General features: G+C 64.9%; 49 protein-coding genes and 2 tRNA genes (2 of these 51 running past the window's edge). 28 read left to right on the forward strand and 23 right to left on the reverse strand.

Features of this window, described 5'->3' with window-relative positions:
* On the reverse strand, positions 1 to 474 hold the 5' portion of the coding sequence (locus Q8Q53_RS09600; protein WP_305701549.1) for a M13 family metallopeptidase. It extends 1,554 nt beyond the left edge of the window; only the first 474 of its 2,028 coding nucleotides appear in the window; its start codon is at positions 472 to 474; the stop codon falls past the left edge of the window.
* 245 nt (positions 475 to 719) lie between these two features.
* Between Q8Q53_RS09600 and uvrA the strand changes: the two genes are divergently transcribed.
* The 3 genes from uvrA (at position 720) to Q8Q53_RS09615 (ending at position 5,545) form a co-directional block, all read left to right on the forward strand.
* A complete protein-coding gene (gene uvrA, locus Q8Q53_RS09605; protein WP_305701550.1) occupies positions 720 to 3,611 on the forward strand; it encodes an excinuclease ABC subunit UvrA in 2,892 nt (963 codons plus the stop codon).
* A 128-nt stretch (positions 3,612 to 3,739) separates the two neighbouring features.
* Positions 3,740 to 4,033 (forward strand): hypothetical protein, encoded by a 294-nt coding sequence (locus tag Q8Q53_RS09610; RefSeq protein ID WP_305701551.1) that lies wholly within the window; start codon positions 3,740 to 3,742, stop codon positions 4,031 to 4,033.
* 120 nt (positions 4,034 to 4,153) lie between these two features.
* The gene (locus Q8Q53_RS09615) at positions 4,154 to 5,545 is read left to right on the forward strand and encodes an aminomethyl transferase family protein (protein ID WP_305701552.1); all 1,392 of its coding nucleotides are present in this window, start codon (positions 4,154 to 4,156) and stop codon (positions 5,543 to 5,545) included.
* Position 5,546: 1 nt separating this feature from the next.
* Here Q8Q53_RS09615 and Q8Q53_RS09620 read toward each other — a convergent pair whose 3' ends face one another.
* The 9 genes from Q8Q53_RS09620 to infA all read right to left on the reverse strand — a co-directional run bounded on the left by Q8Q53_RS09620 (position 5,547) and on the right by infA (position 11,503).
* Positions 5,547 to 6,329 carry an IclR family transcriptional regulator gene (locus Q8Q53_RS09620; protein WP_305701553.1) on the reverse strand — a complete coding sequence of 261 codons (783 nt, stop codon included), beginning with the start codon at positions 6,327 to 6,329 and terminating at the stop codon, positions 5,547 to 5,549.
* Positions 6,329 to 6,718 (reverse strand): nuclear transport factor 2 family protein, encoded by a 390-nt coding sequence (locus Q8Q53_RS09625; protein ID WP_305701554.1) that lies wholly within the window; start codon positions 6,716 to 6,718, stop codon positions 6,329 to 6,331. Before Q8Q53_RS09625 ends, Q8Q53_RS09620 begins: the two co-directional genes overlap by 1 nt.
* Positions 6,715 to 7,848, reverse strand: coding sequence for a cobalamin-independent methionine synthase II family protein (locus Q8Q53_RS09630; RefSeq protein WP_305701555.1), 1,134 nt, complete (start codon positions 7,846 to 7,848; stop codon positions 6,715 to 6,717). Before Q8Q53_RS09630 ends, Q8Q53_RS09625 begins: the two co-directional genes overlap by 4 nt.
* Before the next feature lie 76 nt (positions 7,849 to 7,924).
* Entirely contained in the window at positions 7,925 to 8,998 is a 1,074-nt protein-coding gene (locus tag Q8Q53_RS09635; protein WP_305701556.1) for a YeiH family protein, read from the reverse strand.
* 393 nt (positions 8,999 to 9,391) lie between these two features.
* A tRNA-Phe gene (locus tag Q8Q53_RS09640) sits at positions 9,392 to 9,467 on the reverse strand.
* An 87-nt stretch (positions 9,468 to 9,554) separates the two neighbouring features.
* Complete coding sequence (yacG, locus tag Q8Q53_RS09645) at positions 9,555 to 9,719, reverse strand: DNA gyrase inhibitor YacG (RefSeq protein ID WP_305701557.1); 165 nt, start codon at positions 9,717 to 9,719, stop codon at positions 9,555 to 9,557.
* Complete coding sequence (locus Q8Q53_RS09650; protein ID WP_305701558.1) at positions 9,716 to 10,675, reverse strand: ribonuclease; 960 nt, start codon at positions 10,673 to 10,675, stop codon at positions 9,716 to 9,718. Before Q8Q53_RS09650 ends, yacG begins: the two co-directional genes overlap by 4 nt.
* Complete coding sequence (locus Q8Q53_RS09655) at positions 10,668 to 11,240, reverse strand: nucleoside triphosphate pyrophosphatase (RefSeq protein WP_305701559.1); 573 nt, start codon at positions 11,238 to 11,240, stop codon at positions 10,668 to 10,670. Before Q8Q53_RS09655 ends, Q8Q53_RS09650 begins: the two co-directional genes overlap by 8 nt.
* A 17-nt stretch (positions 11,241 to 11,257) precedes the next feature.
* The gene (gene infA / locus Q8Q53_RS09660; RefSeq protein WP_189540329.1) at positions 11,258 to 11,503 is read right to left on the reverse strand and encodes a translation initiation factor IF-1; all 246 of its coding nucleotides are present in this window, start codon (positions 11,501 to 11,503) and stop codon (positions 11,258 to 11,260) included.
* Between the two features lie 268 nt (positions 11,504 to 11,771).
* Between infA and Q8Q53_RS09665 the strand changes: the two genes are divergently transcribed.
* Positions 11,772 to 14,246, forward strand: coding sequence for a TonB-dependent receptor domain-containing protein (locus Q8Q53_RS09665; RefSeq protein ID WP_305701560.1), 2,475 nt, complete (start codon positions 11,772 to 11,774; stop codon positions 14,244 to 14,246).
* 55 nt (positions 14,247 to 14,301) lie between these two features.
* Here the strand turns inward: Q8Q53_RS09665 and Q8Q53_RS09670 are convergent, their stop codons facing one another.
* From Q8Q53_RS09670 to Q8Q53_RS09680, 3 genes are all read right to left on the reverse strand, one after another.
* Entirely contained in the window at positions 14,302 to 14,736 is a 435-nt protein-coding gene (locus Q8Q53_RS09670; RefSeq protein ID WP_305701561.1) for an MAPEG family protein, read from the reverse strand.
* A gap of 13 nt (positions 14,737 to 14,749) precedes the next feature.
* Complete coding sequence (locus tag Q8Q53_RS09675; RefSeq protein ID WP_305701562.1) at positions 14,750 to 15,181, reverse strand: MAPEG family protein; 432 nt, start codon at positions 15,179 to 15,181, stop codon at positions 14,750 to 14,752.
* A gap of 86 nt (positions 15,182 to 15,267) precedes the next feature.
* Entirely contained in the window at positions 15,268 to 16,245 is a 978-nt protein-coding gene (locus Q8Q53_RS09680) for a threonine/serine dehydratase (RefSeq protein WP_305701563.1), read from the reverse strand.
* Positions 16,246 to 16,307: 62 nt separating this feature from the next.
* Here Q8Q53_RS09680 and Q8Q53_RS09685 point away from each other — a divergent pair, with 62 nt between their 5' ends.
* From Q8Q53_RS09685 to Q8Q53_RS09710, 6 genes are all read left to right on the forward strand, one after another.
* Positions 16,308 to 17,519, forward strand: a complete 1,212-nt coding sequence (locus Q8Q53_RS09685) for a saccharopine dehydrogenase family protein (RefSeq protein ID WP_305701564.1) — start codon at positions 16,308 to 16,310, stop codon at positions 17,517 to 17,519.
* The gene (locus tag Q8Q53_RS09690) at positions 17,519 to 17,842 is read left to right on the forward strand and encodes a hypothetical protein (RefSeq protein ID WP_305701565.1); all 324 of its coding nucleotides are present in this window, start codon (positions 17,519 to 17,521) and stop codon (positions 17,840 to 17,842) included. Before Q8Q53_RS09685 ends, Q8Q53_RS09690 begins: the two co-directional genes overlap by 1 nt.
* 41 nt (positions 17,843 to 17,883) lie before the next feature.
* On the forward strand, positions 17,884 to 19,086 hold the full coding sequence (locus tag Q8Q53_RS09695) for a carboxynorspermidine decarboxylase (RefSeq protein ID WP_305701566.1): 1,203 nt from the start codon (positions 17,884 to 17,886) through the stop codon (positions 19,084 to 19,086).
* A 74-nt stretch (positions 19,087 to 19,160) separates the two neighbouring features.
* On the forward strand, positions 19,161 to 19,679 hold the full coding sequence (locus Q8Q53_RS09700) for a hypothetical protein (protein ID WP_305701567.1): 519 nt from the start codon (positions 19,161 to 19,163) through the stop codon (positions 19,677 to 19,679).
* Between the two features lie 99 nt (positions 19,680 to 19,778).
* Positions 19,779 to 21,029 (forward strand): serine hydrolase, encoded by a 1,251-nt coding sequence (locus tag Q8Q53_RS09705; RefSeq protein WP_305701568.1) that lies wholly within the window; start codon positions 19,779 to 19,781, stop codon positions 21,027 to 21,029.
* Between the two features lie 147 nt (positions 21,030 to 21,176).
* On the forward strand, positions 21,177 to 22,385 hold the full coding sequence (locus Q8Q53_RS09710) for a type III PLP-dependent enzyme (protein WP_305701569.1): 1,209 nt from the start codon (positions 21,177 to 21,179) through the stop codon (positions 22,383 to 22,385).
* A gap of 89 nt (positions 22,386 to 22,474) precedes the next feature.
* On the opposite strand, the gene hemA is transcribed toward Q8Q53_RS09710, so the two are convergent.
* The 3 genes from hemA to murI form a co-directional block, all read right to left on the reverse strand.
* Entirely contained in the window at positions 22,475 to 23,689 is a 1,215-nt protein-coding gene (gene hemA, locus Q8Q53_RS09715; RefSeq protein ID WP_305701570.1) for a 5-aminolevulinate synthase, read from the reverse strand.
* 91 nt (positions 23,690 to 23,780) lie between these two features.
* Positions 23,781 to 24,707: an MBL fold metallo-hydrolase gene (locus Q8Q53_RS09720; protein WP_305701571.1), complete on the reverse strand. Its 927-nt coding sequence runs from the start codon at positions 24,705 to 24,707 to the stop codon at positions 23,781 to 23,783.
* A 36-nt stretch (positions 24,708 to 24,743) separates the two neighbouring features.
* Positions 24,744 to 25,538 carry a glutamate racemase gene (gene murI, locus Q8Q53_RS09725; RefSeq protein WP_305701572.1) on the reverse strand — a complete coding sequence of 265 codons (795 nt, stop codon included), beginning with the start codon at positions 25,536 to 25,538 and terminating at the stop codon, positions 24,744 to 24,746.
* A gap of 82 nt (positions 25,539 to 25,620) precedes the next feature.
* Between murI and plsY the strand changes: the two genes are divergently transcribed.
* The 5 genes from plsY to Q8Q53_RS09750 all read left to right on the forward strand — a co-directional run bounded on the left by plsY (position 25,621) and on the right by Q8Q53_RS09750 (position 31,888).
* Positions 25,621 to 26,202 (forward strand): glycerol-3-phosphate 1-O-acyltransferase PlsY, encoded by a 582-nt coding sequence (plsY, locus tag Q8Q53_RS09730; RefSeq protein ID WP_305701573.1) that lies wholly within the window; start codon positions 25,621 to 25,623, stop codon positions 26,200 to 26,202.
* Positions 26,202 to 27,311 carry a DNA-processing protein DprA gene (gene dprA / locus Q8Q53_RS09735; protein WP_305701574.1) on the forward strand — a complete coding sequence of 370 codons (1,110 nt, stop codon included), beginning with the start codon at positions 26,202 to 26,204 and terminating at the stop codon, positions 27,309 to 27,311. The genes plsY and dprA overlap by 1 nt, the downstream gene beginning before the upstream one ends.
* A gap of 104 nt (positions 27,312 to 27,415) precedes the next feature.
* Positions 27,416 to 29,002: a VWA domain-containing protein gene (locus Q8Q53_RS09740; protein ID WP_305701575.1), complete on the forward strand. Its 1,587-nt coding sequence runs from the start codon at positions 27,416 to 27,418 to the stop codon at positions 29,000 to 29,002.
* A gap of 136 nt (positions 29,003 to 29,138) precedes the next feature.
* On the forward strand, positions 29,139 to 31,712 hold the full coding sequence (gene topA, locus Q8Q53_RS09745) for a type I DNA topoisomerase (protein ID WP_305701576.1): 2,574 nt from the start codon (positions 29,139 to 29,141) through the stop codon (positions 31,710 to 31,712).
* On the forward strand, positions 31,709 to 31,888 hold the full coding sequence (locus Q8Q53_RS09750) for a hypothetical protein (protein WP_305701577.1): 180 nt from the start codon (positions 31,709 to 31,711) through the stop codon (positions 31,886 to 31,888). The genes topA and Q8Q53_RS09750 overlap by 4 nt, the downstream gene beginning before the upstream one ends.
* 44 nt (positions 31,889 to 31,932) lie before the next feature.
* Here the strand turns inward: Q8Q53_RS09750 and era are convergent, their stop codons facing one another.
* The 3 genes from era to lepB form a co-directional block, all read right to left on the reverse strand.
* Positions 31,933 to 32,844, reverse strand: coding sequence for a GTPase Era (gene era / locus Q8Q53_RS09755; protein WP_305701578.1), 912 nt, complete (start codon positions 32,842 to 32,844; stop codon positions 31,933 to 31,935).
* Positions 32,845 to 32,949: 105 nt separating this feature from the next.
* Positions 32,950 to 33,618: a ribonuclease III gene (gene rnc / locus Q8Q53_RS09760; RefSeq protein ID WP_305701579.1), complete on the reverse strand. Its 669-nt coding sequence runs from the start codon at positions 33,616 to 33,618 to the stop codon at positions 32,950 to 32,952.
* Positions 33,619 to 33,625: 7 nt separating this feature from the next.
* The gene (lepB, locus tag Q8Q53_RS09765) at positions 33,626 to 34,459 is read right to left on the reverse strand and encodes a signal peptidase I (protein WP_305701580.1); all 834 of its coding nucleotides are present in this window, start codon (positions 34,457 to 34,459) and stop codon (positions 33,626 to 33,628) included.
* A 164-nt stretch (positions 34,460 to 34,623) separates the two neighbouring features.
* Here lepB and pgi point away from each other — a divergent pair, with 164 nt between their 5' ends.
* The 3 genes from pgi (at position 34,624) to Q8Q53_RS09780 (ending at position 38,594) form a co-directional block, all read left to right on the forward strand.
* The gene (pgi, locus tag Q8Q53_RS09770; RefSeq protein WP_305701581.1) at positions 34,624 to 36,138 is read left to right on the forward strand and encodes a glucose-6-phosphate isomerase; all 1,515 of its coding nucleotides are present in this window, start codon (positions 34,624 to 34,626) and stop codon (positions 36,136 to 36,138) included.
* Positions 36,139 to 36,459: 321 nt separating this feature from the next.
* Positions 36,460 to 37,806, forward strand: coding sequence for a glutathione-disulfide reductase (gene gorA / locus Q8Q53_RS09775; RefSeq protein WP_305701582.1), 1,347 nt, complete (start codon positions 36,460 to 36,462; stop codon positions 37,804 to 37,806).
* Positions 37,807 to 37,871: 65 nt separating this feature from the next.
* The gene (locus tag Q8Q53_RS09780; protein ID WP_305701583.1) at positions 37,872 to 38,594 is read left to right on the forward strand and encodes an SDR family oxidoreductase; all 723 of its coding nucleotides are present in this window, start codon (positions 37,872 to 37,874) and stop codon (positions 38,592 to 38,594) included.
* 46 nt (positions 38,595 to 38,640) lie between these two features.
* Here Q8Q53_RS09780 and Q8Q53_RS09785 read toward each other — a convergent pair whose 3' ends face one another.
* A complete protein-coding gene (locus Q8Q53_RS09785; RefSeq protein ID WP_305701584.1) occupies positions 38,641 to 40,044 on the reverse strand; it encodes a short-chain fatty acyl-CoA regulator family protein in 1,404 nt (467 codons plus the stop codon).
* Positions 40,045 to 40,161: 117 nt separating this feature from the next.
* On the opposite strand from Q8Q53_RS09785, the gene Q8Q53_RS09790 reads away from it, so the two are divergent.
* From Q8Q53_RS09790 to Q8Q53_RS09820, 7 genes are all read left to right on the forward strand, one after another.
* Complete coding sequence (locus tag Q8Q53_RS09790) at positions 40,162 to 41,694, forward strand: acyl-CoA carboxylase subunit beta (RefSeq protein WP_305701585.1); 1,533 nt, start codon at positions 40,162 to 40,164, stop codon at positions 41,692 to 41,694.
* Between the two features lie 205 nt (positions 41,695 to 41,899).
* Positions 41,900 to 42,340, forward strand: a complete 441-nt coding sequence (gene mce, locus Q8Q53_RS09795; protein ID WP_305701586.1) for a methylmalonyl-CoA epimerase — start codon at positions 41,900 to 41,902, stop codon at positions 42,338 to 42,340.
* Between the two features lie 124 nt (positions 42,341 to 42,464).
* On the forward strand, positions 42,465 to 43,247 hold the full coding sequence (locus Q8Q53_RS09800) for an enoyl-CoA hydratase-related protein (protein WP_305701587.1): 783 nt from the start codon (positions 42,465 to 42,467) through the stop codon (positions 43,245 to 43,247).
* A 144-nt stretch (positions 43,248 to 43,391) separates the two neighbouring features.
* Complete coding sequence (gene scpA / locus Q8Q53_RS09805; RefSeq protein ID WP_305701588.1) at positions 43,392 to 45,512, forward strand: methylmalonyl-CoA mutase; 2,121 nt, start codon at positions 43,392 to 43,394, stop codon at positions 45,510 to 45,512.
* Positions 45,513 to 45,782: 270 nt separating this feature from the next.
* Positions 45,783 to 45,995, forward strand: a complete 213-nt coding sequence (locus Q8Q53_RS09810) for a hypothetical protein (RefSeq protein ID WP_305701589.1) — start codon at positions 45,783 to 45,785, stop codon at positions 45,993 to 45,995.
* Positions 45,996 to 48,014 carry an acetyl/propionyl/methylcrotonyl-CoA carboxylase subunit alpha gene (locus Q8Q53_RS09815; RefSeq protein WP_305701590.1) on the forward strand — a complete coding sequence of 673 codons (2,019 nt, stop codon included), beginning with the start codon at positions 45,996 to 45,998 and terminating at the stop codon, positions 48,012 to 48,014.
* A 219-nt stretch (positions 48,015 to 48,233) separates the two neighbouring features.
* Positions 48,234 to 48,902: a hypothetical protein gene (locus Q8Q53_RS09820; RefSeq protein ID WP_305701591.1), complete on the forward strand. Its 669-nt coding sequence runs from the start codon at positions 48,234 to 48,236 to the stop codon at positions 48,900 to 48,902.
* A gap of 120 nt (positions 48,903 to 49,022) precedes the next feature.
* On the opposite strand, the gene Q8Q53_RS09825 is transcribed toward Q8Q53_RS09820, so the two are convergent.
* Positions 49,023 to 49,099, reverse strand: a tRNA-Pro gene (locus Q8Q53_RS09825).
* Between the two features lie 383 nt (positions 49,100 to 49,482).
* On the opposite strand from Q8Q53_RS09825, the gene yajC reads away from it, so the two are divergent.
* The 3 genes from yajC to secF all read left to right on the forward strand — a co-directional run bounded on the left by yajC (position 49,483) and on the right by secF (position 52,485).
* Positions 49,483 to 49,815: a preprotein translocase subunit YajC gene (yajC, locus tag Q8Q53_RS09830; RefSeq protein WP_305701592.1), complete on the forward strand. Its 333-nt coding sequence runs from the start codon at positions 49,483 to 49,485 to the stop codon at positions 49,813 to 49,815.
* 72 nt (positions 49,816 to 49,887) lie between these two features.
* Positions 49,888 to 51,495, forward strand: a complete 1,608-nt coding sequence (gene secD / locus Q8Q53_RS09835) for a protein translocase subunit SecD (RefSeq protein ID WP_305701593.1) — start codon at positions 49,888 to 49,890, stop codon at positions 51,493 to 51,495.
* 12 nt (positions 51,496 to 51,507) lie between these two features.
* Positions 51,508 to 52,485 (forward strand): protein translocase subunit SecF, encoded by a 978-nt coding sequence (gene secF / locus Q8Q53_RS09840; RefSeq protein WP_305701594.1) that lies wholly within the window; start codon positions 51,508 to 51,510, stop codon positions 52,483 to 52,485.
* Positions 52,486 to 52,496: 11 nt separating this feature from the next.
* On the opposite strand, the gene Q8Q53_RS09845 is transcribed toward secF, so the two are convergent.
* Positions 52,497 to 55,721 carry an error-prone DNA polymerase gene (locus Q8Q53_RS09845; RefSeq protein WP_305701595.1) on the reverse strand — a complete coding sequence of 1,075 codons (3,225 nt, stop codon included), beginning with the start codon at positions 55,719 to 55,721 and terminating at the stop codon, positions 52,497 to 52,499.
* Positions 55,721 to 57,105, reverse strand: the 3' portion of a protein-coding gene (locus Q8Q53_RS09850) for a DNA polymerase Y family protein (RefSeq protein WP_305701596.1). 199 nt of this gene lie beyond the right edge of the window; the window shows 1,385 of its 1,584 coding nt (coding positions 200-1,584); its start codon lies beyond the right edge, outside the window; it ends in the stop codon at positions 55,721 to 55,723. Before Q8Q53_RS09850 ends, Q8Q53_RS09845 begins: the two co-directional genes overlap by 1 nt.

Genomic DNA, 57,105 nt, shown 5'->3' on the forward strand with positions numbered 1-57,105 from the left:
GACCAGCGAGATGCCGAACTGGCCCGCCGTGCCGCCCATGAACCGCGCGAAATCACGTTTCGTTGCAATCGCATCCAGCACCGCCAGATCGGCCTTCAGCGGGGCCAGCCCCAGCTTCTCGGCGCGCGCTTCGTCCATGTAGCTGTCATAAAAGGCGCGGTATTTTGCCTCTGCCGGGCCTTCGGTGATCAGCTTTTGCAGCTGTTCCTGCGTGGTTTCACGCAGATCGTTGAACGCGCCCACGCTGGGCCGGTCGGCCGGAATCTCGGTCGCGTCGAGCCACTTGCCGCTGGTATAGCGCTGGAAATCGTCGCCCGGCTTGGCGGCGGTATCCATGGCGGACAGATCGACGCCCCAGGTGCCGAAGTGCGGCTTGGCAGCGGTGCTGGTAGCCGGAGCAGGGGCGGTCTGGGCCAGGGCGGGAGCAGCACCAAGCGTCAGCAAGGCAGCGGTCAGAAACAGGTGCGACTTCATGGTTTTGGTTCCCCTCAGAACGGCTGCACGCGGGCCGGATCAGCAGTCCGCAAGAATGCAGCATGCGTCGCGCGCCGGGTATAAAGTGTCAAGGTTGTCTGCCGAACTGGGTGCGGCGTTGGTCGGCGGGCGCGGGCGGTTCCGAAATACGGCATTGCGATTCCCCACGATCACTGCGTAATGCCCACAAGGCGCTGGCCAGCGCCTCTTGCCTCCTGTGAACAGATGTGGAACAAATGCGGCCTATGTCGCTGAACAAGATTGTCGTGCGCGGCGCGCGCGAGCACAACCTCAAAGGCTTTGATGTCGAGCTTCCGCGCGACAGCCTGATCGTGATTACCGGCCTGTCAGGCTCCGGCAAGTCGAGCCTGGCGTTCGACACGATCTATGCCGAAGGACAGCGCCGCTATGTCGAGAGCTTGAGCGCCTATGCGCGCCAGTTCCTCGAAATGATGCAGAAGCCCGATGTCGAGCATATCGACGGGCTCAGCCCCGCGATCTCGATCGAGCAGAAGACCACCAGCCGCAACCCGCGCTCCACCGTCGCCACGGTGACGGAGATCTACGATTACATGCGCCTGCTCTGGGCGCGGGTCGGCGTGCCCTATTCCCCCGCCACCGGCCTGCCGATCGCGGCGCAGACTGTCAGCCAGATGGTCGACCGGGTGATGACCCTGCCAGAAGGCACGCGCGCCTATCTGCTGGCCCCCGTGGTGCGCGCCCGCAAGGGTGAATACCGCAAGGAACTGGCCGAATGGCAGCGCGCCGGCTACACCCGCGTCCGCATCGACGGCGAATTCCACGCCATTGAGGAAGCCCCCGCGCTCGACAAGAAGTACAAGCATGACATCGAAGTCGTGGTGGACCGCATCGCCGTGCGCGAAGGCATCGAAACACGGCTGGCCGACAGTTTTGAACAGGCGCTGAAACTGGCCGAGGGGCTAGTCTTTCTCGACCTGGCCGATGGCGTGGTGCCCGGACGCGAGGAAGAGAAAGGCGGCGCGATGAAAGGCGCCGGCCTCCCGCCCAACCGGATCGTGTTCAGCGAAAAGTTCGCCTGCCCGGTCTCCGGCTTCACAATTGAATCGATCGAGCCGCGGCTGTTTTCGTTCAACGCCCCGCAAGGCGCCTGTCCGGCCTGCGACGGGCTGGGTGAAAAGCTGTTGTTCGATCCGCAACTGGTCGTCCCCAACGAAACGCTCAGCCTGAAGCAGGGGGCCGTGGTGCCGTGGGCGAAATCGAACCCGCCGTCGCCCTATTACATGCAGGTGCTGGCCAGTCTGGCGGCCGAATACGGATTCAGCCTGGAAACGCCGTGGCAGGAACTGCCGGGCGAGGTGCAGCTGGTGATCCTTTATGGCACCGGGGGCAAGCCAGTGGCGCTGACGTTCATGGACGGCAAGAAAAGCTACACCGTCAAGAAGGCGTTCGAAGGGGTGATCGGCAACCTCAACCGCCGGATGCTGCAAACCGAAAGCGCCTGGATGCGCGAGGAACTGGGCAAGTTCCAGACCGCGCAGCCGTGCGAAACCTGCGACGGCGCGCGGCTCAAGCCGGAAGCGCTGTCGGTCAAGATCGCGGGCCAGCATATCTCGTCGCGCACCCGGCTGTCGGTGTCGGACGCGCTTGAATGGTTCTCCACCCTCAATGACCAGCTGACCGGCCAGCAGCAGCAGATTGCCAAGGCGATCCTGAAGGAAATCAACGAGCGGCTGGGCTTCCTCAACAACGTTGGCCTCGATTACCTCAATCTCGACCGGACCAGCGGCACGCTGTCGGGCGGGGAAAGCCAGCGCATCCGGCTCGCCAGCCAGATCGGCAGCGGGCTTTCGGGCGTGCTTTACGTGCTGGATGAACCCAGCATCGGCCTGCACCAGCGTGACAACGACCGGCTGCTCGAAACGCTGCGCCGCCTGCGCGATCTGGGCAATACCGTGATCGTGGTGGAGCATGACGAAGACGCGATCCGCACTGCCGATCATATCGTCGACCTTGGCCCCGGCGCGGGCGTCCACGGGGGCGAGATCGTGGCGCAGGGCACCCTGGAGGACATCCTCAAATCCAAGACCAGCCTGACCGGGCAGTACCTGTCCGGCGCGCGGAAGATCGCGGTGCCGAAGCAGCGCCGCAAGGGCAACGGCCACCACATTACCGTTCACAACGCGCGGGCCAACAACCTGACCGGGGTAACCGCCAGCTTCCCGCTCGGCACATTTTGCTGCGTGACGGGCGTGTCGGGCAGCGGCAAGTCCAGCCTGACGCTCGATACGCTTTATGCCGGGGCGGCGCGCACTCTCAACGGCGCGCGGGTGATCGCGGGGGCGCATGACAAGATTACCGGGCTGGAACTGTGCGACAAGGTGATCGAGATCGACCAGTCGCCGATCGGCCGCACCCCGCGCTCCAACCCGGCGACCTATACCGGCGCGTTCACCCAGATCCGCGACTGGTTTGCGGGCCTCCCCGAAAGCGCCGCTCGGGGCTACAAGGCCGGGCGGTTCAGCTTCAACGTCAAGGGCGGGCGCTGCGAAAAGTGCCAGGGCGACGGGCTGATCAAGATCGAGATGCACTTCCTCCCCGACGTCTACGTCACGTGTGAGGAATGCCACGGCAAACGCTACAACCGCGAAACGCTGGAAGTGAAGTTCAAGGGCCACTCGATCGCCGACGTGCTCGACATGACGATCGAGGACGCGGAGGAGTTCTTCAAGGCGGTGCCCCCGATCCGCGACAAGATGCACATGCTGAACGAGGTGGGCCTCGGCTACGTCAAGGTTGGCCAGCAGGCCACCACGCTGTCCGGGGGGGAGGCGCAGCGGGTGAAACTGGCCAAGGAACTCAGCCGCCGCTCGACCGGACAAACGCTCTATATCCTCGATGAACCCACCACCGGGCTGCACTTCGAAGATGTCCGCAAGCTGCTGGAAGTGCTGCACCGGCTGGTCGATCAGGGCAACAGCGTGGTGGTGATCGAGCACAACCTCGATGTGATCAAGACCGCCGACTGGGTGCTGGACCTCGGCCCGGAAGGCGGCGTGCGCGGCGGCGAGATCGTAGCCGAAGGCACCCCCGAACAAGTCGCCGCCAACCCCGGCAGCTTCACCGGCGGCTACCTGAAAGCGCTGTTGGAGCGCTGACGCGTCTTGTTTCGGAAGGGGGTAGGGCGGCCTGGCAGTGCGCGCTGGTTGTGCCCTGCGCCGCCAATTCATTTGACGGTTCGCGTCCATCCAGCATGATCGGCAAAACAGGAGAGGGACCACCGCTTATGCTCGACACACTTGCCCCGTTCATCGGGCTGATCGGCCTGATTGGCTTTGCCGGTCTCGCCGGAATCAAGCACCCTGCCTACAAGTCGCGCCCCGGTGGCGGTATCCGCATGCTGGGCCTGCTGGGCCTCGTCGGCCTGATCGGGTTCTGGGTTCCCGGCGCGGGTGCGATCGGTGCCAGCGGGGCGCTGGGGCTGTGGAACCACCAGAACCCCCGACTAGCCTTCTGGGGCAAGCTCGGCTGGGCGTCATTGGCGGGCCTGCCGTATCTGGTGCGGTGGGCAATGGGGTGATCGCGCAGTCACTATCGTAATTTCATAAACACGAACTTTTCATGCACGCGAAAATGTGCCACAGGGATTCGGGAGCGGAGCGCGGATGGCGTCCGCACGGGATCATGAGAAGGATGCACCATGGCTGATACGCTTGAAACCATGCTCGGCGGGACGGGCGATATCGTGGAACTGCTGCGCAACCAGCAGGTCGGCCCAAATGTCTATCCCGGCGTTCCGGCGGAATATTCCAACTGGCGCGCCGAACAGTGGGCGTGGCAGCACACCGCGGTGCTCTATAACCAGAGCTACCACATGGTCGATCTGGAAGTGCGCGGGCCGGATGCGTTCGCGATGCTGGAGTATCTGGCGATCAATTCGTTCAAGGGCTTTGTCCCCGACAAGGCCAAGCAGTTTGTGCCGGTGACCCCCTATGGTCACGTGATCGGCGACGTGATCCTGTTCTATCTGGAAGAACAGCGGTTCAACCTGGTCGGCCGCGCGCCCTCGATCGAGTGGGTGGAATTCCACGCCGCGTCGGGCAAGTGGAACGTGGAAGTCGAGCGCGATGAGCGCTGGGCGATGCGCACCGATGGCAAGCGCAAGAACTATCGCTTCCAGGTGCAAGGCCCCAACGCGATGAAGATCATCGAACGGGCCACCGGGATCGTGCCGCCCGACCTCAAGTTCTTCAACATCACCCACCTGACTATCGCGGGCAAGACCGTCCACGCGCTGCGCCACGGGATGGCCGGGCAGCCGGGCTGGGAACTGTATGGTCCGTGGGAAGACTACGGCGCGGTCCATGCCGCATTGGTCGAAGCGGGCAAGGAATATGGCATGGCACTGGTCGGCGGCCGGGCCTATTCATCCAACACGCTGGAATCGGGCTGGATTCCGTCGCCGCTGCCCGCGATCTATACCGGGGATGAACTGAAGCCGTTCCGCGAATGGCTCTCGGCCAATTCCTATGCCGGCAAGTGCTCGATCGGCGGTTCCTATGTGCCGGACAGCATCGAGGGCTATTACCTGACCCCGTGGGATCTGGGTTACGGTCCGTTCGTGAAGTTCGATCACGATTTCATCGGCCGCGCGGCGCTGGAAAAGATCGCTGCCGGACCGCACCGCAAGAAGGTGACGCTGGCGCTCGACAACGAAGACGTGATCCGCGTCCAATCCTCGGCACTGTCGAAGGGCGACCGGGCGAAGTTCATGGAATATCCCAGCGCCGTCTATGCGATGCACCCGTTTGACGAAGTGCGCGCCGAAGACGGCAGCCTGGCGGGCCTGTCGACCTGGATCGGTTACACCGCGAACGAGGGCAAGTTCCTGACGCTGGCGATGCTCGATGCGAAGTATGCCGAACCCGGCACCAGGGTCTCGCTGATCTGGGGTGAGCCGAACGGCGGCACCAGCAAGCCCACTGTCGAACCCCACGTGCAGACCGCGATCAAGGCGATTGTGGCGGCAACGCCCTATGTCGAGGCGGCGCGCGACAACTATGCCGATGGGTGGCGGACGAAGGGGGCCTGAGCTAGATCCCGGCCAGGCTCGCGGCCGCGCGGGCCAGCGCGGCGCGGGCCTTGGCCGCGACGTGCGGGTTGAACCGCACAGCGGGGATAGCGACGGCAAACGCGCCGACGGCCTCCCCGTTCAGCCATGCCGCCGCGCCAAGCCCGCAGATGCCGGGGGTGTTTTCCTCATGCGCTTCGGCCACCCCGTCACGCCGGATCTGTTCCAGCGCGGCGCTCAGCGCGGTTTCATCGACCAGCGTGTGCGGGGTAAAGCGCGGGCGTGGGCATTCGGCGAAATAGCGCGCCAGTTCGGCTTCGGGCAGGGTGGCGAGGATCGCCTTGCCCGCGGCGAGGGCGTGGAGCGGCTTGCGGTGGCCGGGTTCGATTGCATAGCGCAGCGCCTGCCCGCTCGCCTCGGTCACCAGCGCTTCGACTTCCCAGCCGGTGCGAACCATGAAGCTGGCGGTTTCATCGAGTTCGCGGCGCAAGATATTGACCAGCGGCTCCACCCGGTCAGCCAGGGTCAGGTCGGCCGGCGGCGCGGTCAGCCGGCGCAGGCCCGGTCCGGCCCGGTAACGGCGACCATCGCGGATCAGGTATTCGCGCTCGGCCAGCGTGCCCAGCAGGTAGAACAGGCTGGACACCGGAATGTCGAGCGCGGCGGCGATGTCCTGCGCGATCGGGCCTTGCGGATGGGCGACCACGAATTCAATGATATCGAGCGTGCGCAGCGCCGATTTGACCGTATTGGACGGGTTTGGGTTGGCCGTGTTTGGGTTGGCCGATTTGGCTGTCTGGGGCATTACCAGGCCAGCGATCCGCGCCGCTCGGCAAAGCGCCAGCCCTCGGCAGTCAAAACGAACCGGTCGTGGAACGATCCGGCCAGCGGCGCGGCGCCCTCGCTGAACAGCACCATTGCGCTGGTGCCGCGCGCGGCGGCGGGGCCTTCCACATCGATCACGACGTTGGAGCAGACGTGCCGGGTCTTGCGCGGCGGGCGGCTCTGGAACGCGGCCAGGATCGCCGCGCGGCCGCTGATCGGCGCATCCGGCGCGGTCGGACGGGTCATCAGCCCGTCCTCGGCATAGAGCGCGGCAAGCTCGGCCCAGCGGGCCTCGTCATTGAGGTTGGCGTAAAGCGCGATCAGCCGCGCGCAGTCAGCCTCAATCGCGCGGCGTTCGTCACCCGTCACAGGCGGCTCGCGGCGATATCCGCGCCTTCGCGCAAGTTGCGCAGCTTGCGCCAGGTGACGATGGGGTCGATCTTGCCATAGCCCGCGAACGTGCCGAAGCCGCAATCGGTGCTGGCGACCACGCGGTCGGCTCCGACGATGTCGGCGAAGCGCTCGATCCGCTGGGCGATCAGCTCAGGATGCTCGACATAGTTGGAACAGGTGTCGATCATGCCGGGGGCCAGGATCTTCCAGTCGGGCAGCCTGGCATCACGCCAGACTTTCCATTCGTGTTCGTGGCGGGGGTTGGCGGCTTCGAACAGGACAGTGGCAGGGCGGGCGCCGACGACGATGTCGATCACCTTTTCCAGCGCGATGTCATGATCGTGCGGGCCTTCGTAGTTGCCCCAGCACACGTGCATCCGCATCCGTTCGGGCGGAATGTTGGCGGTGGCGGCGTTCAGCGCCTCGACATTGGCGGCGGCGATTTTCAGGAACTCCGCGTCGCTGGCATCCTGATACCCGGTGTGGCGGCTCATCGCGAGGTCGGGGCAATCGAGCTGAAGGTAGAAGCCGGCATTGACGATCGTTTCGTATTCCTCGCGCATCGCATCGACCAGCGCGGCCAGATAAGCCTCGTGGCTGGGGTAGAACCGGTTGACCTGAAACGCGGTAATCAGCCCCGGCGAGGCGGCGTTCATGAACGCTTCGGTATCCGGCCCGGCCTGCTTGTCGAGCGCGGCGCGGAACCGGCGGATATCATCGTGGAGCGGCTCCAGCGTGATCAGCTTGACCTCGTCGATGCAACTGGCGCGGACGAAATCCTGGCTGCCCATCATCACCGACAGCTTTTTGGCAAGGTCTGGCACTTCGGCCAGATCGGCGGCAGGCTTGCGATCCGTATGCCCGCCAAAGCCGGACAGCCGTTCGATCATGTAAGTCGAATAGCCGACCTTGCCCAGTTCGCCGTCCGATACCACGCTGACGCCTGCCGCGACCTGCTGCTTCACCGCTTCTTCCACGGCGGCGCTGACCACCCGGTCGAACTCGGCCGCGTCATAGGGTTTGCCCGCATCGCGCGCGAGCAGCAGCGGGGTCAGTTCTTCACCGCGCGGCAGGCTGCCAACATGCGTGGTCTTGATGTGGGTCATGCGAGAACCTCTCACTCAGATCATTTCGTGAAACATTCGCATATATGAATGGCACTGGCAAACGCAGATCGCAGGATCACAGCAGCAGGATCACAAAACCCAGCGCAACGCCAAAGCTGACCACCGTCGCCGCGAGCACCGGCACCGTCGCGCGCCAGCCCATTTCCATCAGCAGGTCCATCCGGCTGCGCATCGCGGTGGCGGTAACAGCCAGCAGCAGCAGCGCCTTTGACCCGACCAGCGCATAGTGCGACAGCACCGGCGGCATCGTGACCACGCTGTTGAGCGCCACCGTGGCCAGAAACGCGGTGATGAACCAGGGCATGGCCAGGCGCCTCCACAGCGGCTGTCCGGCGGTGCCTTCGGCCGGGGTCAGCGCCAGCGAGACGAGCGCGACGACCGGGGCCAGCAGTGCGACGCGGGCCAGCTTGACGATGGTCGCATAGCTACCCGCCGCGTCGGAAAAGGCATAGCCGCCGCCGATGGCCTGCGCGACGTCATGGATCGAAGCGCCGATCAGGAACCCGGCCTGCCGGTCTGACAGCGCAAATTCCTCGGCCAGCATGGGATAGACCGACATCGCAAACGCGCTGGCGAGCGAGATGCCCACCAGCGTCAGCGCGAACTGGGCCTGACTGAGCCGGTGTTTGCCGATCACGCCATAGAGCGCGAGTGCCGCGCTCGCCCCGCAGATCGCGGTCGCACCGCCTGCCAGCATCCCGGCATAAGTTGACTGCCCGCTGATCCGGCTGCCCACCACGCCCGCCAGGATCGTCGCCGCCATGACCACCACCAGCGCGCCGAATGGCGCAGGCCCCAGCGCGCCGATCTGGGCGAAGGTCACTTGCAGCCCCAGCATCACAATCCCGATCCGCAGGCAGGTGCGCGAGGCGAAATCGAGCCCCAGATGGGTGCGCGGATCGCGCGCGATGAAGTTCAGCGACAGGCCGACCAGCAGCCCCAGCAGGATGATCGGAAAGCCATAGTGTTCGGACAACCACGCCGCCGCCGCCGCCGCCACGCCGCAGATCGCCAGGCCGGGAAACAGCGTTTCCCTGGGCTTATCGGCCTTCGGCGCGGTTTCGGCCAGGTGCATCTCACCGAACAGGTCGCCGCCATAGGGCAGCGTATCCCAGTCAACCTGAGCCATGCCACGTCCGTCGCCGGCGTTCGGGCCTGCCCCGGTATTTCTGTCCTGCGGTGTCATATCCCGCTTTCCTTGTTCATCTGGCGTGCCCGCCTCTCCGGGAGAGTGTTTTGTCGCCTCCGAATCAGAGCGCATAGACGATGGCTTGGGCAACATCGCAATAGCCCATAGATGCCGTGAATGCTGCAAGGCGCAAGACTGAGGAACAGCGTCGCGTTGAGAAGTTCGTCCACGCATCCGGCCTGAGAAGGAGGTTTCAGGAGGCGCGCGCCTGTCAGGCTATCCCCACATGCAGGAAGCCGACAGGTTTGCGCGGCCATTTTCCATGCGCGATGCAAGCGCACCCGCTGCGACGGATCAAAGGCGAAATGCCGGGTTGGGGGCTTGATGGGGAAATGGTGCCCGGAGGCGGATTCGAACCACCGACACGCGGATTTTCAATCCGCTGCTCTACCAGCTGAGCTATCCGGGCAACGCAATGACGGGGCCTTATCGCGTCCCGCCAATGATTGGAAGCGCGCCTATGGCGAAGCAGGTGACGCTTGGCAAGTCTGAATTATCAATCATCACCCTCTTCGCGTCCGACGACTGGACCGGGCAGGGCGTAGCCATCGTCCAGCCACCGCACGAGGTCGCGGTCGCGACAACGGGTGGAGCAAAACGGGGTGTGCTCAGCGCTGCGGGGCTTGCCGCAGACCGGGCATTTGCGGGTGTTGGTCGTCATGCTGTGGTCGCCTGCGCGAAACCGCCGTCGAGCGCAAGCGCGGGATTTTCCGACCAGCGCAGCACCCGCCCGGTCCGGCGAGCGAGCGCGGTTTCCCACTCGGCGCGAATCGCCGCCCGGACAGCGGGATGACAGGTCACCAGCAACACGCCGGGTTCGGTCACGTTTTCTGCCCTGCGGAGCAGCAGGCGCGCTGCGGCAGCGGTGCGATAGCGGGTCAGCAGCGTCAGTAACGAAGGGCGTTCCAACCGGGCGACCAACTGGACAAACCCGAAGCCGTTCATGCCGGTGCGTTCATGCGCCCAGTGGTTGAGCGTGACCTCCAGCGCCACATCCACAGCGCGGCGATCGGCCTTGTCGGGCAGGGTGGGGAAATCGATCCCGATCGATCCGGCCAGATCCATCCGCCCGGCAGCAGCTGCGATTGCGGGCACCGCTGCCAATGCCAGTGCGGCCGGGGGCAGGGAGCCGTCGATATCGATCAGCGTCATTGCCGGGGTGGGGGTGATGGTCAGGCTACCGCCCTTGAAATCGACGCTGCCGCTCCACGCATCGGCGAAGACATCGTCCCATGTCCCGGCGGGAAAGCGCTGGACGCATCGCCCGCCCAGTTGTTCGGCCAGGCCTGGCGCGGAGCAGGGTGCGGCGATGCTTGGCCGGGCTTGCGCGCGTTTCAGGCGGCCGCGCTCGGCGATGGCGGCACGGGTGACGATCAGGCGCAGCGTAGCGCCTTCACAGGCGTCGTGCGGCAGGCTGTCGACCAGCGCTTCTTCGCCGCTGGCGAAGCGGGCGGTGCCGCGTTTCGATCCGCCGGAACGGGCGATCAGGACCGCATCCTCGATCTGACCGGCTTCCAGCCCGCCCGGCCAGCGCAGCCGCGCGGCCAGCACTTCGCCGCCATCCAGCAGGATCGCGCGCTCCTCGCCGATCCCGTCCTCGATCAGCCACTCAGCCAATGGGAAACCCCGCCGATTTGAGGAGGCTGCGGGTTTCGAACAATGGCAGGCCGACCACGCCGGAATGGCTGCCTTCGATCCAAGCGATCAGCCCTTCGGCGCTGCCCTGGATGGCATAGCCGCCTGCCTTGCCGTGCCATTCCCCGCCCGCGATATAGCCATCGACTTCGGCCGGGGAGAGCTGTTTGAACCGGACGACGGTCTCCGACAGTTTCTCGCGCAGCGAACCGTCAGGGTGTTTCAGGGCGATGGCGGACAGCACGCGGTGACGGCGGCCTGACAGCAGCGTCAGGCAGCGGCGCGCAGTGGCTTCATCCTCAGCCTTCGGCAGGATGCGGCGACCGCAGGCAACCACCGTATCGCCGGCCAGAACATAGGACCCGCCGCCATCAACGGCGGCCGCCTTTTCGCGTGCCATGCGCGCGGCATAGACGCGCGGCAGTTCCGAGCGAAGCGGGCTTTCGTCAATGTCGGCAGCGGCCACGCCAGCCAGTTCAACGCCCAGCCGCGCGATCAGTTCGCGGCGGCGGGGGCTGGCAGAGCCAAGGATCAGCGAGGGCGCCATACCGCCCGCATTCTCGTTCAATATTGTCCGGGGCCACCGCGGCCAGGCATGAAGCGATAGGTGATCCGGCCCTTGGTCAGATCATACGGGGTCAGTTCGACGAGCACTTCATCGCCCACCAGCACGCGAATGCGGTTTTTGCGCATTTTGCCCGCGGTATGACCAAGGATTTCGTGGTCATTTTCCAGCCGGACACGGAACATGGCATTGGGCAGTAGTTCAACCACCTGGCCACGCATTTCGAGCAGTTCTTCTTTCGCCATCCGCGATCAGTTTCCGTTTATGTCGGTGTGATTTCGGCGCGCCATAGCCCCGTGCGGCGCAAAAGGGAAGCCTTAGGCGTGTTGCACCCCTGCAACCCTGTTTCACGAACGCGACAAATTGTTACGTGGTGCGACTTGCCAAGGCGGGCACAAGGCCCCACCTCACAACCGGGGAGCGGGGAAGCCTGCACAAAGCGCGGATTAATTACAGCAATTGGACGCCATGCCCAACCATCATACACTCTCCATTACCGCCCTTGCCATCGCCATGATTGCATCGCCCGCGTTCGCGGCTGCTGATCCCCAAGATGTGCCGGACTCTGCCGAAGCGGCATCGCAGGACGAGGAAAATCTGCTGGATCGCGGTGGTGACATCGTGGTGATGGCGACCCGCGTTGCCGGACAAGTCGAAGCGCCGCAGCCCCCAATCGCAACGCTCGATGAAAAAGACCTGCAATCGCTGGGCGCGGCAAACCTGACCGATGTGCTCGCGCGGATCAGCCCGCAGACGACATCGGGGCGCGGGCGCGGCGGCGGGATGCCGGTGGTGCTGGTGAATGGCCAGCGGATCACCAACTTTCGGGAAATGCGCAATTTCCCCCCGGAAGCCGTGCGCCGGGTTGAAATCCTGCCGGAAGAAGTTGCCTTGCGGTTCGGCTATCCGGCCGATGCACGGGTGGTGAACTTCATTCTGAAGGACAACTTTGCCAGCAAGACGGTTGAAGTTGAAACGGGAGTGCCGACGCGCGGTGGGTTCCAGACATACGAGGTTGAAGGAACCGCGCTGCGGATCGCAGGCAAGCAGCGGTTCAGCGTAACCGGCAAGATTGACGATACTTCGCCTCTGACCGAAGCCGAGCGCGGGGTGATCCAGTCGTCCGCGCCCACGGTCAGCACCGATCCCGATCCGGCAGCGGCACGCACCCTGATTGCAGATTCGCGCGAACTGTCGCTTGGCACGGCATGGTCGCGCGGGCTGGGCAAGGATGGGCTGGGCGGTCAGATTTCGCTCAGCGGCAATGCCGCGCGCAGTGACAGCCGCAGCCTGTCCGGCCTCAATCTGGTGGTCTTGACGGCACCGGGCGGGGCAAGCGCGATCCGGTCAGTCGGCGATCCGCTGGAGCGGTTGACGCGCAGCACGACGTTGCAAGCCGGTGCGGGGTTCAACACGTTTCTGGGATCGTGGCAGCTGAATGCCACGCTTGACGGCAGCCATGGTGAAAGCCGCACATTGATCGACCGCCGCCTCGACACGTCCTCGCTGGTGTCCGCAGCGGCGGCGGGGACACTGGTGATTACCGGCGCTTTGCCCGCACCCGGCGATCCCGGACAGGACACGGTGCGCAGCAACACCGAAGCGGTGACCAGTCTGGTCACGCTGGTCGGACGGCCGACGCGGCTTCCCGGCGGCGAAGTGACCACGACGCTGAAAGGCGGCTTTGCATGGTCGAACATCGACAGCAGCGATAGCCGCAGCACGGTTGGCCCGGTGTCGTTGAAGCGCGGGGATCTGTCTGCCGGGGTCAACCTGGGCATTCCGATCACCAGCCGCCGCGAAGGCTTCGGGGCGGGGCTGGGCGATATCTCGCTGAACTTCAGCGCCGGACTGAATCACCTGTCGGATTTCGGCGCAATCAAGGACTGGAGTGCGGGGCTGACCTGGTCTCCGGTTGAAGGTCTGGGCCTGCAAGCCAGCTATCTGGTGAACGAGGCTGCTCCCAGCCTTGGTCAGCTTGGCAACCCGCAGACCATCACGTTCAACGTACCGGTCTATGACTTCACGCGCGGGGAAACCGTGCTGGCGGCTGTCACCAGCGGCGGCAACCCGGCGCTGCTCAAGGAGCGCCAGCGGGACCTGAAGTTTGGTGCGAACTGGAAACTGCCGTTCCTGAACAATTCCAACCTGCTGGTGGAGTACTTCCGCAACCGGTCGAATGACGTAACCACATCGTTTCCGCTGCTGACGCCGGATATCGAAGCCGCGTTTCCCGGCCGGGTAACGCGCGATGCGACGGGCCGGATCATTGCTGTCGATCAGCGGCCGGTGACGTTTGCGGAACAGGCCAGCTCACGGCTGCGTTGGGGGTTCAATCTGGCGGGCACACTGGGCAAGGCACCAGAAGGCGCGCCCGGCGGTATGATGATGGGTGGCGGACGTCCCGCTGGCCCCGGCGGCGCGCCCGGCGGACGCCCGCCCGGAGCAGGCGGCGGCGGCGGTCGCGGCGGGATGATGGCGATGATGGGCGGACCGGGCGGCGGGCAGGGCCGCTGGAACCTGGGTGTCTATCACACGGTGCAATTCGACAGCACGGTGCTGGTCGCGCCCGGCGGGCCGCTGCTTGACCTGCTGGGCGGCGATGCGCTGTCTGCCGGAGGGCAGCCGCGCCATGCTCTGGAAATGAATGGCGGCCTGTTCAGGAACGGCTTCGGAATGTTCCTGAACGGCAGTTGGATGGCCCCCGCAACGATCCGCGCGACCGGAACGCCGGGGTCGAGCGATCTGCGGTTCGGCAGCGTTACCAAGTTGCGGATTTCGGCGTTTGCGGATCTGGGAGCGCGCGCCGGACTGATCAAGGCAGCGCCATTCCTCAAGGGTAGCCGGGTGTCGCTGCGGGTCGATAATCTGTTCGATTCGCGCCAGAAAGTGACCGATGCGAGCGGGACGGTGCCACTCAGCTACCAGCCCGACTATCTCGATCCGCGCGGGCGGGTAATCGAGGTAGAGTTCCGCAAGATGTTCTGAGCCAGAGTTTTCCGGATAGTGCTGGCCGGGGCGAACCCCGGCCAGTCACCCAGCATCACCCGTGGAACACCGCCATCACGAGGTGCAACGTCAGCGCAATCAGCGTCAGGCTGGACAGCGCGAACAGCAGGAACCGCAGCATCACGCGGTTGACCGTGGCCTGCACCAGCGAATGTGCGATCCGCAGGCCGACGTAGACCCAGCCGAGCGTGGCGTTCAGGCCATCGCCCTGACCGATCAGCGCCAGCGCCAGCGCGACGGCATAGAATACCGTCGGCGCTTCGTGCAGGTGGTTATAGTTGTGGGCAATCCACTGGATCTTGCCGGGCAGCACGCCATCCAGATCCTTGCCGGTGCCGCCGACCATGCCCTTGGCATCGACCTTGGCCGCGCTCATGGCCGGGAGGCGGGTGGCATACATCCACAGCCACATGATCATCGTCCAGCCGGCCAGTACGGCCAGCGGTTTCAGGATTTCCATTCCAATCATCGGTCAGTCTCCCTTATGATGCGCCGAGCGTGAGCATGGCGGCGCGCACGGCCAGCACCAGCAGGCACAGCGTGGACAAGTTGAACAGCGTGAAGCGCACCGGAATGGTGTTCACCGTGGCTTGCCATACCGAATGGACGATCCGCAGCGCGACATAGGCCCAGGCGAACAGCACGTCGTGCTCGTTCGCCCCCAAGATCGCCAGCGTCGCCAGCGTGGCATAGAACAGCGTCGGCTGTTCCAGCAGGTGGGTGTAGTTGTGCGATTTCCAGTTGATCGAATCCGGTAGCACCCCTTCCAGATCCTGCCCGCGCCCGCCCGGTTTGGCAGCGCCAAGGCCGCCGTTTTTGGCGATGGCTGGCAGGCGGGTAAGCGCCATCCAGAACAGCATCACAATCGTCCACAGCGCCAGTACGGCTCCGGGCGCTAATATCTGCGCTTGCATTGATTTCTCCCCCTCGTCGTTCGTGACGATCTCGTTGACCCGAGGGGGAGGAAGGTGTGCTGCCCGTAACCGATTGTCAAATGCAACTAATCGTGGCTGGTCAGCACTTTGGCGAAGTCTGCCGGATCGGTATTGCTGCCCGTGACCAATAGCGTGGTGCGTCCGTCAACCGGCACTTTTCCCGCCAGCGCCGCCGCCAGCGCCGCCGCGCCGCCGGGTTCGACCACCAGATGCAGCTTACTGAATGCAAACCGCTGCGCCGCGCGGACTTCGGCCGGAGTTACGGCCACGCCATAGCCGCAGCGCGCTTTCAGGATGGCGAAGTTGATCGGGTAAGTCGCGGGCGTTTGCAGCGAATCGCAGGCGGTGGGCGGCGCATCAGCCGCCACGCGCTGGATTTCCCCGCTGGCCAGGCTGCGGCACACATCGTCCCAACCTTCGGGCTCGACCGGCACGATTTCCGCATCGGGGCAGGCCAGCGCAAGGCCCGCCGTCAGCCCGCCGCCGCCGCAGCACGCGATCACGCGGGTCGGGCCGTCCAGCCCACGTTCCTGCATCTGCGCAATGATTTCCGTGCCGGCGCTGCCTTGCCCCTCGATCACCCACGGATCGGCATAGGCATGGACCAGCGTCGCGCCGCGTTCCGAGCAAAGCCGCTGGGCGAGCGCATCGCGGTCTTCGCCGCCGGGGCGGTCATACAGCACCACTTCTGCCCCCAGCGCGCGGGTGGCCGCCAACTTCACAGCAGGCGCATCGACTGGCATCACGATGGTCGCTGCAATTCCCAGCCGCCGCGCGGCCCATGCCACGCCCTGGGCATGGTTGCCGCTGGATACGCCGACCACGCCGCGCGCGCGCTCATCCGCTGACAGGTCCGACAGCCGGTGCCAGGCGCCGCGAATCTTGAACGCGCCGATCGGTTGCAGGCTCTCGGCCTTCACCCACACCCGTTGGCCGTGTATTTCTGTTTCCAGCAGTGGCGTGCGGGGCAATAGTTCGGCTAGCTTGGCCGCCGCGCGGGCAACGCCTTCCTGGGTGGGGCTGCGCATTTGTTGTGCTGTCATGAAACAATCCTATATGCGCGGCATCGCCCATTAGGAAGTGTCGGGCCAAAGGAGATTCGCAGGTGAGCAAGGTTCTGGTGATCGGTGCGGGCGGCGTCAGCTCGGTTTGCGTCCACAAGATGGCGATGAACAGTGGCATCTTCAGCGAGATCCACCTCGCCAGCCGGACCAAGGCCAAGTGCGATGCGATTGCCGCCTCGGTCAAGGACCGCACCGGCGAATCCGTCCAGACGTATGAAATCGATGCCGAGGAAGTGCCCGCGCTGACCCGGCTGATCCAGCAGATCGGCCCCAAGCTGGTCGTCAATCTGGCGCTGCCCTATCAGGACCTGCCGATCATGGACGCGTGTCTGGCCGCCGGGGTCAGCTATATGGACACCGCGAACTACGAGCCGAAGGACGAGGCCAAATTCGAATACCACTGGCAGTGGGCCTATCATGACCGGTTCAAGGAAGCGGGCCTGATGGCGCTGCTGGGTTCGGGGTTCGATCCGGGCGTCACCAGCGTGTTCGCCACCTGGCTGAAAAAGCACAAGCTGCGCACGATCCGCACGCTCGACATTCTGGATTGCAACGGCGGCGATCACGGTCAGCATTTTGCGACCAACTTCAACCCGGAAATCAACATCCGCGAAGTGACCGCCCCGGCGCGGCACTGGCTGAACGGCGAATGGGTGGAAACGCCCGCGCTGACCATCCGCCAGAACTTCGATTTCGAAGCGGTCGGCCCGAAGAACATGTACCTCATGTATCATGAGGAAATCGAGAGCCTGAAAACCCACTTGCCGGAGATTGAGCGCATCCGCTTCTGGATGACCTTCGGCGATGCCTATATCACCCACCTGACCGTGCTGCAGAATGTCGGCATGACCGGGATCGAGCCGGTACGCTTTCAGGGCAAGGATATCATCCCGCTCCAGTTCCTCGCCGCCGTGCTGCCCAAGCCTGAAACTCTGGGGTCGACGACCACCGGCAAGACCAACATCGGCGACATTGCCACGGGGCAGGCGCTGGACGGGAGCGGCGAGAAGACGTTCTACATCTACAACATCTGTGACCATGAGGACGCGTTCCACGAAACCGGCAATCAGGCGGTGAGTTACACGACCGGCGTTCCGGCCATGATCGGCGCGGCGATGCTGCTGACCGGCGCATGGACGGGCGCGGGCGTGTTCAACATGGAACAGTTCGATCCCGATCCGTACATGGACATGCTGAACCAGCATGGCCTGCCCTGGCAGGTGAAGGAACTGGCTGGCCCGCTGGCGTTCTGATGAAGGTTGCAATCAATACTCCAGGTCAACACGATCGACATGAATCGGAAGTCCGCTTCGTTGCTTCTGTGGACGGCAAGCCGCTGAGCGTAACAATCACTGATTACGCGCTTTTCATCGTCGGTGAGGCACTCGGACTTCCTCCTTCGGAGCCATTAGTGATCTACGCTGCCGGGGGGTCTTTGTTGAAGTGTGTCGTTGCTGAGGCGCTCAAGAGTAGGCTCGAGCTTCAAGCAACGTTGTTAATAACTGACTCTGATGTGTTGAAGGTTACGGGAGCTGAGATTGGGCTGCCCAATGTGCCGAAGCGATGGAAGCTTTAATAAGGTCGGTTTAGATCAACCTTGTGTCGTAGGAGACTAGATTGGAAACCCGTGCCGGTGATCCGGGAGCATTCGCCGAGTTCGACCTCGCGCGCGTCGACAGCCCCGCGTTCGTGGTCGATGCGGCGCGGCTGCGGGCCAATCTGGCGGTGCTGGCCGATGTGCGGGACCGGGCCGGGATCAAGGTGCTCGCCGCGCTGAAGGCGTTCTCGATGTGGAAGGTGGCGCCGATTGTCGGCGAATACCTCGACGGGGTCTGCACCAGCGGGCTGTGGGAAGCACGGCTGGCCGATGAGCATTACAACGGCGGTGAAATCGCGACGTATTGCGCGGCTTACAAGGCGGAGGATCTGCCGGAAATCCTGCGCTTGTCGGATCATGTGATCTTCAATTCGCCGGGACAGATCGCCCGGTTTGCGCCGCAAGTGGCGGCGGCGCGGGCCGCTGGGCAAGTCTTCCACGTCGGACTGCGGATCAACCCGCTGCATGCCGAAGGCGAGGTTCCGCGCTATGATCCGTGCGCGCCGCATTCGCGGCTGGGCTTTCCGGTCGACCAGTTGACGCCTGAATTGATGGCCGGGGTGGAAGGGTTGCACTTTCACACCCTGTGCGAACAGGACTTTGAACCACTCCACCGCACCTGGGAAGCGGTGAAGCCGCGCATCGCGCCCTATCTTGGCCAGCTCAAGTGGCTCAATTTCGGCGGCGGCCACCACATCACCCGCGCGGATTACCAGCGCGACCAACTGGTGGCGTTCCTCATAGCGGTGAAGGCGGAAACCGGCTGCGCGATCTATCTGGAGCCGGGCGAGGCGGTGGCGCTGGACGCGGGCATTCTGGTCGGCACGATCCTGGATACCCACTGGAACGGGATGCCGCTGGCGATCACCGATATTTCTGCCACCTGCCATATGCCCGATGTGATCGAGGCACCGTATCGTCCGGCGATGCTGGGTGAATTGCCGCAGATCGATACGGAGATCGACGAGGGCGCTGGCGGCGCGGTGCGGCTGGGCGGGCCATCCTGTCTGGCCGGTGATGTGATCGGCGATTACCGGTTTCCGGTAGGCCCCGATATTGGCCAGCGCTTCGCATTTCTCGATCAGGCGCACTATTCGATGGTCAAGACGACGACCTTTAACGGCGTGCCGCTGTCATCGATCTGGTTGTGGGATAGCGCTGACGACACCTTGGAATGTGTTCGCCGGTTTTCCTACGCGGATTTCCGTGACCGGTTGAGCTGAACCACCTTGCCAACCGGCTTGCCCTCCCATACCGTCATGGGGTGGGCGCGCGTCCGATTATTGAGGGGTTTCTTATGAATTTTCAATCAGTTCTGTTGTCGGCCCTGGCGCTGGCAGCGGCAACGGGGGCGCAGGCTGCACCGGCCAGGATTGCCGATGGCAAGCTGTTCAAGGTTGTGACCGAGACGGACCTGCAGCAACTGGTTCTCGCCGAAGGGCACACCGTGGACGAACTGCATCCGTTTGAGGCGCCCAGCGTGCGCGGCAAGACGGCGGACGGGTTGTTCTTCGTGCTGATCGGTACGGCGTGCGACGTCGGCAAGATCAAGGGTTGTCAGGGCACGATGATGCAGGTCCGCTATGACCAGGACGAGACGGTCACGATGGACGGCGTCAACAAGGCCAACATTGAAGAAGCCGCAGTCGGCACCTGGTGGGACAAGGAAGACAAGACGGTCGGGTTTACCCGCTATGTCGTGATGGATGACGGGGTAACCTGGCTCAACCTGCGGCAGAACTTGCGGGTTCTGCTGGACGTTCAGGTATCCGCCCTGAAGTATGTGTTTCCGGAAACCGACAAGGCGGCTGAATAATTGCAATGACCGCCCACTTGCGCGCCGGCGATGCAGGGCGTGCAAGTGGGCGTGTCGAACAGAGGGCCGGTCCACGGCCCCGGCGGAGCGAGGATTGCCATGACTGAACAGCGCGCCGTGCTGGATGCCCACACCAGCGATCCTGCCGTGATGGGCTGGATGCAGGGCTTTCCGCCCGCACCGGACAAGCATATTCTGGCGGCGAGCGCCGGGCACATGCGGTTTCCGACCCATCGGTTCGCGTTTTCCCGGATGCGCGAATTCCTGCCGACCGCGCGGGTGGCGCGGGGGCATGGGGCGATCCGGGAATTTCCGGTCGCGCTGCGCGATGATCTGGATGACCTGACCTTCACCGCGCTGGATGACGGGCGTGAAATGACCTGGGCGCAGTCGTTGCCCACCAACTTCACAGACGCGATCCTGGTGCTGCACCGCGGGACCATCGTTTATGAGCGCTATTTTGGCGTAACCCGGCGCGCTACCCCGCATATCGTCTTTTCGGTGACCAAAAGCTTCGTGGGCACGCTGGCCGAAATGCTGGTCCACGAAGGGCGGCTCGATCCCGCCACGCCAGTGGGCGACCTGTTGCCTGAACTGCGGTCCAGCGGATTTGCCGATGCCACGCTGCGGCAAGTGCTGGACATGACGACCGCGCTCGATTTCTCTGAGGACTATACCGACGCCAGTTCCGGGATCGGTGCGTTCAGTCTGGCGCTGGGGTTGACCCCGCGTCCGGCCGGATACGCCGGACCAACCAATGTCTATGATTTCCTGCCAACCATCGGCAAGGCGGGCGAGCACGGCGAACGGTTCACCTATCGCACCTGCAACACCGAAGTGCTCGGCTGGATTGTCGCGCGGACAGAAGGCAAGCGGCTGGACAAGGTTCTGGCGGAACGGATCTGGCAACCGCTGGGGATGGAACAGGATGCCGATTTCCTGATCGATTCAACCGGCATGCCGTTCGCAGGCGGCGGGCTGAACCCGGTGCTTCACGATCTGGCCCGGTTTGGCGAAACGATGCGCTGCGATGGGGTGGGGCATGGCGGCGCGGTAATCCCGCTGGCGGCCATCGAATCGATTCGCGCCGGGGCGGATCGCGCGGCATTTGCCAAGGCCGGATACGGTTACCTGCCGGACTGTTCCTATCGCAGCCAGTGGTGGACGATGCCGGGCAATCACGGCACCTATGCCGCGCGGGGGATCCACGGGCAGGGGATCTATATCGACCCTGTGGCCGAAATGGTGATCGTCCGGTTCGGATCGCACCCGATTGCCGCCAGTTCCGGCAATGATCCGGTGTCCTTGCCGGCCTATCGGGCCGTGGCTGAACGGCTGATGCAAAGGTAGGTTTCTGCCGGAAAAATCGTGCAACCTGGCAAGCGTTTTCACTTGCAGTTCACCTCCGCTGTTTTATAGGAACCCTCCGCTGCCCCATGGGGACTTCCAAACCGCAAGGCAGCTTTTTTGAAACTATCCGTTTGGGGGTCCCTTGAGTTGCACATTTATCCTGACGCACCGGCTGTAGTTCGCGCACTCGCGCCTGACGAACCCGTTATCCTGAACCGCCCGCATGCTGCGGCGCGCGCTGCCCGTTTCTTCGTGGAGAAGTTTCCGGGCAAGTCGCTCTATGCGGTAAAGGCCAACCCCTCACCAGAACTGCTGAAGGTGCTGTGGGCATCGGGCGTGACGCACTACGACGTCGCCTCGATCGCCGAAGTGCGGCTGGTCCGCGCGACCCTGCCCGATGCAACGCTGTGCTTCATGCACCCGGTCAAGACCCGTGCCGCAATCGCAGAGGCTTACGGCGTCCACGGCGTGCGCACGTTCAGCCTGGACGCGCACGAGGAACTGGAAAAGATCGTCGCCGCAACCACCAGCGACGCTGGCGAAGCTGCGGCCGACCTGTCGCTGTGCGTGCGGCTGCGGGTGTCGTCGGACTATTCCGAGCTGAGCCTGGCGTCCAAGTTCGGCGTTGACCTGGTCGATGCCGCACCGCTGCTGCAGGCAACCCGCCAGGTGGCGGACGCGCTGGGGATCTGCTTCCATGTCGGTTCGCAGGCGATGACCCCGTTTGCCTATGTGCAGGCGCTGGAACGCGTTCGTGCGGCGATTGTCGATGCGGCTGTCACGGTTGATATCGTCGATGTCGGCGGCGGCTTTCCGTCGATCTATCCGGGCATGGAGCCACCGCCGCTGGAAGATTTCTTCGGCGCGATCCACCGCGCGGCGGAATCGCTGCCGGTTTCCTATTCGTCGGAACTGTGGTGCGAACCGGGCCGGGCGCTGTGCGCGGAATACAACTCGATGATCGTGCGCGTTGAAAAGCGCCGCGGGAAAGAACTGTATATCAACGACGGTGCCTATGGCGCGCTGTACGATGCGGCGCATGTCGGCTGGCGGTTTCCGGTGCGCAGCCTGGCCGATGATGCCGAAGGCGCACAGGAAGAAGACTTCGCGTTCTATGGCCCGACCTGCGACGACGCCGACTACATGGAAGGCCCGTTCACGCTGCCCGCCGGGATCAAGGCCGGTGACTATATCGAGGTCGGGATGCTGGGCGCCTATGGCGCGGCAATGAAGACCGCGTTCAACGGGTTCGGTCAGGCCGAAGCGATCGAAACGACCGATGAGCCGATGGCCAGCCAGTATCTGGGTGACCGCCGCGATCCGCGCCACAGCGACAACGTGGTGTCGCTGCGCTGATCGGGCGCTGACTGCCAACACAAAGGGCCGGGAACCTCGATCAGGTTCCCGGCCCTTATTTTGTCTGTCGAAGGGTGGTGGGGTTACCGTCAGGCGGCGAGCCGCAGGTCCAGTCGGTCCCAGATTTCGATCAGCGCCTTGGTCAGCGTTTCCATCATCGCCGCTGTATGCGCCGGACCGGGCGTAAAGCGCAGGCGCTCCGTCCCGCGCGGCACGGTGGGGTAATTGATCGGCTGCACATAGACGCCGTATTCGGCCAGCAGGATATCGCTGATCTTCTTGGCCTTGACCGGATCGCCCACCATCAGCGGGACGATATGCGTGGTCGAATCCATCACCGGCAGGCCGGCATCCCGGAACAACTGCTTGAGCATGGCGGCTGCGGCCTGCTGGCCTTCGCGCTCAACCGATGAACTCTTGAGATGGCGGACGCTGGCGAGCACCCCGGCCACCAGCACCGGTGACAGCGAGGTGGTGAAGATGAAGCCGGGGGCATAGCTGCGGATCACGTCGATGATCTTGGAATCGGCCGCGATATACCCGCCCATCACGCCGAATGCCTTGCCCAGCGTGCCTTCGATGATGGTGATCCGGCTGGCGGCTTCATCCCGATCGGTAATGCCGCCGCCGCGCGGGCCATACATGCCGACAGCGTGAACTTCGTCGATATAGGTCAGCGCGTTATACTTGTCGGCCAGATCACAGATCGCATGGATTGGGGCGACGTCGCCCTCCATCGAATAGACCGATTCGAAGGCGATCAGCTTGGGCAGATCAGGGTCTTCGGCGGCCAGCAGCTCTTCCAGATGCGCAAGGTCATTGTGGCGCCAGACGCGCTTTTCAGCGCCGGAATTGCGGATGCCCGCGATCATGCTGGCGTGGTTGAGCTCGTCCGAAAAGATCACGCAGCCCGGCAGGACTTTCGCCAGCGTGGACAGCGTGGCATCGTTGGACACATAGCCCGACGTGAACAGCAGTGCGCCTTCCTTGTCGTGCAGGTCGGCCAGTTCGCCTTCCAGATCGACATGGTAATGGGTGTTGCCGCCAATGTTCCGGGTGCCGCCAGAGCCAGCGCCGACATCGTGCAGCGCCTCTTCCATCGCCGCGATCACTTTGGGATGCTGGCCCATGGCGAGGTAATCGTTGGAGCACCACACGGTGATGTCCTTCGGCCCGTTGTGACCGGCAAAGCACCGCGCGTTGGGATACGCGCCCTTGTTGCGCAGGATATCGATAAACACACGATAGCGGCCTTCCGAATGCAGCCGCTCGATCGCCTGGTCGAAAATCTGATCGTAGTTCACTTGGCGTTTGACCTCCGCGCCGGGCGGCGATTGCCGTCGTCCTGGCCGATGCGCGCGGCCTTACGCGAACTCCGGCAGTTATACCAGTCGGTTAATTGTCCGGCTCGGCGGTGAACCCCCGTTTTGCCGCAGCGGTCCAGCTTTTTCCTGCTTTGACCGGTTTGTGGGCTTCGTCCGGATCGGCTGCGACCGCTCCGGTGATTTCGTGTCCGGGCACGATGTTCAGGTCGGGCGCCTGCGCTTTCAGGGCGGCAATGGTGCGCAGCCAGGCATAGACCTGCGTGCGGTCTTCCTTGATGATGTAGCTGCCAACCAGCCGTGACCGGGCGCGCAGTTCTTTCCAGCTGACATCGAACGTGGCGATATCGCCAGCGAACAGGAACTCTGTGCCGCCGGCCAGCCGCACAAAGATCATTTGCGAGCCGGGTGTGTGGCTGGCCGCCGGAATGACCACTACGCCCGGGGCAATGGCCTGCGGCGCGGAGCCGGTGATCCGGGCGCGCGGGGTGAACCCGCTCGGCCAGGCCAGTTTTCCTGCGAGCGCGGCGGCTGGCAACTGGTCATGGTTGAACCGGGCGGCCTGCATGGCCGGTCCGCCCAGCCGCAAGGCGGCGCCCATGTGGTCAGGATGTTCGTGCGTGAACAGGATCAGCCCGGCGGATTGCAGGGCCTGATCAATCCGGGCCTGGGCACCGGGATAACGGTTTTCGATGCCCATGGCCGCCGCGTCGATTGCGTGGACACCCGAATCGATGAGAATGGGCTTGCCGCCAGCCACCGGCAGTCGAAACGCCGTGATGACCACCGGATGCCGTTTCAGCCCGTGCCCCGCCGCCATCAGGCCGCGCGGGAGCAGGCGCAGCGCCGATGGTTCGTACTCCACGGCCGAAGGCGCAGTGCCCGGCATGCTGGCCGCCAATTCGCGCAGTTGCGCAATCGACAGCGGCTTGGCCGGTTCCGTGCCGGGCCGATTGTCGATCAACAGCCAGTAAAACGGGATGCCCACCACCAAGAACATTGTCAGTAAAAACAGATTGAGCCGCCGTGCCATCGTTTACAGAATCCCGGTTTCAAGCAGGCCGTGACGCTGGAGCGCCGGAGCCAGTTGCGCAAGCTCTGCCCCATCGCGGGTGAACAGTGCAAGGTCCGGTTTGCGGCGTTGCATGGGTTGCCCACCGGTCAGCGCGGCGATCCGCCGCGCAATCCCTGCCGCGCCATGCACGAACCGCACGCCCGGTCCGAACGCAGCGGCCAGTTCCGGTTCGACCAGCGGAAAGTGCGTGCAGGCCAGCACGACCGTATCGATGCGCTCGCCGCCGGGTTGGTCGCGCAAGGCTGCGGCGGCCCGCGTGAATACCGCCGGATCAACTTCCGCGCCGCGCAGTTTGGCTTCAGCCGCTGCGACCAGTTCGGGTGCGGCAGCGCGCAGCAAATGCTTGTCGCCCGCGAATTCAGCCTCCAGCCGGTCGACATAGTGCTGCCGGATCGTCGCGGCCGTGCCGAGCAGTCCGATAAAGCCGCTGCGCGTCAACCCCGCGGCGGGCTTGATCGCGGGCACGGTGCCGACAACCGGCACGGCCAGCACATCGCGGACCATGCCCAGCGCGATCGTGGAAGCGGTGTTGCAGGCGATGCAGACCAGCCGGGGGCGAAACCGCTCTGTCATCCGGCCCAGCAGGCCCGCCACCCGCGCGGCGATCTCCGCCTCGGTCTTGGTGCCGTACGGCAGCCCGGCGTTATCGGCGGCATAGATTACCGGCGCAGCGGGCACCACTGCGCGCACTTGTGCCAGCACCGACAGCCCGCCGACGCCCGAATCAAACAATAACAGCGGCGCATCCGCATCCATAACCGGTGCAATCCCCAATCCCGGACTTGCCGGTGCGCCCGCCTTGTAGCTACCAAGGGCGGGGTAAGGGAAGGGGACGACAATGGATGGTTTCGCGGCACTTGCTCTGGGGTACCTGCTGGGATCGGTGCCGTTCGGGCTGATCCTGACCGCGGCGTTCGGCGCCGGGGATCTGCGCAGCATCGGATCTGGCAACATCGGGGCGACCAACGTGCTGCGCACCGGGAACAAGGGGCTGGCGGCGGCCACCTTGCTGCTCGATCTGGCCAAGGGGCTGCTCGCCGTCTGGCTGGCGTGGCGCTGGTTTCCGGAATTTCCCGGCATGGCGGCGCTGGGGGCGGTGCTGGGCCACTGCTTTCCGGTCTGGCTGAAGTTCAAGGGCGGGAAGGGCGTGGCGACCACGATGGGCGTGTCGCTTGGCCTCGCCTGGCCGCTGGGGCTGGTCTATGCGCTGACCTGGCTGGGCATGCTGGCGATCACCCGGATTTCATCGCTGGCGGGAATGACTGCGGCGGTCGCCGTTCCGGTCGCTGCGTGGATCATGGGGCGGACTGAACTGGTGCCGGTGCTGGGGGCAATCGCGGTGCTGGTGCTGATCCTGCACCGCGCAAACATTGCCCGGCTGCGCGCCGGGACCGAGCCCAGGCTGGGGGCCAAGGGCTGATGGAACCGGCTGGGGCAGCGCTTTCGCAGGATGAGGCATTTGCCCGCATTCGGTTGCTGCGCTCACCCAATATCGGCCCGATCAGTTATCGCCAGCTGCTCAGCCGGTTTGGCACGGCCCGGGCCGCGCTCGATGCCTTGCCCGATCTCGCGGCGCGTGGCGGCAAGGGTTACCGGGTCGCGGCGGAAGACCGGATTTCGGCCGAAGTCGCCGCGCTGCGCAGTGCGCGCGGCCGTTATGTCTTTCACGATTCGCCCGATTATCCCGCGCTGTTGGTCGCGATTGACAGCGCCCCGCCGATCCTGATGGTGCGGGGGCAACTGGCGCTGGCGGCGCGGCCGACGGTTGCAATCGTGGGCGCGCGCAATGCCTCGGCGGCGGCGGTCAAGCTGGCCAGGATGTTTGCGGGGGAACTGGCCGAGGCGGGCTTTGCGGTGGTGTCCGGGTTGGCGCGCGGGATTGACGGCGCGGCGCATCAGGCCAGTCTGAGCGGCGGAACAATCGGCGTGATCGCCAGCGGGATCGACGTGACTTATCCGCCCGAACACGCCGATTTGCAGGAAGCGGTCGCGAACGAAGGCCTGCTGGTGGCGGAACAGCCGCCAGGAACCGAACCGCTCGCCCGCCATTTCCCGTCCCGCAACCGGATCATTGCCGGACTGGCGCTTGGCACGCTGGTCGTGGAAGCCGCGCCGAAATCCGGTTCGCTGATTACCGCCCGGCTGGCGGGAGAGTTCGGGCGGGAAGTGATGGCCATTCCCGGCTCGCCGCTCGACGCGCGGGCGCAGGGCTGCAACCAGTTGATCCGCGACGGCGCGGTGCTGGTCCAGGCGGCGGCGGACGTGATCGAACTGCTGTCCGGCTTTGACGGCACACCGCGATCCACCTTTCGCGAACCGGCGGTGCAGGGCTGGGCGGACCTGCCGGATGAACCCGCAGACAGTCCGGCCGATGTCGGGGCGCTGTTGGGAATCGCGCCGGTCGCGGTGGACGAATTGATTCGCCAAAGCGGAGATAGCCCGGCCGCAGTCCAGCTGGCTTTGCTGGAACTGGAACTGGCCGGGCGGCTGGTTCGCCACGCTGGCGGGCGGGTTTCGCTCAGCGGTTGACGGCAGTTTCGCGGCGGGTCGATGTAACACTGTAACCCGGTCATTTTCGGTTCATCGAACCGCGCGCACGGTTCAGCTTCGGATCGAGGGAATGGAGTGATCGAATGCGCAAGGGATTGTCACTGATCGCAATGATGGCGGTGCTGGTCCACGGACCGGCCATGGCCGCCCCGCCTTCGCCTCCGCCCCCGGCAAAGCCCGGCGCCAGTACCGTGTATGGACCGGATCGCGCGCAGGGCCTGTGTCGCAAGCCTGCTGCCCTGCCGCTGCTTGATGCCGAGACGCAAGTGCGGCCGCCGCGCCCCGTTCGCCCGAAAGTGGGTGGGGGCAGGGCCTATCCGTCCGCTCCGGTCGCGATGGAAGCGCCGGGTTCTCCGGTTCCAGCGCCGCCCCCGCCCCCGCCGCCGCCCCCGCCAGCCGCGATGGCCAGCGGCGCGGGTTCGGGCGATGTGATCGTTTCGGGCACCCCGGTCGACAGCGCGCGGGTGGCAGATGCCACGCCGGCCTACCGCGACGAACCGCGTTCCAGCGCGGCGAAGGAGGCGGCGAAAGTCATGCCGCCCCGGCCGTATCCGCGCCCCCGTCCGCAGCCACAGGCCGGGCAACTGACCGCCGGGGAGCATGACGACCTGCTCAACCCCGAACTCTATGCCGATTACGTTCGCCGGTCCGATCTGGGGCAGGCGATCCCCGATCTGCCGCGGGTCGATACCCAGCGCACGCTGACCGTGGCGGTGAACGACCGGGCGGGCCGTCCGGTGCCGTTTGCCGGGGTCGAACTGGCCTGCGCCGATGGCGGGCGGATCACGCTGGCAACCACGGCGGACGGCAAGGCCGTGTTCTTCCCCGAAGTGGACCAGCTCGGCCGCGATGTCTGGGTGCGGACGCGGGGTGAGGCATGGCGCGCGGTCAGCATTCCGGCCAGGCGCGGCGCACAGCGGGTGGACTTCACGGTCGATCGCACCGCCCCGGCAGTGCGCAAGCTGGACCTGATGCTGGTGATCGACACGACCGGGTCGATGGGCGATGAAATCCGCTATCTCCAGTCCGAACTCGCTGCGATCATTGATGGGGTAAGGGCGCGCCATCCGCAGCTGGACTTGCGGTTGGGGTTCGTCTTCTACCGCGACTTCGGCGATGATTACGTGACACAGACGGTGCCGCTGTCCGCCGATGTCGCCGCCGGTCAGGCCGCGCTGAGGCGACAGGGTGCCAGCGGGGGCGGGGACTATCCCGAAGCGATGGATCAGGCGCTGATCCGGGCCGCCGGGCAAGCCTGGCGGGCAGATGCGGCCAAGACCATGCTGCTGGTCGCCGATGCGCCCCCGCACGACCGGAACTTTGGCAAGACCTGGCTGGCGGCCGAACATTTGCGCGCCAGCCGCGTCCACATCGTGCCGGTGGCGGCATCGGGCGTGGCGGACAAGGCTGAATACGTGATGCGGGCCATGGCTGCGGCCACCCAGTCGCGCTACACCTTCCTGACCGACGACAGCGGCATCGGCAACCCGCACGCGCCGCCCGCGATTGACTGTTATCAGGTCACCCGGCTCGACGCCCTGATCCGCCGGGTGATCGACAGCCAGATTTCCGGCCGCCGGATCGAACCGGCCGAACAGGAAGTGATCCGCACCGTCGGCCAGCAGGATGGCGGGCGCTGCATTATTCCCCGTGACTTCGGAAACCAGTAGGCCGCTATGGGCCGGGGCGGTGCGCCGCCCCGGCCAGATGGCTGACGGCAGGGGTTAACGGCGGGGGTTGACGCTGGGGCCAGAACCCTCTCACCCTCGCGCGTACGTATACACGTGAGGAATTCGCTTTACCGCCATGCAACTTGTCATCGTAGAATCCCCCGCCAAGGCCAAGACCATCGAGAAGTATCTCGGCAAGGACTACAAGGTCCTCGCCAGCTATGGCCACGTTCGCGACCTGCCGCCCAAGGACGGCTCGGTCCGCCCGGACGAGGACTTCGCGATGGACTGGGAGCTCTATGGCGACAAGGCGCGTCAGGTGAAGGCGATCACCGATGCCGCCAAGACCGCCGACCGCCTGATCCTCGCGACTGACCCTGACCGTGAGGGTGAGGCGATTTCATGGCACGTGCGTGAACTGCTGGCCAAGCGCAAGGCGCTGCCCAAGGACGTCCAGCGCGTGACCTTCAACGCGATCACCAAGCAGACCGTGACCGAGGCGATGACCCGCCCGCGCGAGCTGGATCAGGATCTGATCGACGCCTACCTCGCCCGCCGCGCGCTGGATTACCTGTTCGGCTTCACGTTGTCCCCGGTGCTGTGGCGCAAGCTGCCCGGCGCGAAAAGCGCAGGCCGCGTCCAGTCGGTCGCGCTGCGCCTGATCGTGCAGCGCGAGCGCGAGATCGAAGTGTTCCGCCCGAAGGAATACTGGTCGGTCATTGCCCGGCTGGAGCAGGGCGGCACCGAGTTTCCCGCCCGGCTGGTTCGGTTTGAGGGCGAAAAGCTCGACAAGCTGAGCTTGGGCGAGGAAGGCATTGCGCTGCGCGCCAAGGCGCTGGTCGAATCCGCGACCTTCCGGGTCGAGGAAGTCGATACCAAGCCGACCCGCCGCAATCCCTATCCGCCGTTCACTACCTCGACGCTGCAGCAGGAAGCCGCTCGCAAGCTGGGCTTCTCGGCCAGCCACACGATGCGGATCGCCCAGAACCTCTATGAGGCCGGCGCGATCACCTATATGCGGACCGACGGGGTGCAGATGGATCCCAGCGCGATTTCCGATGCGCGCAAGGCGATTTCCGATCGTTACAGCGGGCACTATTTGCCCGAAAAGCCGCGCCACTACGAAACCAAGGCGAAGAACGCGCAGGAAGCCCACGAAGCGATCCGGCCGACCGAATTCAGCAAGGACAAGTACGGCAGCGGCGATGAGGCGCGGCTGTATGATCTGGTCTACAAACGCGCGATGGCCAGCCAGATGGCTTCGGCCAATATCGAGCGGACCGCCGTTACACTGCGCGACGGCACCGGCAAGCATGAACTGCGCGCCACGGGTCAGGTCATCAAGTTCCCCGGCTTTCTGGCCGTGTACGAGGAAAGCAAGGACCAGTCACAAGGCGGCGATGACGAGGACAGCGCGATGCTGCCCACGCTGAACACCGGCGACACCCCGGCGAAAAAGGGCGTCGATGCTGCGCAGCATTTCACCCAGCCGCCGCCGCGTTATTCCGAAGCCAGTCTGGTCAAGCGGCTGGAAGAACTGGGGATCGGCCGCCCTTCGACTTATGCTGCCACGCTGCAGGTGCTGAAGGACCGCAATTACGTGCGGACCGAAAAGAACCGGTTCTTTGCCGAGGAATCCGGGCGGCTGCTGACCGCGTTCCTCGAACGGTTCTTCGAGCGTTACGTCGCCTATGATTTCACCGCCGGGATGGAGGATGAACTTGACGACGTGTCCGGCGGCCGCGCCGCGTGGAAGACCGTGCTCGAAGCCTTCTGGAAGGACTTCAAGCCCAAGTCCGACGAAGTCATGGAGCGCAAGCCCAGCGAAGTGACCGAGGCGCTGGACGAGTTCCTGTCCGATTACCTGTTCCCGCCGAGCGACGACGGCACCGACCCGCGCAAATGCCCCAAGTGCGAGGCCGGACGGCTCTCGCTGCGCGGTGGGCGATACGGCGCGTTTGTGGCCTGTTCGAACTATCCGGAGTGCAAGTTCACCCGCAAGTTCGCGCAGCCCGGCGGCAGTGCGGACGGGGCCGAGGACGGCGAGCTGGGCAACCACCCCGAAACCGGACTGCCGATTGCCCGCAAGGTCGGGCGGTTTGGCCCCTACCTGGAAATGGGCGAGGGCAAGGAAGCCAAGCGTGCCAACATTCCCAAGGACATCGGCGAACTGTCACTCGACTGGGCGGTCAAGCTGATCGACCTGCCGCGAAGCATTGGCACCCACCCCGAAACGGGTGAGCCGATCACTGCCAGCATCGGCCGCTATGGTCCCTATCTGGCCCACAACGGCAAGTATGCGAAGCTGCGCAGCACCGCCGAAGTGTTCGACACCGGTATGAACGCTGCCGTCGTCCGGCTGGCCGAAGCGGCCGCTGGCGGCGGGCGCGGGGCGCGGGCGGCGGCGGAACCGCTCAAAACCTTTGGCCCGCATCCCGAAAGCGGCGGTGAGATGAAGCTGATGGCAGGCCGCTATGGTCCCTACGTCACCGATGGCACCACCAACGCCACCCTCCCGCGCGACAAGCAGCCCGAAGCGCTCACCGCCGAAGAAGCGGTGCTGCTGATCACCGAACGCGCCGCCAAGGGACCGGCGAAGGGCAAGAAAAAGGCCGCACCGAAGAAGAAGGCGGCGGCTCCGAAAAAGGCCGCAGCGCCCAAGAAGGCAGCAGCCAAGAAAACTCCAGCCAAGAAGGCAGCGGCGGAATGAGCGAGAAGTTCGAACGCCACCGCCAGCCCTGGAAGCCTGAGGAGCTGGCCAAACTGCGCACCCTTGCCGCCAAGGGCAAGGGGCTGAAGGAGATCGCCAAAGCACTGAACCGCAGCGAGGAATCGACCAAGGACCGCGCCAGGGATGACAACATCGGCATCGCCAAGCTGCGCTGAATGGCCCGGCCGCTGGCCGGGTGAAACGCCCCGTCAGGGCCGCTTCAGCGCACCCATTCCAGCCCGATTTCCTCGTAGATTTCCTTGTTGCTGTCGGCCCAGTTTTCCTCGACCTTGACGTGCAGGAACAAGTGGACGGTCACGCCGAGCAATTCGGTAAGTTCCTTGCGTGCGGTCTCGCCGATGGATTTCAGCTTGCTGCCGCCCTTGCCCAGCACGATGCCCTTCTGGCTGTCGCGGGCGATCACGATCTGCTGGTGGATCTCGACCGAGCCGTCCTTGCGGTGGGTGTAGCTTTCGGGGCGGACCGCGCTGTCATAGGGCAGTTCGTCATGGAGCTGGCGATAGAGCTGTTCGCGCGTGATCTCGCACGCCAGCAGCCGTTCGGACGCGTCCGACACCTGATCTTCGGGATAGTGCCACGCGCTTTCGGGCATCAGCTGCGCCAGCCGGACTTTCAGTTCCGGCACGCCGTCACCGGTCAGCGCGGAGATGAAGAACACCTCGTCGAACGCGGTCTTGCCGTCCTCGTCCGCGCCCGCCAGTTCCTGCGCCGCGATCAGCAGCGGTTCCTTGGGGGTTTCATCGACTTTGTTGAGCACCAGGATCTTGCGTTCCGGACGGCCTTTGAGGCTGGCCAGGATCGGTTCCAGATAGGCCAGCTTCTTCTTGCGGCCATCGACCACCAGCAGGATCGCATCGGCCTCCTGTGCGCCTTCCCAGGCGGCGCTGACCATCGCGCGGTCCAGCCGCCGCTTCGGTTCGAACAGGCCGGGGGTGTCGGCCAGGATGATCTGCGTTTCACCTTCCAGCGCGATTCCCATCAACCGCGCACGGGTGGTCTGCGCCTTGGCGCTGACGATGGCGACCTTCTGGCCGACCAGCGCGTTGACCAGTGTGGATTTGCCCGCGTTGGGGGCGCCGAGAACGGCAACGAGGCCGCAGTGTTGGGTCATGAATTCAATCCAGCAATGATGCGCAGCGCCGATCCGGCTGGTCCGCGCATATGTTATGAGAGGACTTTAGGGCGTCTGGCAGTTCAGTGCGAGTCAAACGATGGTTCAGCCGAACCGCTCCATGAACGCGGCCGCGGCCAGCGTTTCGGCTTCCTGCTTGCTGGAACCGGTTGCCTCAACCTCGCCCACGCCCTTGACCTCGACCGCGACGGTGAACTTGGCCGCATGGTCAGGGCCAGAGCGGTCGACCAGCCGGTATTCGGGCATCCGCCGACGATTGCCTGCGGCCCATTCCTGAAGCGCGGACTTGGGGTGCTTTTTCTGCCCGGTCTTGCCAGCCACCACATCGCCCCACAGCGTGCGCACCATGTCGCGCGTGGCATCGAACCCGTGGGTGACAAAGCTGGCGCCGATCAGCGCTTCCATCACGTCGCCCAGGATATTGTCGCTGTCCTGCCCGCCGTCGTCGCGGGCCTGCTTGCCCAGTTGCATGAACTGGCCAAGATCGATCGAGCGCGCGACGTTGGCGCAGGTGCTGCGGCTGACCAGCGCGTTGAGGCGCTGCGACAGGCGGCCTTCATCGCCGCCTTCCAGCTTGTAGAGCCATTCGGCGATGACCATGCCCAGCACCCGGTCACCCAGGAATTCCAGCCGCTGGTAATCCCGCGCGGCTCCGGTGCTGCCGTGGGTCAGTGCTTCCAGCCACAGCGCTTCGTCCACCGGCGGACGCCCGGCGATGCCGGTCAGGAATGCGTGGGTTTCAGTTTCCAGCACAGGGGCCTCAGAACCCGCTGCCGATCCGGTTCCAGCGCGCGGCGGAGAACCAGGTCCAGGGCTTGATCCATTCCGCGCTGCCATCGGTGGACCACATCATGAGCGAGGCACGGCCGACCAGGTTGTCCTGCGGGACCAGCCCGATCCCGCGGCGCGGTTCGGCGGGGAAGCGGCTGTCTTCGGAATTGTCGCGGTTGTCGCCCATCAGGAACAGGTGACCTTCGGGCACCACGACCGCCGGGGTATCGTCCTGCGCGCGCGGGCCAAGGTCCAGCACGTTATAGCTCCGTCCGCCGGGGAGCGTTTCGCGGTATTGCGGATAGCGGCAGACATCGCTGCCATCGGCCAGCTTGGCCGCGAACTGCACCGAATAGCAGCGCGTGTTGGGGCTGACCGTGATTTCGAAGTCCGCAATCCGCTCCTTCGGCACCGGCTGGCCGTTCAGGTGCAGCACGCCGTCCTTCATCTGGATGGTGTCGCCCGGCAGGCCGATCACCCGCTTGATATAGTCGATGTCGTTCAGCGGGGGCTGCTTGAAGATCACCACATCGCCGCGATCCGGGGTAGCCGCCATCACGCGTGTTTCCGGCAGCGCGCCGAAACTGAACGGCAACGAATGGCGCGAGTAGCCGTACGGCCACTTCGCAGCGAGCAGGTAATCCCCGTTCTGGAGCCGCGGCAGCATGGATTCGCTGGGAATGTTGAACGGCGAGAAGATGAAGCTGCGGAAAATCGCGACGAGCACGATCAGCTTCAGCAGGAAGACCAGAAAGCTGTCTTCCTTTTTGGCCGGTTTGGCAGCGGGGGCAGGGCCGACGGAATTGGGGACGTTGTCTTGCATCGCATTGTCCATGTTGGGCCGCGCCGCGCGCGTCAAGTGCAATAGGTGTATTATAGGAATAAGTCAGCGTTGGTGCAATGTCCCGCAGTGCATACGATTTCTGGTCTTGGCGGGCGGCGGCTGGGCGGGCATAGCTCTTCGCAACTGCAACAGGAGCATGAGTGATGAGCGAAGCGGTCAAGGCGGCATGGACCAAGCTGGAAGCACTGGCAAAGCCGGCCCTGCAAACGCTGTTCGCCGATCCGGCGCGGCTGGACACGCTGTCCGCGCGACTGGAACTGCCGGGCGGGGCGATCCGGTTCGACTGGTCCAAAACGCACCTTGATGGCGCGCACATCGCCGCGTTCGAGGAACTGGCCGAGGCCGTGCAGTTCAAGGCCAGGCGCGGCGCGATGTTCGCGGGCGAGGCAATCAACGTGACCGAGGGCCGCGCGGTCGAACACACCGCCCTGCGCGGGGTCGGCCGCGACACCAGCGTCGAGGAAGCAGGCGCGCTTCATGCCCGGATGCGCAGTCTGGTTCAGGCGATCCACGGCGGCGCGCTGGGCGAGGTCAAGCATCTGATTCACATCGGCATCGGCGGCAGCGCGCTCGGCCCGGCGTTGGCGATTGACGCGCTGGCCCGCGACGGGGCGGTGGTGGACGTCCATGTCGTGTCCAACATCGATGGGTGCGCGCTCGAAGCCGCGTTTGCGCGGTGCGATCCGGCGACCACGCTGATCGCGATTGCCTCCAAGACGTTCACCACCACCGAGACGATGACCAATGCGCACAGCGCGCTGACGTGGCTGGGCGAGCACGGGGTGGAAGATCCCTATGGCCGGGTCGTCGCGCTGACTGCCTACCCCGACAAGGCGGTCGAATGGGGCGTCGATGAAACCCGCGTCCTGCCGTTCCCGGAAAGCGTCGGCGGGCGCTATTCGCTGTGGTCATCAATCGGGTTCCCGATCGCGCTGGCGCTGGGCTGGGACGAATTTGCCGAGTTTCTGGACGGCGCGGCGGCGATGGACCTGCACTTCCAGGAAACCGACGGCGCGGCCAATCTGCCGCTGCGCGCCGCCTTTGCCGACTTGTTCTACACTCGCCTGAAGGGCTGCCAGACCCGCGCGGTGTTCGCCTATGATGAGCGACTGGGGCTGTTCCCGGACTATCTCCAACAACTCGAAATGGAATCGAACGGCAAATCGGTAAAGGCCGATGGCTCGCCGGTTGACGGCCCGACCGCGCCGATCACCTGGGGCGGGGTAGGCACAGACGCGCAGCACGCGGTGTTCCAGTTGCTCCATCAGGGCACCAATCTGGTCCCGGTGGACTTCATCGCCAGCATCGCGCCGGGCGATGCGCTCGACCCGGCGCACCACCGTAACCTGCTGGCCAACTGCTTTGCGCAAGGCGCGGCGCTGATGGCGGGCAAGGCCGCGAAAGACCCGGCGCGGGCCTATCCGGGGGATCGCCCCTCGGCCACGATCCTGTGCGATGACCTGACCCCCGGCACGCTGGGCGCGCTGATCGCGTTCCACGAACACCGCACGTTTGCGAACGGTGTGCTGCTGGAAGTGAACAGCTTTGACCAGTTCGGCGTGGAACTGGGCAAGGAAATCGCCAAGGCGATCGAGGCCGGGAACACCACCTTCGATCCCAGCACCGAAGCGCTGCTGGCCGAGGCGGGGATCAAGTAGGGTCAAGATCCCTCCTGCCCACCACTCTGTCACCCTGAACTTGTTTCAGGGTCCATCCATCAGCGCAAACCGAAGCCCTGCTGGATAGTCCCGGCGGCGCAGTCAGGGACATCCGCAGCCACCGGCGCGGGCGGCATAATGGACCCTGAAACAAGTTCAGGGTGACGGATTGGGTGACGAACTGGGGAAGGTGATGGAAGCGTGCAGGGTATGGCGGTGCCGTCTGCCCCTCACAAACCCAGCCTATCACACTGACCAGCAAAACCGTTTGGCAAATCCGCCCCGGCCGCCCCATATCGCCCCCCATACAAGGAGCGCATGATGGCTGAGTTTGACTACGACCTGTTCGTGATTGGCGCCGGTTCGGGCGGGGTCCGGGCCAGCCGGATCGCCGCGTCGCACGGGGCGCGGGTGGCCGTGGCCGAGGAGTTTCGCGTCGGCGGTACCTGCGTGATCCGCGGCTGCGTCCCCAAGAAGCTGCTGGTTTACGGCTCGCACTTTGCCCATTCGCTGCACGATGCGGCCCAATACGGCTGGACCATCGAGGGCGCGAAGTTCGACTGGGCGACCTTGCGCGATTTCGTGGCGAGCGACGTCGACCGGCTGGAGCGGGCCTATACCTCGACCCTCAGCAACAACAACGTCGAGCATTTTGCCGAGCGCGCCGTCGTCACCGGGCCGAACACCGTGCGGTTGGCATCAGGGCGCGAGATCACCGCCAGGATCATCCTGATCGCGGTCGGTGCGTGGCCGGTCATGCCGGAGATCGACGGGGCAGAGCACTGCATCACCTCGAACGAGGTGTTCCATCTGCCCGAATTGCCGAAGCGCGTGGTGATCCAGGGCGCGGGCTATATTGCGCTGGAATTCGCGGGCATTTTCAACGCGCTGGGCAGCGCGGTGACCGTGGTCAACCGCAGCGACAAGATCCTGCGCGGCTATGATCATGACCTGACCGAACGCTTGCTGCCGGTCCTCAAGGCGCGCGGGATCGAGTTTGCGTTCAACCATCCGATCGAACAGGTCACCCGGCAGGATGATGGCACGCTGCTGGTCCGCACCTCCGGGGGCAAGCTGTTCGAAGCCGACGCGGTGATGGTGGCCACCGGCCGCCAGCCCAAGACCGCCGGGCTGGGGCTGGAAAGCGCCGGGGTGGAACTGGGGGCCACGGGCGAGGTTCCGGTCGATGAATACAACCAGTCCAGTTGCCCCAGCATCTATGCCGTGGGCGACGTGACCAACCGGGTGCAGCTGACCCCGGTGGCGATCCGCGAGGGCCATGCCTTTGCCGACACCGTGTTCGGCAAGACCCCGCGCACCACCGCATATGACCATATCCCCAGCGCCGTCTTCACGCAGCCGCCCATCGCCGCCGTCGGTCTGACCGAAGAACAGGCGCGGCTGGTGCATGGCCATGTGAAGGTGTTCAAGTCCGATTTCCGGCCGATGCAGAACATGTTCAGCCAGGTGGCCGAGCGCGGCTTTTACAAGCTGGTGGTCGCCCCCGATACCGATGTGGTGCTGGGCGTGCACATGTTCGGCCCCGACGCGCCGGAAATCCTTCAGGCTGTAGCCATCGCAGTGAAGGCCGGGCTGACCAAGGCCCAGTTCGACGACACGGTCGCGCTGCATCCCTCGATGGCCGAGGAACTGGTGCTGATGCGCTAGCAATCAGGTTGCATTTAGCAACCTGATTGCTAGGTTCTCCGCCGCGAACACAGGGGAGACTAGCGATGCAGCTTTCGGGCAAGACCATACTTGTCACCGGCGGAACCGATGGGATCGGGGCGCAATTGATCCGCCAGCTTCGCAGCAAGGGTGCCACCGTGATCGCCCACGGACGGAACGCCGATCGCGTCGCCGCAGTCCGCGATGACGGGTTCGAGGTGATCCAGGCAGACCTTTCCACCCAGGCCGGGATCGATGCCGTGCTGGCCGGGGTGATGGGACGCCGGATCGATGCGCTGATCAACAATGCCGGGGCCGGTGCCGATCACGACTTTCGCGAAGGCGCGCCCGATCTGGCGGCTGCCGATGCGACGATCTTCCTCAACCTCAACGCTCCGATCCACCTGATCGCAGGGTTGATGCCAGAGCTGAAGTCGCGGGGGGAGGCGATGATCGTCAATGTTACATCGGGCCTTGCGATTGCTCCCCGCGCCGGTGGGCCGGTCTATTGCGCGACCAAGGCGGCGCTGCGGTCCTATTCGCAGGCGCTGCGCTACCAGTTGCAAGGCAGCGGCATCCACGTGCTGGAGGTGCTGCCGCCTGTGGTCGAAACCAAGCTCACCGCCGGACGCGGCAGCAGGAAGATGGCACCCGATGAATGTGCCCGGCAGATTGTCTCCGCGATGGAGCGCGACGCCGACGAGGCGAACATCGGTATTGTAAAGGTGCTGCAACTGGTCAACTCAATCTCGCCCGCGCTGGCGCGCAAGATCATGATCCGGTTTTGACGGGGAGGCGGCGATGGCCGTGCTTCCTCCCCCAAGGGGGAGGAAATCAAGCCAACCGGTACGGCACCACCCCGCGCTGGTCCGGATCGACCGTGATCGCCCGGTCGCTCGGCGGAAAGGCACGCTGGTCGCAGTCGGGGCGGGGGCAGATACGGCAGGATACGCCGATCCGGGTGGCGGCGCGGGGGCTGGTCAGGTCCAGCCCGTCGGCATAGACGAACTCGGCGGCGTGTTCCGCCTCGCACCCCAGCGCCACGGCATAGCGGCGCGGCGCGCGGTCGTAGGAGCCGGACGGCTTCACCAGCCCCTTGGCCATCGAGACATAGCGGACCCCGTCGGGTGTTTCGGCCAACTGCACCAGAATGCGGTCAGGGATCGCGACGGCTTCATGCACGATCCACAGCGGGCAGGCCCCGCCGAACCGGGCGAATTGCAGGCGCGTGGCGGAGTGGCGCTTGGTGATGTTCCCGGCCATGTCGACCCGGCAGAAGAAGAACGGCACGCCGCGCGCTTCCTCGCGCTGGAGGGTCGAGAGGCGGTGGCAGGCCTGTTCAAAGCTGGTGCCGAAGGCCTGTGCTAGCCGGTCGATGTCATGGCGCACGGCCCGCGCCTCGGTCCGGAACCGGCGATAGGGCATCAGCAGCGCGCCCGCGGCATAGTTGCACAGCCCCACAAACAGCAGTTGCCGCGATGCCGCGCTGTTCAGCCGCGCGCCTTCGATCACGGTGGAGATTTCGTCTTTCAGGGCGAGCGCGGCGAGCTGGTGCGCCAGTTGAAAGCGGCGGCTTTCGGCGGGCTGGCTGGGATCGATGGTCAGGTGGCCCATTTCCGCATCGAAACTGCGCAGGCCATGGTTTAACTCATAGACCAGTGAAATGGACAGCGCGTCGCGCAAATACGCCTCCAGCGCGGGGGTATCGGGGGTGAGCGCACGGCCGGAGAGCGTCCCCGCCAGCGCCTCCGCCGCGCGGTCCAGGCTGTCGACATAGTTGTTCGCAAAGTGGAACCAGTCGCGCACGTCCTCCCACGGCAGGCGCGCGATCCCGCCGGTTTCGGAAGACAGCGCCTCGTCCACCATCTGCAACCGCTGGCCGGTGCGGCGATAGGCCTCGTGCAGCGCGATGAAGCGTTCGGCCAGCAGCGGTTGCTGCTCGGCAAAGCGGGCCAGCTGAGCGGCGTCCATCGGCTCGGCGAACAGCGGATCGGCATTGGCTTCGCGCAGCGCGGCAAGGCGGTTTTCGGTGTCGCCCGCGCCGATTTCCCGCCAGTCGAGCGGGAAGGACTGGCTCAGCCGTTCGACCAGCGCGGGGGTCAGCGGGCGGTCGTCGTTTTCCAGCTGCGAGAGGTAGGACGGACTGATCCCCAGCCGCTCGGCCAGCTCCGCCTGCTTGAGCGCACGTTCGGCGCGGATCGCGCGCAGCTGGGTTCCGGCAAAGATACGGCGTGACATGACGGCGCCATTCTACTTTGCAAACTGTGGCTTTGCAACTTTGCAAATTCACATTGGACATTGCCCCGTGCCGCGCGCAAGGGAAATGCTCTGAAGATTACCGGGACGGGGAAGATCATGTCCGCAAATATCGCCGAAATGGAAAAGCGCCGTGCTGCCGCCCGGATGGGTGGCGGGCAAAAGCGCATCGACGCGCAGCACGCCAAGGGCAAGCTGACCGCGCGTGAACGGCTGGAAATCCTGCTCGACGAAGACAGCTTCGAAGAAACGGACATGTATGTCGAACACAACTGCGTCGATTTCGGGATGCCCGAAACGACCATTCCGGGTGACGGCGTGGTGACCGGCAGCGGCACGATCAACGGCCGTCTGGTCTATGTCTTCGCGCAGGACTTCACCGTGTTCGGCGGGGCCGTGTCGGAACGCCATGCGATGAAGATCTGCAAGGTGATGGACAACGCCATGAAAGTTGGCGCGCCGGTCATCGGCCTCAACGACAGCGGCGGCGCGCGCATTCAGGAAGGCGTGGCGTCGCTGGGCGGCTATGCCGAAATCTTCCAGCGCAACGTGCTGGCCAGCGGCGTGGTGCCGCAGCTGTCGCTGATCATGGGTCCATGCGCGGGCGGGGCGGTCTACAGCCCGGCGATGACCGACTTCATCTTCATGGTGAAGGACAGCAGCTATATGTTCGTGACCGGGCCGGACGTGGTCAAGACGGTGACGAACGAGATTGTCACGCAGGAGGAACTGGGCGGTGCGGTCACGCACACCACCAAGACCTCGGTCGCCGACCTTGCGCTGGAAAACGATATCGAGGCGCTGCTGACGGCGCGCGATTTCTTTGATTTCCTGCCGCTCAACAACCGCGAAGATGCGCCCCTGCGGCCGACGGCGGATACCTGGGACCGGCTGGAAGAAAGCCTCGACACGCTGATCCCGGCCAGCGCCAACCAGCCCTATGATATGCACGAAGTGCTGCGCAAGGTGCTGGACGAAGGCGAATTCTTTGAAGTGCAGCCCGCCCATGCCGGCAATATCCTGTGCGGGTTCGGCCGGATCGAAGGGCGCACGGTGGGCGTGGTGGCCAACCAGCCGATGGTGCTGGCGGGCGTGCTCGATATCAACTCATCGAAGAAGGCCGCGCGGTTCGTGCGGTTCTGCGATGCGTTCAACATCCCGATCCTGACGTTCGTCGACGTTCCCGGCTTCCTGCCCGGCACCGCACAGGAGCATAACGGCATCATCAAGCACGGCGCGAAGCTGCTGTTCGCCTATGCCGAGGCGACCGTGCCGAAGATCACCGTCATCACCCGCAAGGCCTATGGCGGCGCGTATGACGTGATGGCCTCCAAGCACCTCCGCGGCGACCTCAACTACGCCTGGCCGACGGCCGAAATCGCGGTGATGGGCGCGAAGGGCGCGGTGGAAATCATCTTCCGCTCGGACATTGGCGATCCCGACAAGATCGCGGAACGCACCAAGGAATACGAAGACCGCTTCGCCAACCCCTTCGTGGCGGCGAGCAAGGGCTTCATCGACGAGGTGATCCACCCGCACTCAACGCGGCGGCGGATTGCCTTGGGGCTGAGGAAGCTGCGGAACAAGAGTTTGGAAAACCCGTGGAAGAAGCATGATAACATTCCGCTGTGAGGGGGGAACCGATGAAACTCCGCCGTTTCAAACACATCGGCGTGGCGACGCTGCCTAAGCCCCTCCCCGCCGGGGAGGGGTTGGGGTGGGGGTTCGCCGCTGCGCTCCACTTGCACCGCCGAACCCCCACCCCGCTGCGACTAGGCAGCAAGCTGCCAAGTCTCGCTGCCCCTCCCCTGAAGGGTAGGGGGAATGGAGAAGATCAATGAAACTCGGCCGTTTGAACCACATCGGGGTCGCAACCCCCTCCATCGCGGACTCCATCGTGTTCTACCGCGACGTCATGGGCGCGACGAAGATCCATGAGCCGTTCGACCTGCCCGATCAGGGCGTGAAGGTGTGCTTCGTCGATACTCCCGGTGCCGATGGCGCACTGAACGGCACGCAGATCGAGCTGATCGAGCCGCTGCCGGGCAACACCTCGATCCAGAGCTTCCTCGACAAGAACCCGGCGGGCGGGCAGCATCACATGTGCTATGAAGTGCCCGACATTCACGCCGCCAAGGCCGAGTTCGAGGCCATGGGCAAGCGCGTGCTGGGCGAACCCCGGATCGGCGCGCACGGCACGCTGATCTTCTTTGTCCACCCGCGCGACATGCAGGGTGTGCTGACCGAAATCATGGAAACACCGAAAGAGGCGCACTGATGCCTTGCAACCCCGTCATGCTGAACTTGTTTCAGCTTCCATCGTGCCGTCCGGCACTGGTGGGGCGGGCCGAGAAATGGACCCTGAAACAAGTTCAGGGTGACGAAAACGGAGAGAACCGCCTGTGACCTACGAAACGATCACCGTCGACGTAACTGACGCCATCGCCACGATCACTCTGAGCCGGCCTGAGCGCATGAATGCGTGCAGCCTCGACATGGCGGGCGAAATCAATGACGCGCTGTCGATGATGGAAGGCGCGCGGGCGCTGATCATCACCGGGGCGGGGCGCGGCTTTTGTTCCGGCGCGGACCTTTCGGCGCGCGGTGAGCGGTCGATTTCGGGCGGTGAGGGCAGCTACATCGCGCTGACCCGCCACTACAACCCGTTGATGATGAGCCTCGCGCGGCTGAACATGCCGATCATCACCGCCGTCAACGGCGCGGCGGCGGGCGTGGGCTGTTCCATCGGCCTGTGCGGCGATTTCGTGATCGCGGGGCGCAGCGGCTATTTCCTGCAGGCCTTCGTCAACATCGGTCTTGTGCCCGATGGCGGCGCCAGCTGGATGCTGCCGCGCATGGTGGGCAAGGCCCGCGCGACCGAAATGATGATGCTGGGCGAAAAGATCAGCGCGGAAAAGGCGGCTGACTGGGGCCTGATCTACAAGATGGTGGAAGACGAGGTGCTGCAGGACGAAGCCCGCGCGCTGGCCACCCGCCTCGCGAACGGGCCGACGGTGGCTTATGCCGTGATGCGCAAGAACATCCTGACCGCGCTGGAAAACAGCTATTCCGAACAGCTGCTGGCCGAAGCCGAAGGGCAGCGCATCGCGGGCGGCACCGCCGATGCGATGGAAGGCGGGCTGGCCTTCCTCGAAAAGCGCAAGCCCAACTTCCAGGGCAAGTAATAACTGGCCCTCTCCCCCGTGGGGGAGAGGGTTGGGAGAGGGGCTGGGCGCATTCCCCCCTCTCCAACTGCGGCTAGCCGGTAAACCGGCAAGCCTTCGTATCCTCTGCCCCCCGCACGGGGTGAGAGGGCAATGAGGTGAGACATGGCAAAGATCGAAGACTGGCAGGCCGCGGCGGCGAAAGAGGTCAAGGGCAAGGACCTGACCTGGAATACCCCCGAAGGCATCGCGGTAAAGCCGCTCTACACGGCGGATGACGTGAAGGCCGATCCCGGCCTGCCGGGCTTCGCGCCGTTCACGCGGGGCGTGCGCGCATCGATGTATGCGGGCCGTCCGTGGACGATCCGCCAGTATGCGGGTTTTTCCACTGCCGAGGAATCGAACGCGTTCTATCGCCGCAATCTGGCGGCGGGGCAAAAGGGCCTGTCGGTGGCGTTCGATCTGGCCACCCACCGCGGCTATGACAGCGATCACCCGCGCGTGGTGGGCGACGTTGGCAAGGCGGGCGTGGCCATCGACAGCGTCGAGGACATGAAGATCCTGTTCGACGGAATCCCGCTCGACAAGATGTCGGTATCCATGACCATGAACGGCGCGGTGATCCCGATCCTGGCGTTCTTCATCGTCGCGGGCGAGGAGCAGGGCGTTCCGACCGAACAGCTCGACGGGACCATCCAGAACGACATCCTCAAGGAGTTCATGGTCCGCAACACCTACATCTATCCGCCCGAACCCAGCATGCGGATCATTTCGGACATCTTCGGATATACCAGCGCGAAAATGCCGAAATTCAACTCGATCTCGATTTCCGGCTATCACATGCAGGAAGCCGGGGCGACGCAGGTGCAGGAACTGGCCTTCACCATCGCCGACGGCATGGAATACGTGAAGTACGGCGTCGCCAGCGGGCTGGACATCGACAAGTTCGCGGGCCGCCTGAGCTTCTTCTTCGCCATCGGCATGAACTTCTTCATGGAAGTGGCCAAGCTGCGCGCGGCGCGCGTGTTGTGGCACCGGGTGATGACCAAACTGGGCGCGCAGGACGAACGCAGCAAGATGCTGCGCACCCACTGCCAGACCTCCGGCGTGTCGCTGCAGGAGCAGGACCCCTATAACAACGTCATCCGCACCACGATCGAGGCGATGGCCGCGATGCTGGGCGGCACCCAGTCGCTCCACACCAATGCGCTGGACGAAGCGATCGCGCTGCCGACCGACTTTTCCGCGCGCATCGCCCGCAACACCCAGATCGTGATCCAGGAAGAAACGGGCATGTGCAACGTGGTCGATCCGCTGGGCGGGTCGTACTACATCGAAAGCCTGACCCAGGAACTGGTCGACAAGGCGTGGGAAATCATCGAGCGCGTCGAAGCCGAAGGCGGCATGGCCAAGGCCGTGGCTGCTGGCTGGCCCAAGGCGATGATCGAGGAAGCCGCTGCTGGCCGTCAGGCACGGGTGGACAAGGCCGAGGACGTGATCGTCGGCGTCAACAAGTATCGCCTCGCATCCGAAGACCACCTCGATACGCTGGAAGTCGATAACGTCGCGGTGCGCGAAGGGCAGATCGCCCGCCTGAAAACCACCCGCGCCAACCGCGACGAGGCCAAATGCCGCGCCGCGCTGGCCGCGCTGACCGAAGGTGCGAAAGGCGGCGGCAACCTGCTCGAACTCGCCGTCGATGCCGCGCGCGAACGCGCCACGCTGGGCGAAATCTCTGACGCGATGGAGGTCGTGTTCGGCCGCTATGGCACACAGCCGGTGCCGGTGAAGGGCATCTATGGCAGCGCTTACGAGTTCGATCAGCGCTGGGCGCAAGTGACCGACGGGGTTGAGGCTGTGTCTCGCCGTCTGGGCCGCAAGCCGCGCATGCTGGTCGCCAAGATGGGCCAGGACGGCCACGATCGCGGCGCGAACGTGATTGCCAGCGCGTTCTCCGACATGGGCTTTGACGTCACCAGCGGGCCGCTGTTCCAGACGCCGGAAGAAGCGGCGAAGCTGGCGCTGGAAGCCGATGTCGACGCGGTCGGTGCCTCGTCGCTCGCCGCCGGACACAAGACGCTGATCCCCGAACTCATCGGCCACCTGAAAGCCGCTGGCCGCGCCGACATCAAGGTCGTCGCAGGCGGCGTGATCCCGCCGCAGGACTATGACTTCCTGCGCGAGGCTGGGGTGCAGGGCATCTATGGTCCGGGGTCCAACGTGGTCGAATGCGCGGCGGATATGCTGCGCCTGCTGGGCCACAACATGCCGCCGCTGGAGGGGTGACTTCGTGACCCTTAACCGCTCCCGTCGCCCCGGACTTGATCCGGGGCTGGGCTTTCCTTCTGCAACGCTGTGTTCGCTCGCGGCGTCGGAAAAGGCAGCCCAACCCCGGGTCAAGCCCGGGGTGACGATGAAGGTTAGGGCTGATGCGGCCGTTACGCGATCCCGTCATGCTGAACTCGTTTCAGCATCCATGGCTCGTCCGGCGCAGTTGGTGCGGGTGGAGGGATGGACCCTGAAACAAGTTCAGGGTGACGTCGAAAGGAGAGGGGCATGAATGTTCGCCATTTTCTCATTTTTACGGCGTGGTCAGTTTTTTGCATCGTCCTCACAGGGGCGCTGTTGTTTGTCTTCACCTACGGCGACTGCTTTGACAATCCTCTCTGCACGTCGGGTGCCAATCGAAATTTCTGGCTGATCATTGGATCCGCTTTCGTTGCCTACTGGGCCGTCTCGCTCATCTTGTTTCGACGCTGGAGTCGCTGAATGTTCAAGAAAATCCTCATCGCCAATCGCGGCGAAATCGCTTGCCGGGTGATCAAGACCGCCCGCCGCATGGGTATCCAGACGGTGGCCGTCTATTCCGACGCCGATGCCCGCGCGCCGTTCGTGCAGATGGCGGACGAGGCCGTACACATCGGCCCGTCGCCCGCCGCCCAGTCCTACCTGATCGCGGACAAGATCATCGCCGCGTGCAAGGCAACCGGCGCGGAAGCGGTCCATCCGGGCTATGGTTTCCTGTCGGAACGCACCAGTTTTGCGGAAGCGCTCGCCGCCGAGGGGATCGAGTTCATCGGGCCCCCGGTGAACGCGATTGCCGCGATGGGTGACAAGATCGAATCCAAGAAGCTGGCCAAGGCCGCGGGCGTGAACGTCGTCCCCGGCTTCGTGGGCGAGATCGAGGATACCGAGCACGCGGTGCGGATTTCCGCTGAAATCGGCTATCCGGTGATGATGAAGGCCAGCGCTGGCGGCGGCGGCAAGGGCATGCGCCTCGCCTATACCGAACAAGACGTGCGCGAAGGCTTTGAAGCGGTGAAGCGCGAAGGGCTGAACTCGTTCGGCGATGACCGCGTGTTCATCGAAAAATTCATCCTGGGTCCGCGCCACATCGAAATCCAGATTCTGGGCGATAAGCACGGCAACGTGCTCTACCTGAACGAGCGCGAATGCAGCATCCAGCGCCGCCACCAGAAGGTGGTGGAAGAAGCGCCGTCGCCGTTCGTCACGCCCAAGATGCGTAAAGCCATGGGTGAACAGTGCGTCGCGCTGTCAAAGGCGGTCGGCTATTTCAGCGCGGGTACAGTCGAACTGATCGTATCAGGCGCGGACCCCAGCGGGGAGAGCTTCTACTTCCTCGAAATGAACACCCGCCTGCAGGTGGAGCACCCCGTCACCGAATGCATCACCGGCATCGATCTGGTCGAACAGATGATCCGCGTGGCCGCTGGCGAGAAGCTGGCGATGACGCAGGACGATGTGAAGATCGACGGCTGGGCGATTGAAAACCGCGTCTATGCCGAAGACCCCTATCGCGGGTTCCTGCCCTCGACCGGGCGTCTGGTGCGCTATAACCCGCCGGTGGAGGGCTGGACCGATGACGGCAGCGCCAACGGGCGGCGCGGCGTGGACGGCGTGCGGGTGGACGACGGCGTCTATGAAGGCGGCGAAGTGTCGATGTTCTATGACCCGATGATCGCCAAGCTGGTGACCTGGGGCGAAACGCGCGACGAAGCCGCCGACCTCCAGATCGCCGCGCTCGACGCGTTCGAGATCGAGGGGCTGGGCCACAACATCGATTTCGTCTCCGCGATCATGCAGCACCCGCGCTTCCGCTCGGGCGAGCTGACCACGGGCTTCATCGCCGAGGAATACCCTGACGGGTTCACCGGCGCGGCGACATCGGACGAAGTGAAGGGGCACCTTGCCGCCATCGCCGGGTTCATCGCCACCGCCCGCGCCGACCGTGCGTGTCAGATCGACGGCCAGCTCGATGGCGAACTGGAGCCGACCTATGACTGGACCGTCACGATCGGCGACCAGTCGTTCGCGGTGTCACTGGATGAAGACATCACCGTCAACGGGCAGCCGGTAGACCTCGCGCTGGAATACACCCCCGGCGACCGGCTGGTGCAGGCCGAAGTGGGCGACACGGTCTACGGCGTAAAGGTGGACGTCACCCGCTCCGGCCTGCGCATGACCACGCGCGGCGCGACCCACAAGGTGCAGATCCTGCCCACCCGCTTTGCCCACCTGACCAGCCACATGATCGAAAAGATCCCGCCGGACCTGTCAAAGTTCCTGATCTGCCCGATGCCGGGCCTGCTGGTGGCGCTGCACGTGGCCGAAGGCGACAAGGTCGAAGCCGGGCAGCCGCTGGCGGTGGTCGAAGCAATGAAGATGGAAAACATCCTCCGCGCCGAAAAGAGCGCCACGGTGAAGAAGGTCAACGCCAAACAGGGCGAAAGCCTGGCCGTGGACGCGGTGATTTTGGAACTGGAATAAGCGGCGCTGGCGGGCGGGGGCGGGGTGCCCTTGCCCGCCGCACTGGTGAGAGCGAACAGGCGTTGCAGGAAACTGCGACGCCTTTTTGTTTGCTCCACACGCATTCCCGCATATAAATTTGGACCAACATCGCTTCCTTATCTTCGTGTGAGGGAGAGTTTAGAACTGTGCCGATTTCCAAGGTAGGTTGTTGAAAATGAGAAAAAGGACTTGCTTTAGATGAGTGAACCCCGTGAGTTGTTGATTGAAGGCACAACGACGGCTGATGCAATGCGGGCAACTGGGCCGTTCTTCATTGAACAACTGAAGGAGGATGCTGAAGCGGTAGATGGCCCGCCGGGACTAAAGCGCGATTGGTTTACTGTAGCTGATTGGCTCGACCATAAGGGTGGACCCATTAGCTTGGATCAAAGGCTTCAGATTACCGAGGCTTGGATTGCTTACATTTCCATAGGAGTTGCGCCGAGCCTAGCGCTCCAAGCGTTGTTCGACAGTATTGCTAAGGATTTAGCCGGTGAGGTAGCAACTCGGCCACCAGCCGCTATCCTCGATGTGTTTGATCGACTGTTAGCCACTGATGATGAGATCAAAATTAAACGCGCTTCAGATCTTCGGAAAGAGCGGCGAAAGCTTCAGGAAGCGTTTCAGGGGGCTGCTTTCAAACAGCCTAATCGCTTTGCGCAAAAAGGAAGTCGTGTTCGGAAAATTATATTTTTTTCAGCTGTTTGGGCTTTAGTGGTGCATCTATATGCTTGGTTGTTCGATCCACTTGGGGTTGGTGGATGGGAGGAATTAGAACAGGAACATTTCCATAGACTATTGGTGATTTCCTTGCTTCCCGCTTTAGCTCTTTTAGTGTTTGGCGCTTACCGAAAGTGGGTTCGATAGCTGGCTATTGCATCGGATTAATTTTCACTTTCGCTCAAGCGTTGCTTATCACAACACGCACACAACAAAACGGGCAGCTTTCGCCGCCCGCTGTGGATTTCCTAAAAATCTGGAAAATCTTGGTCGGGACGAGAGGATTCGAACCTCCGACCCCCACACCCCCAGTGTGATGCGCTACCAGGCTGCGCTACGTCCCGACCGTGGAGGCGGCCTATATGCAGGACGGGCGGGGATGGCAAGGGCGCAGGCGCGGCAACGTTCGCTTTTCGCCGGGCAGGGTTGAAGCGGGCGGCGGAGGCCCCACTTTGGGTCGCGGAACTCGAAGTCTCATTTCCTTGTTCATCGCCCCGGGCTTGACCCGTGGTCCCGCTTGTTTCCTTCGGCCCGTCCGGCAAAAAGCGGGATCCCGGATCAGGTCCGGGGTGACGGCGCAGGCAAAGTGGGCTGTGGGTTCGGAACTTAACCACTGCGTTCCGGGGGGCGGCGCGTTGCGAAGGCGCGGCTTAGCTGCTAGGCGCGCGCAATTCTGCCCGTCATTTGCCGGGTCAACGCATAACGCAAGAAGGTAAGAAGACTGTCCATGAACAGCCAGATCCTCAACATGCTCGCCGCTGCCGCCGCCGATGCTCCGCCGGCCTGGGTGCAGTTCCTCCCGCTCGTCGCGATGGTCGCGGTGTTCTGGTTCCTGATCCTGCGCCCGCAGATGAAGCGCCAGAAGGCACACCAGGCCAAGGTCGCCGGAATCAAGAAGGGCGATCAGGTGCTGACCGGCGGCGGTCTGGTCGGCAAGGTCATCAAGGTGGATGAGCACTACGCCGAACTGGAACTTGCCCCGAACGTGCGCGTGAAGGCGGTCAAGACCACGATTTCGGACGTCATCCCGCCGACCGGCGCGGCCCCGGCCAACGACTGATCGGCAGCGCGGTTCACCGGGTTGAACCGCGGCTCCGGTCGATCCTCTTCTCGCTGATGCAAGGCGCTGTCGATGCTTGATTTTCCCCGCTGGAAACAGCTCTGGCTCTGGTCGCTGGCGCTGCTCCTTGCGCTGGCGGCAATGCCGTCGATGTTCTCGGTTGTCGGCCTGGCTTGGCCGTCGGTGCTGCCTGCACCGCGGATCAACCTGGGGCTGGATCTCGCCGGCGGCAGTCACATCCTGCTGGAAGCGAACCCCGAACAGGTCCGCCGCCAGCGGCTGGAAAGCATGGAAGAGGACGTCCGCGCCCGCCTGCGGCAGGCCGACCCGCAGATCCGCATCGGGGATATCTCGTCCAAGGACGGCACCGTTTCGTTCATGGTCGCCGATCCGTCGCAGATCGACGCCGCGCGTGAACGGTTGCAGACGCTGACCAGCGGTGCGCAGCTGACCGGGCAGCGGGACTGGGATCTGGCCGTGCTGGATGGCAGCCGCATCGTGCTGACCCCGACCCAGGCCGGGATCGATCAGGCGATCAGCCAGGCAATGGACACCGCGACCGAAGTGGTCCGCAAGCGGATCGACGCGCTGGGCACCCGTGAACCGACGATCATCCGCCAGGGCGCGGACCGGATCGTGGTGCAGGTGCCGGGCCTGAAAGACCCGGCCGCGCTCAAGAACCTGCTGGGCCAGACCGCCAAGCTGGAATTCAAGCTGGTCGACGGTTCGGCGATTCCCGCCGACGTCGCGCAGGGCATTGCCCCGCCGGGCAGCGAAGTCGTGCCGTGCCTTGATGCCGGGTCGTGCGGCGGCGTGCCCGCGCTGGCCGTGCGGCGGCTGGGCGGGATCAAGGGCGATCAGCTGGCCAATGCCCAGCAGAGCACCGATACCCAGACCAACGCCGCCGTCGTCAACATCACGTTCGACCAGCAGGGCGGCGCCAAGTTCGCCAAGCTGACCACCGAGAACGTGCGCAAGCCGTTCGCCATCATCCTGGATGGCAAGGTGCTGTCCGCGCCGGTGATCGAGGAACCGATCCTGGGCGGGACGGCCCGGATTTCCGGCAACTTCACGGTGGATTCGGCCAACCAGCTGGCCATCTCGCTGCGCTCCGGCGCGCTGCCGGTGGACCTCAAGGTGGTGGAAGAACGCACCGTCGGGCCGGACCTGGGTGCGGATTCGATCGAAAAGGGCATGATCGCGTTCGGCGTCGGCACCGTGCTGCTGGTGGTGTTCATGATGGCCACTTATGGCCGGTTCGGCATCTATGCCAATTCCGCGCTGATCCTGAACGTGCTGATGATCCTGGGGGTGATGGCGCTGCTCAACACCACGCTGACGCTGCCGGGGATTGCCGGGTTCGTGCTGACGATCGGGGCGGCGGTCGATGCCAACGTGCTGATCAACGAACGCATCCGCGAAGAACTGGCCCGCGGGCGGCGCGTGATGCAGGCGGTAGAGATGGGCTATACAGAAGCCAGCCGCGCGATTTTCGATGCCAACATCACCAATGCCATCGCGGCGGTGCTGATGTTCCTGTTCGGCTCTGGCCCGGTGCGCGGGTTTGCCGTGGTGCTGATGATCGGGATCGTCACATCGGTGTTCACCGCCGTGACCATGACCCGCTTGTGGGTAACGGGCTGGCTGCGCCGCACCCGGCCCAACGATCTTGTGCTGTAAGGGAACCGGTCGATGAAACTGCTCAAGCTTGTCCCTGACAACACCAACATCAAGTTCCTGCGCTGGAGCAACGCGTTCTATGCGATGAGCGCGGTGCTGATGGCGGCATCGCTGTTCCTGGTGTTCACCAAGGGCCTCAATTTCGGCGTCGATTTCGTCGGCGGCCAGATGATCCGCGTGACCTTTACCCAAAGCGCCGCCGCCCCCGTGGCGGAACTGCGCGGACAGGTCGGCGCGCTGGGTTACGGGGAACCGATCATCCAGCAGTTCGGCAAACCGAACGAGATTTCGGTGCGCATGAAGCTGCCCGAAGGATCGGATGCCGATGCCAGCCTGGCTGACGCGATGACCCGCAAGATTACCGCCACGATTTCCGCCGCGCATCCCGATGCCCGGATCGACGGGGTGGATTCGGTCTCGGGCAAGGTTTCGGGCGAATTGTTCAAGACCGGGATGCAGGCGCTGTTCGCGGCGATGGTCGCGATCTCGATCTATATCTGGGTGCGGTTCGAATGGCAGTTCGGGGTGGGCGCGTTGTTCAGTCTGGTCCACGACGTAACGATCACGCTGGGACTGTTCGCGCTGACCCAGATGGAGTTCGATCTCAATATCGTCGCTGCGATCCTGACACTGATCGGCTATTCGCTGAACGATACCATCGTGGTCTATGACCGGATCCGTGAGAACCTGAAGAAGTATCGGCGGATGCCGATGGCGGAGCTGCTCGACCTGTCGGTCAACGAAACGCTCAGCCGGACGATCGTGACCACGGTTTCGCTGCTCATCACGCTGATGGCGCTGCTGTTCCTCGGCCCGAACGTGATCTTCGGGTTCACCGCAGCGATCACGCTGGGCATTTTCGTGGGCACCTACAGCTCGGTCTACATGGCTGCGCCGATCCTGATCTGGCTGAAGGTGACGTCGAACAGCTTCGTCCAGACCGAAACCGATCTCGAACGGCAGGAACGGCTCGCGCGCGAGCAATCCTGAGCAAACGCGGCCTAATGAAAATCGCGTGAGCGCGGCAGGATCCGCGCGTTGCGGGGGTGGCCGCGCGTTCGCACCGCGCGCGCGCGGTCCGGTTCAGCAGTGTCCGGATCGGACAGGCGGTCGAGCAGCGCGGAGGCATCGGTGATCCGCTGCGCCATCAGGTGGACCACGTCCTCCTTGCTGCGCTGGATTTCGCCGTCGATCCGCATCATCCGCGCGCCCATCACCGCCGCGCGCTGGCTTTCCATGTCGCGGGTCCAGAGCAGGGCGTTGACCACGCCGGTTTCATCCTCGATCGTGATGAACACCGCGTTGCCCTTGCCGGGGCGCTGGCGGATCAGCACGATCCCGGCGACCGTCACCTTGCGCCCGTCCGACGCGGCATTGGCATCCGCGCAGCTGAGCACGCCGTCCGCCGCCAGCCGCGCGCGCAGGAACTGCATCGGGTGGGCTTTCAGCGACAGCCGGGTGGTCTGGTAATCGGCCACGACTTCCTCGGCCAGCGGCATCGCGGGCAGGGCAGCGTCGGCTTCCTCGCCCAGTTCGGCGGCCTGCGCGAACGCGAACAGCGGGAGCTGATCCGGCGGGGTGCGGCGCACCTCCCACAAGGCCTCGCGCCGGGACTTGCCCAGCGAGCCAAGCGCATCGGCATCGGCCAGCTTGCGCAGCGCGGGCGGGGGCAGGGCGGCGCGGCGGGCCAGTTCCTCGACCGAGCCGAACGGCGCGGCGGCGCGCGCCTCGGCAATCGCCGCCGCCCAGCTTTCCCGGAAGCCGCCGATCTGGCGCAGCCCCAGCCGCAGCGCGAGCGCATTGCCGTGCGGCTCCACCGTGCAGTCCCACGCGCTGGCGCAGACATCGGCGGCGCGCACGGCGACCCCGTGCTCGCAAAGGTCGCGGACCAGCTGCGCCGGGGCATAGAACCCCATCGGCTGCGAATTGAGCAGCGCGCACGTGAAGATCGCCGGATGGTGGCACTTCAGCCAGGACGAGACATAGGTCAGCCAGGCAAACGCCTGCGCGTGGCTTTCGGGAAAGCCGTATTCGCCGAAGCCCTTGATCTGCTCAAAGCAGCGCTCCGCGAAGTCGGGGGCATAGCCGCGCGCGGTCATCCCGCCGACCAGCTGTTCCTGATAGCGGTGCATTGTGCCGACATTGCGGAACGTCGCCATCGCCCGGCGCAGCCCGTCGGCCTGGGCCGGGGTAAACTCCGCCGCGACAATCGCCAGCTTCATCGCCTGTTCCTGAAACAGCGGCACGCCCAGCGTCTTTTCCAGCACATCGCGCAATTCGTGCGGATCGTGGGGCGGCGCGGGCGAGGGGTAGTCGGGCGTTTCCTCGCCATTGCGGCGGCGCAGATAGGGGTGGACCATGCCGCCCTGGATCGGGCCGGGGCGGACAATCGCCACCTGGATCACCAGATCATAGAACCGGCGCGGGCGCATCCGGGGGAGCATGTTGATCTGCGCGCGGCTTTCGACCTGAAAGGTGCCGATGCTGTCCGCCCGGCGCAGCATGGCGTAGGTTTCCGGGTCTTCCAGCGGCACGTTCTGCAAATCGTGGTCGCCCAGCCCCTCGGCGCGGAGCAGGTCGAAGCTCTTGCGGATGCAGGTCAGCATGCCGAGCGCGAGGACATCGACCTTCATCAGCCCCAGCGCGTCGATATCGTCCTTGTCCCATTCGATGAAGGTCCGGTCCGGCATCGCGGCGTTGTGGATCGGGACCAGTTCGTCCAGCCGCCCTTCGGTCAGCACGAAGCCGCCGACGTGCTGCGACAGGTGCCGGGGAAAGCACAACAGCCGCTCGACCAGCGCGGCCAGCCGGGCGATCTGCGGGTTGGCGGGATCGAACCCGGCCTCGGCCATGCGGTCCTCGCGCACGGCGCGGTCATACTGGCCCCAGACGGTGGAAGTCAGGCGGGCGGTGACGTCCTCGGTCAGGCCCAGCGCCTTGCCCACTTCGCGCACGGTGCTGCGCGGGCGGTAATGGATCACCGTCGCGGCGATCCCGGCGCGTTCGCGGCCATAGCGGCGATAGATGTACTGGATCACCTCCTCGCGCCGTTCATGCTCGAAATCGACGTCGATATCGGGCGGCTCGTCGCGCTCTTCCGACAGAAAGCGTGAGAACAGCAGCGTTTCGCGGACCGGATCGACCGAGGTAATGCCCAGCAGATAGCAGACCAGCGAATTGGCCGCGCTGCCCCGGCCCTGGCACAGGATTGGCGGATCGAGGCTGCGGGCATAGTGGACGAGGTCATGGACGGTCAGGAAATAGCTGGCATAGCTGCGCGACCGGATCAGGCGGAATTCCTCGTCCAGCGTCGCGCGGTAGGCGGGGGGGAGGCCGTCCGGAAAGCGGCGCGCGGCGGCCTCATGCGCCAGCTGTTCCAGCCAGTCGTGCGGATCGCGGCCATCGGGCACCGGCTCGCGCGGGTATTCATAGCGCAGCTGATCCAGCGTGAAGTCGATCCGCCCCAGCAGATCGGTGCTGGCGGTGAGCGCGGCGGGGCAGGCGCGGAACAGGCGGGCGAGTTCGGCGGGGGACTTCAGGTGCCGTTCGGCGTTCGCTTCCAGCCGTTTGCCTGCGGTGTGGATCGCCGTGCCTTCGCGGATGCAGGTCAGGATATCGTGCAGCTGGCGCGCGTCCGGGCTGGCATAGAGCGCGTCGGTGGTGGCGAGCAAGGGCACCCCCGACGCATCCGCCAGCGCCTGCCGCGCGGCCAGCAGGCGCGCGTCGCGGCCCCGGCGCGGCATCGTCGCGGCCAGCCAGACGGCATCCGGGCAGACTTCGCGCAGGCGGCCCAGCAACGCCGCGTCGCCGCCGGTGGCGATCAGCAGCAGGTCCTGCGCATACTCGCACAAGTCATCCAGATGGAGGATGCAATCGCCCTTTTCGGCGCGGCGGTTGCCCAGGGTCAGCAGCCGGGTCAGCCGCCCCCAGCCGGTGCGGGTGGCGGGATAGGCGACCACATCGGGCGTGCCATCGGCAAACACCAGCCGCGCGCCGACCGCCAGCCGGAACCCGCCCCCCGCGCCGCCCAGTTCGCGCCAGGCGGTGTGCGCGCGGACCACCCCGGCGACCGTGTTGCGGTCCGCGATCCCGATCCCCGCCAGCCCCAGAGCATGCGCCCGCGCGACCATCTCTGCCGGGTGCGAGGCGCCGCGCAGGAAGCTGTAGTTGGTTGCCGCGATCAGTTCGGCGAAGACGGGCGCGGGGGCAGAAGTGGGCTGGGGCATCAGGCGAACAGCCCGTGCAGGAACCAGCGCGGACCGGCGCGTTCGCCGTAAAGCCCGTGGCGGAAGATCCAGAACCGCCGCCCGCGCTGGTCCTCCACGCGGTAGTAATCGCGGGTCAGCCCGCCGCCGCCGGGTGCCTCGCCGCCGCGCCGCCGCCACCATTCCGCCGCGATCCGCTCCGGCCCTTCATAGAGCCGCACGTCGAGCAGCTTGCGCCGCCAGCGGAAGCGCAGCGGCGGGCCGTCCGGCACTTCGGCGATGACCTCCACCGGCTGCGGCGGATCGAACAGCAGCAGCGGGCGCAGCGGCGGTTCGCCCGGCGCGGGCGCAGGCAGGCGCAGCGGTGCGGCAGGGTGGGTAAGCGCGGGCAGGGCCGCTTGCGCCTGCTCTGGAATGTGGCTGTCCTGCGCGATCAGCCGCCGGATGCGGCCGGGGCCAAGCCGGGTGCTGAGCTGTTCGACCAGTTCGGCCAGCGCCGACGCGGGGTCGCCTTCGCCCGCATCGGCAAAGGCGCTCTGGGCCGCGTCGAGCCGCTGCGCCGCCGGGACGGCCAGCGTGATGCTGTCATAGCCGAAGCCCGGGTCGAGCGGGTCGGCCAGCGCGCCGATCCGTTCCGCGAACAGGCGCTGGATGCGCGCCGGATCGCGGGTCGGCGCGGCGGCGGCGATGTCCAGCGCGTGGACCGCGCCGTCGCTGCGGTGCAGTTCCAGCCGGAACGCCCGCCCGCCTTGGCCGCGTTCGCGCAAGCTGGCCACTGCCCGGTCCAGCAATTCGGCCAGCGCGGCGGCGATGCTGGCCTGATGGGCGATGGGTTCCGCAAAGCGGCGGGTGAAGTGCAGCGGCGTTTCGACTTGCAAGGGCGCGCTGGGGGCCTGTTCGTCCCCGCTCAGGCGGTGCAGCGCGGTGACGGCGGCCATGCCGAACCGCGCGGCGATGGTCGCGGCGGGGCGGGCGGCGAGATCGCCCACGGTCTTCAGCCCGGCGCGCAGGCAGGCGCGGGTCGCCTCCGCGTCCAGCCCCAGCGCGCTGACCGGCAGCGCGCGGATCGCGGCGGCCTCGTCGCTCACCGGCAGGCGGGCATGGCGGGCGAGCGCGCGCGCCGCCGCCAGCGTTCCGGCGCAGGCGCTGCGTGACGTCAGGCCCAGCGCGGCGCAGTGATCCTCCACCCGCTCCGCCAGCGCGGCCTCATCCCCGAACAAGTGGGCGGTGCCGGTGATGTCGAGGCCGATCCCATCCGGCACCAGCAGCGTCACGTGCGGGGTGAAGCGGATGCAGTCCTGCCCCAGTTGTTCGAGCCAGACGGCATCGGCGGCGGCGTCGTGCTCCTGCGCGGCCAGATCGGGGTGGCGCGCGCGGGCATCGGCCAGCGTCATGCCGCCGACCA

It is taken from the genome of Novosphingobium sp., assembly GCF_030699305.1.
GTDB lineage: Bacteria > Pseudomonadota > Alphaproteobacteria > Sphingomonadales > Sphingomonadaceae > Novosphingobium.

What these genes read in the sequence shown, in the direction of transcription:
- dprA (WP_305701574.1), top strand. Translation starts at nt 26,202, where the DNA reads ATGGAACCGGCTGGGGCAGCGCTTTCGCAGGATGAGGCATTTGCCCGC.
- pgi (WP_305701581.1), top strand. Translation starts at nt 34,624, where the DNA reads ATGAGCGAAGCGGTCAAGGCGGCATGGACCAAGCTGGAAGCACTGGCA.
- scpA (WP_305701588.1), top strand. Translation starts at nt 43,392, where the DNA reads ATGGCAAAGATCGAAGACTGGCAGGCCGCGGCGGCGAAAGAGGTCAAG.
- Q8Q53_RS09720 (WP_305701571.1), bottom strand. Translation starts at nt 24,707, where the DNA reads ATGTTCTTGGTGGTGGGCATCCCGTTTTACTGGCTGTTGATCGACAAT.
- Q8Q53_RS09675 (WP_305701562.1), bottom strand. Translation starts at nt 15,181, where the DNA reads ATGCAAGCGCAGATATTAGCGCCCGGAGCCGTACTGGCGCTGTGGACG.
- Q8Q53_RS09740 (WP_305701575.1), top strand. Translation starts at nt 27,416, where the DNA reads ATGCGCAAGGGATTGTCACTGATCGCAATGATGGCGGTGCTGGTCCAC.
- plsY (WP_305701573.1), top strand. Translation starts at nt 25,621, where the DNA reads ATGGATGGTTTCGCGGCACTTGCTCTGGGGTACCTGCTGGGATCGGTG.
- secF (WP_305701594.1), top strand. Translation starts at nt 51,508, where the DNA reads ATGAAACTGCTCAAGCTTGTCCCTGACAACACCAACATCAAGTTCCTG.
- mce (WP_305701586.1), top strand. Translation starts at nt 41,900, where the DNA reads ATGAAACTCGGCCGTTTGAACCACATCGGGGTCGCAACCCCCTCCATC.
- Q8Q53_RS09810 (WP_305701589.1), top strand. Translation starts at nt 45,783, where the DNA reads ATGAATGTTCGCCATTTTCTCATTTTTACGGCGTGGTCAGTTTTTTGC.
- Q8Q53_RS09610 (WP_305701551.1), top strand. Translation starts at nt 3,740, where the DNA reads ATGCTCGACACACTTGCCCCGTTCATCGGGCTGATCGGCCTGATTGGC.
- secD (WP_305701593.1), top strand. Translation starts at nt 49,888, where the DNA reads ATGCTTGATTTTCCCCGCTGGAAACAGCTCTGGCTCTGGTCGCTGGCG.
- Q8Q53_RS09705 (WP_305701568.1), top strand. Translation starts at nt 19,779, where the DNA reads ATGACTGAACAGCGCGCCGTGCTGGATGCCCACACCAGCGATCCTGCC.
- Q8Q53_RS09780 (WP_305701583.1), top strand. Translation starts at nt 37,872, where the DNA reads ATGCAGCTTTCGGGCAAGACCATACTTGTCACCGGCGGAACCGATGGG.
- Q8Q53_RS09815 (WP_305701590.1), top strand. Translation starts at nt 45,996, where the DNA reads ATGTTCAAGAAAATCCTCATCGCCAATCGCGGCGAAATCGCTTGCCGG.
- era (WP_305701578.1), bottom strand. Translation starts at nt 32,844, where the DNA reads ATGACCCAACACTGCGGCCTCGTTGCCGTTCTCGGCGCCCCCAACGCG.
- Q8Q53_RS09700 (WP_305701567.1), top strand. Translation starts at nt 19,161, where the DNA reads ATGAATTTTCAATCAGTTCTGTTGTCGGCCCTGGCGCTGGCAGCGGCA.
- gorA (WP_305701582.1), top strand. Translation starts at nt 36,460, where the DNA reads ATGGCTGAGTTTGACTACGACCTGTTCGTGATTGGCGCCGGTTCGGGC.
- Q8Q53_RS09670 (WP_305701561.1), bottom strand. Translation starts at nt 14,736, where the DNA reads ATGATTGGAATGGAAATCCTGAAACCGCTGGCCGTACTGGCCGGCTGG.
- uvrA (WP_305701550.1), top strand. Translation starts at nt 720, where the DNA reads ATGTCGCTGAACAAGATTGTCGTGCGCGGCGCGCGCGAGCACAACCTC.
- Q8Q53_RS09820 (WP_305701591.1), top strand. Translation starts at nt 48,234, where the DNA reads ATGAGTGAACCCCGTGAGTTGTTGATTGAAGGCACAACGACGGCTGAT.
- yacG (WP_305701557.1), bottom strand. Translation starts at nt 9,719, where the DNA reads ATGACGACCAACACCCGCAAATGCCCGGTCTGCGGCAAGCCCCGCAGC.
- Q8Q53_RS09665 (WP_305701560.1), top strand. Translation starts at nt 11,772, where the DNA reads ATGATTGCATCGCCCGCGTTCGCGGCTGCTGATCCCCAAGATGTGCCG.
- Q8Q53_RS09790 (WP_305701585.1), top strand. Translation starts at nt 40,162, where the DNA reads ATGTCCGCAAATATCGCCGAAATGGAAAAGCGCCGTGCTGCCGCCCGG.
- Q8Q53_RS09690 (WP_305701565.1), top strand. Translation starts at nt 17,519, where the DNA reads ATGAAGGTTGCAATCAATACTCCAGGTCAACACGATCGACATGAATCG.
- Q8Q53_RS09845 (WP_305701595.1), bottom strand. Translation starts at nt 55,721, where the DNA reads ATGCCCCAGCCCACTTCTGCCCCCGCGCCCGTCTTCGCCGAACTGATC.
- Q8Q53_RS09630 (WP_305701555.1), bottom strand. Translation starts at nt 7,848, where the DNA reads ATGACCCACATCAAGACCACGCATGTTGGCAGCCTGCCGCGCGGTGAA.
- lepB (WP_305701580.1), bottom strand. Translation starts at nt 34,459, where the DNA reads ATGCAAGACAACGTCCCCAATTCCGTCGGCCCTGCCCCCGCTGCCAAA.
- Q8Q53_RS09635 (WP_305701556.1), bottom strand. Translation starts at nt 8,998, where the DNA reads ATGGCTCAGGTTGACTGGGATACGCTGCCCTATGGCGGCGACCTGTTC.
- yajC (WP_305701592.1), top strand. Translation starts at nt 49,483, where the DNA reads ATGAACAGCCAGATCCTCAACATGCTCGCCGCTGCCGCCGCCGATGCT.
- Q8Q53_RS09620 (WP_305701553.1), bottom strand. Translation starts at nt 6,329, where the DNA reads ATGCCCCAGACAGCCAAATCGGCCAACCCAAACACGGCCAACCCAAAC.
- murI (WP_305701572.1), bottom strand. Translation starts at nt 25,538, where the DNA reads ATGGATGCGGATGCGCCGCTGTTATTGTTTGATTCGGGCGTCGGCGGG.
- Q8Q53_RS09750 (WP_305701577.1), top strand. Translation starts at nt 31,709, where the DNA reads ATGAGCGAGAAGTTCGAACGCCACCGCCAGCCCTGGAAGCCTGAGGAG.
- Q8Q53_RS09785 (WP_305701584.1), bottom strand. Translation starts at nt 40,044, where the DNA reads ATGTCACGCCGTATCTTTGCCGGAACCCAGCTGCGCGCGATCCGCGCC.
- Q8Q53_RS09655 (WP_305701559.1), bottom strand. Translation starts at nt 11,240, where the DNA reads ATGGCGCCCTCGCTGATCCTTGGCTCTGCCAGCCCCCGCCGCCGCGAA.
- Q8Q53_RS09615 (WP_305701552.1), top strand. Translation starts at nt 4,154, where the DNA reads ATGGCTGATACGCTTGAAACCATGCTCGGCGGGACGGGCGATATCGTG.
- Q8Q53_RS09680 (WP_305701563.1), bottom strand. Translation starts at nt 16,245, where the DNA reads ATGACAGCACAACAAATGCGCAGCCCCACCCAGGAAGGCGTTGCCCGC.
- infA (WP_189540329.1), bottom strand. Translation starts at nt 11,503, where the DNA reads ATGGCGAAAGAAGAACTGCTCGAAATGCGTGGCCAGGTGGTTGAACTA.
- topA (WP_305701576.1), top strand. Translation starts at nt 29,139, where the DNA reads ATGCAACTTGTCATCGTAGAATCCCCCGCCAAGGCCAAGACCATCGAG.